The sequence below is a fragment of the Ohtaekwangia sp. genome (assembly GCF_036786105.1).
Classification (GTDB): Bacteria; Bacteroidota; Bacteroidia; order Cytophagales; family Cyclobacteriaceae; genus Ohtaekwangia.
The window spans coordinates 1-57671 of the sequence record NZ_DAIQRQ010000006.1; the positions used below are offsets into that span (position 1 = coordinate 1).

Sequence of the window (57671 nt, forward strand, 5' to 3'; positions counted from 1 at the left end):
CAAAACCAATCAACGCTCCGCCCAGGTGCGCTATATTTCCACCGGCGTTGGATTGAACGGTACCCAGAAAGGACAACACGATATAAAAAGCTGCTATATATTTAATGCGCACTGGCCCGAGGAACAACAAAAAGAAAGTATAATCCGGAAGCAATGTAGCGGTAGCCACTACAATGGCATATACTGCTGCCGATGCGCCAATCATACCCAATAACGGTGTGCGTTCTATAAAGAACGGAATCAGGTTATATACCAGCAGGTAAGAAGCACCGCCTGCCAATGCGCCCAGCACATATACCGAAACAAGTTTATCGCTGCCGAGATACTCTACAAACAATTTACCGAACCAGTAGAGGAACAGCATATTGTAAAGTATATGAAATATACCACTCAGATCATGCACAAAGGCATATGTCATGATAGTCCACGGTTTCAGGATAAAGGCTTCGATGGGTGCAGGTATAGCTACCTGCAGGTGCAACCACTCCCCTATTTCCGGAAACTGACTTATTGTTGAGAACACGGTGATAACCGCCATCACCAGGAACACGACCACGTTGATAATGATCAACTGTACGTGTGCATTATTATACCGGTTAAATGCGTTCTTGAATTCTTCAAACATACATCAACACACTAAATTGTTTAACGCTCAGCTCCATCCATCGCCACCCTCTTTTCGCCAGGCGGTGATCAGCAGAAACGCAAAAATTACACCACCCAGGTGTGCGAAGTGAGCCACATTTCCACTTTTGTCCATGAAAAAATTCAGGCCTCCTAACAGAAACACAAGATACTTAGCTTTAATCGGAATTGGGGGGATCAATAACATTATTTCCATGTTAGGAAATATCATACCGAAGCCCATTAAAATACCATATATAGCACCGGAAGCTCCCATCATAATGCCGTAAGAGCCAATACCGAGATATCGATCTACAATAATGTTAAAAATGCCCGCTCCTATACCCGTTACCATATAGAACATTGTGAACCGTTTGGTTCCCCAATATGATTCCAGCATTGGTCCCATAAAAGCAAGGCTCAGCATGTTGAAGAATATATGCGAGAATCCTCCATGCACGAACATATACGTAAAAAGCTGGTAAGGCTTAAAGCAATCGGTATGCGTATTCCACATTGACAAAAAGCCTGTAATGATGTCGTTCTGATATGCGAAGCCTATACCACTACTGCCAAAACATCCTGCGAAATCCATACTGGGCGCTACCATCTGGCCTATAAAAACAATCACATTTATAATGATAATACTTCTAACAACCGGCGTAAGTCTGAACATAGTAAGTTTAATTAATCTGCTTCTTCCGTTTTCTGTTATAGGTCGGGATTATCTAAAATAGGTTTCAAGTTTAGTTAATTCAAAAATAAAAAATGTAGGTTTCCCGTCTGGCGAGTAGTTCGATGTTGAACACGCAAACAAACTATCTACCAGGGCCTGCATTTCTTCGCGCACCAGCGGCTGCCCGGCCTTAATGGAAGCCCGCCTGGCCAGCGCCCGCGCGAGATTTTCCTGCAGCGGCAACTCAAGTTCCGACTGGTTGACCTTGAACTGCTCGATCAATCCTTCAAACAAATCTTTTTCATTACCGCCCTGCACTGTAGTTGGCACACCATTTACCACCAGTGTATTCTTTCCAAATACATCAAAGCGAAACCCCAGTGCTTCTATCTCCGGTTGCATCTCCAGTGCTAACGCAAAATCGGCTGCACTCAGCGTGATGGCCTGCGGAAATAAACTTTGCTGACTCTGACCGGATTTATTTTTCAGTTGATTTAAAAACTTTTCAAACAAAATGCGTTCGTGCGCAGCCTGCTGATCGATGATCATCATACCCGACCTCACCTGTTTAACGAGGTAACGGGCATGAAGTTGAAACAACGTCCGCTCTTCTGAAGCAGTCGCTTGTGATGACTGATTTATTGCACTCTCGAACCGCAGCGTCTGCGGTTGTGGTGCCGTAATTTCATCCTGCTGGCGAATGGTCGGTTTTATTTCGGGGGTTTCAAACAGCTTCTCCCAATTTTCGGTGTTGGAGCGATGTAAGGCTGTGCTGAATCGTTCTTCAAAATATACCTGCTTTGACTGGTTGTTGGCATTGTTAAGCTTGGTGATGAAATTCACATCGGCATTAAAATCTATAGCCGGTGTCAGGTTGTGCGAGCCTATAGCCTGCCGCACCGCAGCGCGCACTACAGCATACACAGCACGCTCATCATCAAACTTGATTTCCGTTTTGGTAGGGTGCACGTTCACATCGATATGCTTCGGATCCATGTGAATGAAGAGCACATAGAACGGAAAACTGTTTTCGGAGATCAGTCCTTCAAAGGCATTCATCACCGCGTGGTTCAGATAGTTGCTGCGGATAAACCGGTTGTTCACAAACAGGAACTGCTCACCCCGCGTTTTGCGTGCAAAGTCGGGCTTGCCTACATATCCCTGCACTTTAACATTCTCCGTTTCCTCCTGGCAGGTAGCCAGTTGCTCCTGATACGATTTGCCAAACAGGTTTACAATACGCTGGCTGAGCTTGGTAGCGGGCAGATCGTATATACGTTCATCACCATGAATCATGGAGAAAGAAATTTCCGGATGTGCGAGCGCGAGCCGCTGAAATTCTTCAATGATATGTTTTAGTTCTACCGGATTTGACTTCAGAAAATTTCTGCGCGCCGGTATATTGTAGAAGAGATTTTTTACTGCGATACTGGTTCCTTTCTCGCAGGCTACAGGCTCTTGTTTTTTTATATCCGAGCCTTCTACCACAATGCAGGTGCCCAGTTCCTGGTCAGCCAGTCGTGTTTTAATTTCTACCTGTGCCACGGCTGCGATAGAGGCCAGCGCCTCACCACGAAAGCCCATGGTATATAGTGCGAACAGATCTTCGGCCTTCCGTATCTTGGATGTAGCATGACGCTCCAGGCTCATACGTGCATCGGTCTCCGACATGCCGCTACCATCATCGATCACCTGCAGCAGAGATTTACCGGCTTCCTTTACAATCAGTTTAATGGTGGTGGCTCCCGCATCGATCGAGTTTTCGATCAGCTCCTTCACAGCCGAAGCCGGGCGTTGCACCACTTCACCAGCGGCAATCTGGTTGGCAATCGAATCGGGTAAAAGCTGAATGATGTCAGGCATGAATGCAGTCGTGCAAATTAAGGAAGCACAAAGGTGGCAAATTTTACAGAAGGAATCGCCAGATTTTTAGATACACCCGTTGAAATGTTCCCGGAAGTTCACCGTTAAAAATTTAACCGTTAACTTCGCTCGTTCACCGTAATCGTTCATTTTTTAAACTTTATTAACGGATGGTTAAAAAGACGCTTGGTCTCTTTGCACTTATACTCTACTGTATTATACCCGCATGCGCCCAACAAACCAGGCAAGCCTGGGTTGACAGCGTATTCAATTCCCTCAACACCAACCGAAAAATCGGCCAGCTATTTATGATACAAGTGCCGGCCCAAACCGATGCTGCCAGGCTGAATGAAGTACGTTCCAAAATAAAAAATGAAGAAGTAGGCGGACTAATCATAGCCGGTGGCAACCCGGTAACACTCGCCCGACTGATTGCCGGATTTCAGAAAGAGTCTGATATACCATTGCTCATTGCGCAGGATGCCGAAGGCGGTTTAGGCATGAGCCTCGACAGTACACTTACCTATCCGTCTCCACTCGTGTTGGGCGCAATCAGAAATGATTCACTGCTTTACGAACTAGGCAAGAATATCGCACTGCAACTAAAGATGATTGGCGTTAATCTGAATTTCGCTCCCACCGTGGAGATGAATACAACGCCAACCCTACACTACCAGTCTTTCGGAGAAAATAAATTTCGCATCACCAACAAGGCACTGGCGTTCATGAAGGGCATGGCCGATCAGCATGTGCTGGCGGTGGTAAAGAATTTTCCGGTAAAGGGATTAACCATTACAGAGGTAGAGAAGGGCTGGCCCATTGTTCAACCTGCTGTGGACACCGCACAGGTATATACTTTCAGACGACTTTTCGATGGCGGGCTCACCGGATTTATACCCGGCAGCACAGAGTTGCCATTATTCTATTCCAACATGAGCCTGGCACGTAAGAACAATTTTACTTCGCAGGCATTGTCATCGCTGTTTACAGGCGATTGGGTAAAAAGGAACATGAACTTTAAGGGACTGGCCTTTACAGACATGCGCAATGTTCCGCCCATGGAGGAAAAGAACGGTGAGGGATTGGCATCACTCTATGCATTAAAGGCCGGTAATGATGTGCAGCTATACCCGGAAGACATTAACAACGCTATTCGAAAAATACGCCGGCAGGTTCGCCGCGATAAGCAGCTCGAAGAGCAACTGGATGCAAGTGTTAAAAAGATACTCGCGGCTAAATATGATGCCGGCCTGTGGCACAAGGAAGTGATCAACACCGATAATCTTTTACTCCGGCTCAACACACCGCAATCGCGACTGCTGAATAAAAAATTACAGGAAGCCGCCATCACGGTAGTGAAGAACAGTAACAATGTGTTACCGGTATCTATACTCGATAATAAAAAATTTGTATACATTACCAGCGACACTACACAAAAACCGGATGCGCTATATCATTACCTGACACACTATACACATGCCGACCGCTATACATTACATCAACTGCCGCAGCTTAAGCGGCTTGCAGAAAGTAAAGATAAGTTTACCATCATCATTGGTATTTACCCGCAAACAACACCGGAGGCGCTGAGTATATTAAAGCAGTTACTGGGAACATTTAATCGTCATGAAGTAATTCTCTGCGACTTTGGCAATGAAGAATTTCTACGCACGGCCGGGCAGTACCCCACGGTTATTACAGCCTATACCAACACACGCGAAATGCTGGAAGGTGTGCCGCAGGTAATTTTTGGAGCACTCGCGGCAGATGCTATACTGCCTATGAGCATAAGCGATCAACTGAAGAACGGTATCAGCAATACATACTCTTCACTTAACCGCCTTACCTATTCTATACCCGAAGATGCCGGCATGGATAGTCGTGTGCTCACGGAGATTGACTCCATTGCCCGGGAGGCTATCAAAACGATGGCAACGCCCGGATGCCAGGTATTGGTAGCCCGTCATGGCAAAGTGGTGTATGATAAATCGTTTGGATACCTCACATACGAGAAGAAATCACCCGTAACAGAGCGGACCATTTACGATCTCGCTTCACTCACCAAAGTATCTGCCACGCTACAAGCCACCATGTTTATGTACGAGCGTGGCCTCATCGACCTCAATAAAAAGGCTTCTGTCTATCTGCCTGAGCTGCGAAACAGCAACAAGAAAGATATCACCATTATTGATATGCTCACACACCAGGCGGGACTTGCACCCTTTATACCCATGTGGCCGCAGACGATGAAAGACACTACATTTCTGCCACAATTCTACAGCCACACGCGCGATGCAGTACATCCTTTTCCCGTGGCCCCCGGACTTTATGGATCGCAGGCCATGAAAGATTCTGTCTGGTCGTGGATCATTCAGTCCAGGATGGCCGAAAAACCACCACGCACGCCTTATCCATACCGCTATAGCGATTTGGGACTGATGATTATGCAGCACATTGTGGAACGACTTTTAAATCAACCGCTGGATGATTTTCTGCATCAAAATTTTTATGAGCCACTGGGTGCCTATACTACCCGCTTCAATCCATTGGATAACTTTCCGGTGCAAACCATTGCTCCTACCGAGATCGACAAAATATACCGTAAGAAACTGATCGCAGGCACTGTACACGATGAGCGTGCCGCCATGATGGGCGGTGTCAGTGGCCATGCCGGTTTATTCAGCAATGCCAGCGACCTGGCGAAGCTCGGACAAATGCTTTTGCAAGAAGGATATTATGGAGGATATCATTATTACAAGCCGGAAACAGTACGTTTATTCTCTACCAAAATGTATAAAGGCCGCAGAGCCATTGGCTGGGATCGCCCGGTGCAAAGTGAGTGGAACAGCCCTACATCATTAACTGCATCGCCGCTTACCTTTGGCCACACCGGGTTTACCGGCACGTGTATGTGGATCGATCCGGAGTTCGACCTCGTATATATTTTCCTATCCAACAGAGTATATCCCGACCGGAGCACGCGTCTTAATACCACCAACATCCGTTCGCGTATTCAGGACGTCATCTATCAATCGATCTTTGATTATTGCGCCCATTCACAATAAATTAACAAAAGAAGAGAAACTAACCCTATGTGAAACGGGTTAAGCTGTAACAAAAACCAACCACCAGTGGAACAAATTAAAATTGGCATTGTATGCTATCCAACCTTCGGAGGAAGTGGTGTAGTAGCGACTGAGCTCGGTAAAGCACTCGCCCAGGAAGGTCACAAAGTACATTTTATCACTTACTCACAACCTACCCGCCTCGATTTCCTGAATGAAAATCTTTACTATCACGAAGTAGATTTCCGATCATACCCCCTCTTTGAATTTCAACCCTACGAGCTTGCACTGGCCAGCAAAATGGTAAGTGTGGTAAAGAACGAAAGACTTGATTTGCTGCATGTACATTATGCTATACCACATGCTTCTGCAGCCTATATGGCTAAACAGATTTTGCGTACACATGGTATATTTATACCGGTAGTAACAACCCTGCACGGTACTGATATAACGCTGGTGGGTAAAGATCCTTCATACGAACCCGTGGTAACATTCAGCATCAACCAGTCTGATGGCGTTACGGCTGTATCTGAAGATCTGAAAAGAGAAACCTATCAGCACTTCAAAGTATTGAATGATATAGAAGTTATACCTAACTTCATCGATCTTGAAAAATTCAAGAAGCAGAAGAAGGATCACTTCAAGAAAGCGATCTGCCCCAACGGCGAGTCGCTCATTGTGCACACATCCAACTTCAGAAAAGTGAAGCGTATACCGGATGTGATCCAGGTGTTTGCAAACATTCGCAGAGAAATACCGGCCAAGCTGCTCATGATTGGCGATGGGCCTGAGCGTAATCATGCTGAAGGTATGTGTCGTGAGCTGGGCATCTGCGATGATATACGTTTTCTCGGAAAGCTTGAAGCAGTGGAAGAAGTGCTTTCGGTAGCCGACCTCTTCATTATGCCGTCCGAGAAGGAGAGCTTCGGTCTGGCAGCGCTGGAGGCAATGGCCTGCGAAGTACCAGTAATTTCGACTAACACGGGTGGGCTACCCGAACTTAATGTGCAGGGTGTTACCGGCTTTATGAGTGCCGTAGGCGATGTGGAAGATATGACGCGAAAAGCCCTGTTTGTACTGGATAAAAACAACCTTCCCCGCTTTAAAGAGAACGCATTGAAGCGGGCACAAGATTTTGATATCACGAAGATACTGCCCTTGTACGAAAGCTATTACCAGAAAATTTTAGAAAAATCCGCAGCGAAAACTGCGGTATAAACGTTAATAAATTTTGTACGAGAGTCCTGTGATTTTAATTTCGCACAAAAGTTGAATACGGTATGGAAGTAGAGGTATTACCCAAAAACAAAGGAACCAAGCAGCTTTTTAAGAACCCGATTTTGGAGAAACTGTCACGCACACATATCTCCATTCCACTTACCATATTCTTTTTATACTCTTCAGGATTATTATACTGGAGTATAACACACACATCGCTCAATGCATTTGTAACAACCGGTATGTTCTTCTTCGGATTGCTCGCCTTCACGTGGGTAGAATACATGACGCACCGCTATATCTTTCACATGCAGACCTATACGAAATTCAGACAGAAGCTGCAGTATACTATGCATGGAGTGCATCATGAGTTCCCGAAGGACAAGGACAGGCTGGCAATGCCCCCACTGCTAAGCATTACCATCGCCACCATTCTGCTGCTTTTCTTCAGATTAATAATGGGTGACCTGGTGTTTGCATTCCTGCCCGGATTTTTGGTTGGCTATGCAGGCTATCTGTCAGTGCACTACATGGTGCATGCGTTTCAGCCACCCAAAAATTTCTTTAAGGCATGGTGGGTAAATCATAGCGTTCACCACTACAAAGATGGCGAGATTGTGTTTGGTGTATCTTCTCCCTTGTGGGATTATGTATACGGCACAATGCGTGATAAAAAAGCTTCGTAAGATTTGGAAGCGTGAATAAAATAAAGCCATCCTTTTCAGGATGGCTTCTTTATTTGTTTAGGTTAATGAGAGCGTTGTGAACAAATCAGATGCGGGTTTCGCGAGAAGGAGCAGCCTTCTTTTGAACCTTCTTGGCATACGTTGGGCAGGTGTGAAAACCACAGGATGAGAGGATTACACCTACTAAGACGAAAGCAGCTACAGACTTTTTCATAAGGTTGTTTGGTTAAATTGTTATTCAAAGATATTTAAGTCGGTTCAACGGCATTTTTCGATTCTGGCAGAATCCTTACACAATGCAAGAATCTTTCAGGAATTTAAATTTTGAAGGAGAAACAGAAAGTCGAAATTAATGGTTTAGAGAGTTATACCTTAATGCTATGCTGGGATACAGATTTTCAAAATACACACCTCCGCAAGACCAGGGCAAAAGCGATTTCGAAAAGCTCTTGAAGATATTCATGCAATTGGTGCTCATCACCTCCGGTAACGTTGGCGAAGCACTGCAATGGCTCACAGAAGTAGATCGTCAATATAATCTTACCAATGGCCAGTATGGCGTTGGCGATTTTATTGAAGACCTGAAACGCAACGGCTATGTTACGGATGAAGGCCCCAAGGGGGAATTTAAACTGAAAGCGAAAAGCGAACAGAACCTGCGCCAATCGGCACTCGAAGAAATATTCGGCAAACTTAAAAAGACCAAACAGGGCGAGCACAATACCTCACATAGCGGCCGTGGTGATGAACAAACGACCGAACGGAGAGACTATGAATTTGGTGATACACTCGAACAAATATCAGTTACCGATTCGCTTCGAAATGCACAGATCAATCACGGCCTCGATAATTTCTTCATGACAGAAGACGATCTGGAGGTAATGGAGAGCGAGTATAAAACGCAAACTTCCACGGTGCTGATGATCGACATCTCGCATTCTATGATCCTGTATGGTGAAGATCGCATTACACCGGCCAAGAAAGTAGCCATGGCACTGGCAGAACTCATCACCAAAAAATATCCGAAAGATACGCTGGATGTTCTGGTATTTGGTGACGATGCCTGGCAGATCGAAATCAAAGACCTCCCTTATCTGCAGGTAGGTCCCTATCATACAAACACCGTGGCAGGCCTGGAGCTTGCCATGGATATTTTGCGCAGACGCAAGAATGCCAACAAGCAGATTTTCATGATCACCGATGGCAAACCCACCTGCATCAAACAAGGTATTAAATACTATAAAAATGCATTTGGTCTTGATCAGAAAATACTGAATACAACACTTAACCTGGCAGGCCAGCTACGGAAATTAAAAATTCCGGTTACTACCTTTATGATTGCCACCGACCCGTATCTGAAATCTTTTGTGCGCGATTTTACAAAAGCCAACAACGGCAATGCATACTACAGCAGCCTGGAAGGGTTGGGCAACCTCGTGTTTGAAGATTTCAAACGCAACCGAACAAAGAACTTATAATCAGTCGCACATAGCGATACTTTATTTTAGACTATATTTATGTATTCCACATCCATTAAGACTCTTGGTGAATTAAAAAAAGCAGGCTATACATCGCGCTCCACGAAAGAAGAGCTTCGCGAAAACCTGATCGACCGGCTTCGTAAAAAAGAAACTGTATTTGAAGGCATCTGGGGATATGAGGAAACGGTTATCCCAGACCTGGAGCGCGCTATACTGGCAGGCCACGATGTAAACCTGCTTGGCTTGCGCGGCCAGGCAAAAACAAGGCTTGCGCGCCTCATGGTAAATCTGCTGGACGAATATATACCCTATATTGAAGGCTCAGAATTGAACGATGATCCGCTGAGCCCGATCTCCCGTTTTGGAAGAGACAAAATTGCAGAGCTTGGCGATGCTACCCCAATAGCATGGCTGCACCGCGATGAACGCTATACCGAAAAACTGGCAACCCCGGATGTATCCATCGCCGATTTGATTGGTGATGTTGATCCTATAAAAGCAGCTACGCTAAAACTTCCCTATTCCGATGAGCGTGTCATTCATTTTGGATTGATACCGCGCTCCAACCGCAGTATTTTTGTAATAAACGAATTGCCCGACCTGCAGGCACGCATACAGGTAGCGTTGTTCAACATTCTGCAGGAGGGCGATATACAGATACGCGGCTTTAAAATTCGTATGCCGCTGGATATCCAGTTCGTATTCACTGCCAACCCGGAAGACTATACCAATCGTGGCAGCATTGTAACGCCATTAAAAGACCGGATCGATAGTCAGATCATTACACACTATCCTAAAACGCTGGCTATTGGTAAACGTATCACACAACAGGAGGCGAGACTTAAAGACATTCAGCGCTCCATTGTATCTGTCAATGAGATTGCGAAAGACCTGATCGAGCAAATTGCTTTTGAAGCACGCAAGAGTGAATATGTAGATGCCAAGAGCGGTGTATCGGCACGCCTCACCATATCTGCGTATGAAAATCTGGTAGCAGCCGCCGAACGCAGAAGCATTATTAATGGAGAAAAGAATACCGCTATACGCGTAACAGATTTTATAGGTGTAGTGCCCGCCATTACCGGTAAAGTAGAACTAGTGTATGAAGGGGAGCAGGAAGGCCCGGGTATAGTAGCACAGAACCTGATTGGCAAAGCATTACGCACACAGTTCGTAAATTATTTTCCGGATCCTGACAAATTCAGAAAACAAAAAGAGAAAAGCCCCTATAAGAAGGTATCCGACTGGTTTGGTGAAGGTAACACGGTTGATTTGCTCCATAACATGACGCAAAGTGATTTCGAAAAAGCACTGAAGTCTGTACCGGGGCTAAACGATCTCATCAATGATTTCCATAAAAATCAGGATGCCGCCACGAAATTATTCCTGATGGAGTTTGCGCTGCACGGATTGGCAGAATATAGCCTCATCAGCAAACATTCGCTTTCTGCCGGATTGCAATTCAAGGATCTGCTCAGCAGTATGTTCACACTTCCGCGTCCCGGAGAGGATGACGATGATGAGAATGACGAACTGGCAAGAGGTAAATTTTAAAAGACATTATAACGAATAACGAAAGCTTAGAGCACATTGCTTTAAGCTTTCGTTTTTATAAAGCACCGCTACCCTATATATAGTTGGTATCGTTCGTTATGTAGTTAGCAATTCATTCAACATCTTCACTTACTGTTTTTTAATTATCGTTTATGAGACCCCAGGAATCCGTCACCTTTAATGCACAGCAGGTTCAGCAATTGAAGAAACTGGTGATGCATGGCGAAGGGCTTACACTGGAATTTAAACGAAAGGCCGCGTTCCCCGAGAAGATTGTTCGGGAAATGATTGCGTTTGCCAATACGCAGGGCGGTATATTATTAGTAGGCATCGGCGATGACCTGACTATACCCGGATTGAAACATCCGGAAGATGAATCGCATGTTATTAAGCAAGCCTTAAAGAAATGCAAGCCTGCACTAACGTATACTGAAACATTTATACCCATTGGCAATGCGCGTACCGTTATACAATATGAAATTGCCGAGAGTAATAAAAAACCACACTATCTTCTCACAGGCGAGGAAACTAAAGAATCATTCGTACGCGTTGACGACAAGAGTATAAAGGCCAGTCGTGAGGTGCGCGAAATTGCCAGGCGATCGCAGAACAAGAGAGATGTTCGTTTTCACTATGGTGAACACGAGCATCTGTTGATGCAGTATCTGGATGTTAACAGTACGATTACATTAAAGAAATTTACTGAGATCAGCGGACTTAAAAAATTTTATGCTTCCAGGAAATTGATATTGCTGGTGCTGGCAGATGTACTTCGGGTATCTCCGAATGAGCGTGGTGATATTTACTCGCTGGCTTTTCGGGCAAAAGATAGCTTGCATCGAAACGGGTCGTAAAGTTATAAAAAAAGTTTTCTTCTTCACCTCTTCTCTAATCGTAACCTTTTCTTTAGCTTTCATTCAAATCGTTATGCACCGCACTCGTACCAGGTGATGACTGCGGCATACGATATAGGTGTCATCAACAAACAATGTTTACTTGACACATTAAACAAGTCAAAAAAGTCTACGAACACTTTTGCATGCAATCCTCTAAAGGAAGAATTGATCATCGAAAATTTCGTTCAAGACCCCACCCTAAGTTCTTTGTGAAGCATGGCTAAACTTAAGAAGGAGAAGAAGATCTTCGTACTCGACACGTCTGTCATTATTTATGAACACAACTCCATCCTCAACTTCGATGAACACGATGTCGGTATACCGATAACGGTATTGGAGGAGCTCGACAATTTCAAAAAAGGTAACGATACCAAGAATTTCGAAGCACGCGAATTTATACGCCTCATCGACAAGCTTGCCAAAGACCGCATGTTACAGGAGTGGAATCCTATCAATGGCAAAGGCAAGGGCAACTTCAAGGTATTGATGGATACACACAGCGCGGTGGATGCCAATAAAATATTCAATGAGGTAAAAGCCGATCACCGCATACTCAATGCAGCCCTGCAATTGCAGAAGGAAGAGAAGGGCAAGCGTGTGATCCTTGTATCCAAAGATGTTAACCTTCGCCTCAAAGCCAAATCACTTGGACTACAGGCTGAGGATTACACCACGGGTAAAGTTCAGAATATATCGTCATTATATACCGGAAGAACGGTGATTGAAGATATAAATGCAGACCTTATTAACCTGCTCTACGAAAAAGGATATTGCCAGCCCGAAGAGATTCTTGGAAAATTACATCCCACCAAGAATCACTACTATATATTGAAAAGCGGCAAGAAGTCTGCGTTAGCATACTTCAATCCGTTCAACGGCATGATGGAGCACGTGGAGAAACGCTCGGTATACGGAGTAAAGCCACGCAATGCTGAGCAGACCTTTGCTATCCACGCAGCCCTGAAGCCTGACATAAGACTGGTATCTATACAAGGTGTAGCGGGTACAGGAAAAACACTGCTGGCATTGGCTGCAGCATTGGAGCAAAAACGTGAATACAAGCAGATATACCTTGCGCGGCCCATTGTGCCGCTTAGCAACAAAGACATTGGATATTTACCAGGCGATATTAAATCGAAAGTAAATCCCTATATGGAGCCGCTGTGGGATAACCTGAAGTTTATCCAAAACCAGTATAGCGAAACAGACAAAGAATATTCAAAAATAACAGAAATGGTAAGCCAGGAAAAACTGGTCATCACACCATTGGCCTATATACGCGGAAGAAGCTTGTCAAACATTTGCTTTATTGTAGACGAGGCGCAAAACCTAACACCACACGAAGTAAAAACGATCATTACGCGGGCCGGCGAAAACACTAAGATTATTTTTACCGGAGATATATACCAGATTGATACGCCTTACCTCGATTCTCAAAGTAACGGACTGTCTACTCTCATTGACCGATTGCAGGACCATGAGCTTTATGCACACATTACGTTGGAGAAGGGTGAACGCTCCGAGCTGGCAAACCTGGCCAATGAGCTGATGTAAATTGGCATAAGATTCTCCCGATTTTATAATTTTCAGTAAAATCGCTTCCCATTCTTAGACATTCACCAAACAAAAGCCCTGAATTTCCAACGATTTCGGGGCTTTTATACTTTGGCCTGTTATTGGAAGAAGTATCTGAAACCCTAAAAATGTTTTATGATACTTCGATTTATTTTCAGGCAAATGTCGTTGCAAAAGCAGGCTTCTTACCTTAAGAAAAAAGGTATTATGTTGGGTACCCGCCTGAAGAACGGCCGCAGAATATACATTTATATGCTGCGTGATTTATTTGTAGAAGTCTTGTATAAGAATGACAACACCAATGAAGAAGCCGAGCAACTGAATATGCTTCGCGGATTAAGTAACCTCAACGATTATTTGGAGAAAGAATTTAAGGCCAGCTTTTAACTGGCCTTTTTTATTGTGTCTTATTTCTTGGAAAGAACCTTCACCATGGTATCGCCGATTTCTGCAGGCGATTCTACCACATGGATTCCGCACTCGCGCATAACTTTCATCTTGGCAGCAGCGGTATCATCCGCACCACCAATGATGGCACCCGCGTGACCCATTCTTCTTCCGGGAGGCGCTGTTTGACCAGCAATAAATCCTACCACAGGTTTTTTATTACCATTTTCTTTAATCCAGCGAGCCGCCACTGGTTCGTAATTTCCACCAATCTCACCGATCATTACAATCGCATCGGTTTCAGGATCATTCATCAATAACTCAACAGCATCTTTTGTCGGTGTTCCAATGATCGGGTCACCACCAATACCAATCGCAGTAGATATACCCAGGCCGGCTTTTACGATCTGGTCAGCAGCTTCATACGTAAGCGTTCCTGACTTCGATACAATACCGATGCGGCCTTTTTTGAACACAAAGCCTGGCATAATGCCCACTTTCGCTTCGCCTGGTGTAATAACTCCCGGGCAGTTCGGGCCAATGAGAGTAACTCCTTTATCCTTGATATATTTCTTTGCCTGCGTCATGTCCTTCACCGGTATACCTTCGGTAATAGCGATGACTACTTTAATACCAGCATCAGCAGCTTCCATGATGGCATCGGCAGCAAATGCAGGGGGCACGAAAATGATAGAAACATCAGCTCCTGTTTTATCAACAGCATCTTTCACGGTGTTAAATACTGGTCGCCCCAAATGTTCTGTGCCGCCTTTTGCCGGAGTAACTCCGCCCACCACATTGGTTCCGTATTCAATCATCTGTCCGGCATGGAAGGTACCTTCCGAGCCCGTGAACCCCTGAACAATGATTCTCGAATTTTTATTTACCAGTACACTCATGAACTTGTTTTTTAAGCAGCACAAAAATAGGAGAATAAAGCATTCGTCCAAGGGGAATAAAACACAAAAGGCTGCTTTGCAGCAGCCTTTTCCATTCTATTATTTTGTATCCAACGGCTTGTCTTTAAGCTTATTACGTATTAAAAAGTCGTTGTAAGCATCCTTGAAAGTAGGCACATCGGGAGCAAGTTTTATCGCTTCCTGGTATGCGGTGATCGCATCAATCAGCAATGAGTTCTGTTCATAAAAGCCGGCCAGCACCAGTTTATTCAGCGCCGTTTCCTCCTCGGTTTGTGCAGCAATTTCATTCAGCAGATTCTTGATGCGTGCTTTGTCTGCCTTTGATAAGCGCTTTAATGTATATACTTCTGATACCTTGTTCGGATCGGCCTTCGATTCTACGGTAACAAGAATGTTATCTTCATTGGCAAAATCTGCATCAGCCAGGTTTATACTAATGCTGTTCTCGTTAGTCTGCTTCTTGGCAAGCTCTTCATCAAACAGGCTTTTGAATTTCACGATATACGGACCTGGAATTTTCTCGGCATCCCAGTTGATAATGATCTCATCGTTATAAATGGCAGGGTTTTGAGTAGCAATCGGTAAATATAGCGGTATAATCGAACCGCGGTGCACCGCTCCTGTGGCTTGCATGCTGTTGACTTTCTGTGTATTGGAGCTGAGAATAAAGTCGGCATATTTATTCAATACACTGGAACCTCCGCTCACCTTCGCTGCCAGGTCTGATACTTTATATTTACCGGCCTGTTTTACTTCCAGTGGTTTACCACTCACGTGCACGAGACCTACATACGAGTTTTCAGCAACCTTTAATTCATCTACTGCTTTGAGGCTCGAACCAACTTTAATAGTCTGCCAGTTCGCTCCACTCTTCACTTCATTCTTTCCTTTGTTTACCAGCACTTTGAAGGCAACTTCCTGGGCCGTTACCACTTGCGTAAACGTAATCAAGATACATACTACGAGCGCCAACTTCGTTTTCATGACATTAATACGGTTAAGGGTTTTGTTTGTCTACATTCAAAATTAGAACATCTTTCACGAATATATTCTGCATACAACGAAAAAGCCGCTTTTAGGGCGGCTTCTTTCTGTTATTTTTTTTGAAAAATCTATCGTTTGATACCGTTTCGGATCAGGAAATCTTCGTATGCTTCTTTGTAGGAAGCAACATCCGGAGCCAATGCAATGGCTTCTTCGTAAGCAGCAACAGCATCTATATATAAGTGATTCTCTTCGTAGAAGCTCGCCAGTATAAATTTGTTCAATGCCGTTTGCTCGGCAACTTCTCCCTGTATCTGTCCCAACGATACTTTGATCTTTTCGCGCTGCGCAGGTGCCAGTTTCTTCACCAGTCGCTCAGCAGATTTTTTATTCGGATCAGCTTTCGAACTAACCTGCACGAGTACAGCATTTTCGGAAGCATATTTAGCATCACTCAAATCGATGTGTAGGGAAGACTCGGGTGTCTCAACTTTTGAAAGCTCTTCACCAAACATATTGTTAATCACTACTACATAAGGGCCTTCTACTTTGTTGGTTTCCCATGAAATAACAATCGCGTTGTTATATACATCGGCATGTTGATTTTCAGGAAGCATGATCTGGATAGGTGCAGACTCTCCGCGGTGTACCGCCCCGGTTGCACTCAAACGGTTCTTTTTGGCTTCGGCAGAATTGCTGCTCAAAATAAAATCCGTGTATTTACTCAGCACGTTAGAACCTCCGCTTACTTTGGCTGCCAGATCGGCCACTTTATAATTACCGGCCTGTTTCAATTCTATAGGTTTGCCGGTAACGTGCACGAGGCCTATATATGCATTATCAGAAAGTTTAAGCTCATCGCCGCTTTTTAACGATGCCCCGGTTTTTATGGGCTGCCAGGCATCGCCTATTTTTAATTCATTGGTCCCTTTGTTTACCAACACTTTAAAAGCGTAGTCCTGCGCAAAAGCAGGAGAAACAGCCAGCAATACTAGATAGAGGAAGGGTAGGATTTTGATTTTCATAATGGCATTCACGTAAAACGTAAAATTAGTCGGTTTATCGTTAATACTCCTGGTTCGCTTTAGGTAATCTTTTCACAACATTTACCCAAAGTCGTGCCACACCAGGCCTTAAAACGTTAAAATAAAACTCAAAACATGGCCCTACGGCCGCAATTGTAGCGAGTGTTAACGTAAGATCGAGCTTGAAGTTGGAGGCCGCAAACAGCCAAATGGTAAATCCCATCAATAAAACAATCTGAAGCACCTGAATCACCAGCGAAACACTATCAAACCACATGGGATACCGATGGTTGATTACGTAGAAGAGTGCCACATTCAGATAACAAAAGATAAATGCAATCAAATATGTTATCCATTCGGGCAGTTCATCTATATAATCTTCATTTAATATAGTGGCCAGTATATTGGCATGCACTACAAGCCCGAACATATCGGGGTTGGCACGTCCTGATACTTTTTTATTAAGCGGTGTAAAGAACTTGTCGTTCCAGGATGGATCGCCAAAATACTTTCCCAGAAATCCAAAGATCACAATCTTATCATGAATCATCTCCGGAAGAAATTCACCGTTGAAGGGCTGATGCACATCCAGCGCATAAAACATTACCGGGTATTTTGTTGTGGCCAAATCTTTACCTCGAAGTGCCTTGATGCGTACATCCTGTATATCAATATTGCCACGGAAGTTTACAACCTCTTCATCATTCTCCCGACTTAATAATTTTGCAGCCTTCAGAGGATCGTATTTCATAGCCAGTTTCACCGCGAATGCGTATTCCATTTTCCCATTCACATCTATTTTTGGAAAGAACGTGCGGCATATTTTTACATCCTCCTGATAGCTTGCACCGGTTGGCAGGCTTGCATATCCATAATCTGCAACATCCTGAAACATGGGATCTGAATATTCAATAGAATCATATACATCTATAGCACCCGATTTCGAGAGCGAATCAGATTGTAAAAGTTTAGATACGAGCACTACGTTGCCTGCTTCTTTAATCGCATTGCTCAACAACAGATTACCCAGTGTATCCAACAGTTGAGGACAATCAACCGTGTCTCGAAGACCGCCTTCACAATTAAAAAAACCATCTATACCGATTACTTTGGGTTTATGCTGTGCAATGATTGATATCTGTTGCGCCAATTCTCCGCGCGTAAGGTTGCCTATATTTACCAGCACAATACGCTCGTCTACCAATGGATCGGGCCTGATGTTGGAAAATGCATAATCGATGAGCTCAAAATCTGAAAGCGCCTGTGCAATGGGGTCAAAGGCATTGAAGAGGTTAAGTGTGGTGATCTTCGAAATACCCCACATAAAAGCAAACACAAATAAGGTAGCGAGTAAACTGTTGATCAGGAATTTCCTCATACAGGAAGCGGGTAGTATCCAGTAAATTTAGAAATTTAAAACTTCATTCAATAAGAACTTTGAAGCCAACTATTAAATCCAGACTCACGATTGACCAGTTTGCGGAAGGTATTCTGCGCGGAGACCGTATTGTGCTTGGCCAAGCCATCACACTCATTGAAAGCAGTCGCGCAGACGACCAGCAGCAGGGTGCAGCACTGCTCGAAAAGATAATCGCTCGAACGGGCCAGGCTATCCGCATCGGTATTACCGGTGTTCCAGGTGTTGGCAAAAGTACATTTATAGAAACCTTTGGCAAGCATCTTATCCGACAAGGGAAAAAGATAGCTGTACTGACAATCGACCCAAGCAGCCAGCTAACCAAGGGAAGTATACTGGGCGACAAGACCCGCATGGAGGATTTATCCAAAGACCCACATGTCTTTATTCGTCCGAGTGCTTCGGGTAGCACATTGGGAGGTGTGGCGCATAAAACACGCGAGGTGATGTTGCTCTGCGAAGCCGCCGGTTATGATGTTATTCTTGTAGAAACGGTTGGCGTTGGTCAATCAGAAGTATCTGTTAAAAATATGGTCGACTTTTTTTTATTGCTGATGCTGGCGGGAGCAGGCGATGAACTGCAGGGTATAAAAAAAGGAATTATGGAAATGGCCGATGGTATAGCGATTACCAAAGCCGATGGCGACAACATAAAGCACGCTACAGAAGCCATGGCAGAATACCAGCATGCTTTTCATCTCTTTCCTCCTGCTGAATCGGGGTGGATGCCACGTGTCATTACATCATCGGCGAAGACAGGTGCGGGGATTGATACGGTGTGGGACATGATTATGCAATACCACGGCCAGACTACTGCTTCGGGATTTTTTGCAACGAATCGTGGCCGGCAAAATGTAGCCTGGTTTGAAGAACACTTCAGCCAGCTATTGAAGGAAGATTTTGCCCGATTCCCCGCGCTGCAGCCAACACGAAAAGAACTAATACAGTCAGTCGAAAAGTTAACACTCTCTTCGCGACAGGCTGCGTTACGGTATTTAGAGGCATATCATAAAGCTATACATAACCACTACCTACAAAAAGAGGTATAGGTATTTACAAAAATTACTTAGGCTCCTGCTTGTCTTTGTTCTTTTTAAATCCATACGGACAATGCCTGCAGCCACTCTTGCAACAGTAGCCTCGCTTTAAATGGAAAGCCTCTGTAAAAACGATGAAACCGTTTTCCATATAATGATATGGAGAGCTGTCTCCAGGCTTTCCTTCTTCCGATGGGTTTGTATCCGCCATAAGTATAATAACACGACAAACTTAAATATTTATTCCTCCTTCCTATACTTCCGATAGCTTGCCGGAAGTGAAAGTGATTAAATTGCTTCTCTATTCCAAAACAGTCGTGTTATGCAAAAAATTTCGGGCGTTATTTTGTTTCTGATACTATGCTGGGCCTGTGCGCCCAGGGAACAGACTGATAAGAATGCATCCGCTGTAAAAGATTCCCTGGCGCTCGATTATGCCATGGGTTTCAAAGTATACTACCAAGCCAACAACATAAAAATGGTGGAAGTGCCTCAACCTTTTCAGGGTGCTTCTTCAGGCTATAAATACTTACTGGTTCCGAAAGATCAGGAAATCCCTCCTCACGATGCCGATGTAAAGGTGATCCGCACTCCGCTATCCTCCATCGCCTGTACTTCTACCACACATATACCGTTACTCGATTACATTCAAGAAACCGACAAGCTTACCGGATTCTCCACCACCGATTTTATCAGCTCCGAAAAAATGCGTGCTCGTGTGGACGCCGGTAAAGTAACCGAGCTTGGAATCGACAAGGGTATTAATCTGGAGCGCCTTGCCGTACTAAAACCGGACATGCTGATGGGCTATGCGCTGAGCAGTGACTATGGCCAGTTTAAGAAGATTGAAGAATTAGGTGTGCCCGTGGTGATCAACGCCGAATACCTGGAAAAACATCCGCTGGGCCGGGCGGAGTGGATCAAGTTTATGGCTGTGTTTTTCAACCGCGAAAAAGCCGCTGACTCTGTTTTTCAGATTATCAAAAATAACTACCTCGCCACACAGGCACTCGCGGCTCAAACCACTACAAGGCCATCGGTAGTATGTGGCGTTGTATACGGTGATGCGTGGTTTTTGCCAGGTGGCCAAAACTATGCTGCCAGAATTCTTGATGATGCCGGTATCCATTACCTGTGGACCAACGATGCTTCGAACGGATATCTGGAACTAAGTTTTGAAGCAGTATATGAAAAAGCTAACCAGGCTGACCTTTGGATAGGCACAGGGCCTTACTCGACATTGGCGGAGATACGTGCAGCCGATGAACGCTACACACGTTTCAAGGCATTTCAGCAAAAGCAGATATATACTTCCGATGCGCGCAAGGGCGCCAAAGGCGGAAGCGAGTATATGGAGCTGGGGTATTTGCGCCCCGATATTATTTTAAACGACCTGGTAAAGATTGCTCATCCAGAACTGTTGCCTGAGCACGTACTCTATTTTCACAAGAAGCTTCAATAATAATCACGTATTTCGAGTCAGGCTTTCTACCTTTGCAGGCAATGAAGGTAGCGAGTTATACTCTGGCGTTGCTGTTAATGACTTTTCTTTCCTCGGCAGCGAATTATAGTGTTTTTCAGGAAAACGGTAAGGCGGGTTTAAAAGACGATCAGGGAAAGATTGTGATTCCTGCACAGTATGATGCACTGGGCTGGAGCAATGGTAATTTTTCTGTGGTTGATAATGTTACCGGTTATAAACTGGCTGGGCGCTGGGGACTGATTAATACCGGCAACCATCGCATTACCAAAAATGAATACGATGAGTTGACTCCTGCCGAATCGCAGCTTTTCATTGCGAAGAAAAGCTCTTCATATTCTCCCCGTGTTGTTGCCGGGTGTATTACCATTGCCGGCAAAGAAGCCATGCCTTTTGAATACGATGGTATAAAAATATTCTCTCTGCGAGCCATCGTCTTTACCAAGATCGGCAACCAGTATAAATACGGTGTAACCGATCTCGCTAATCACACTATTATTCCGCAGCAGTATCAGAATATATACCCGATAGGAGGCTTGCGCTTTGCTGTGCAAAATTTCGAGAACAAGTTTGCGCTGTTCTCTGAAACCGGTAAACAGGTAACCGGGTTCATCATCGACAAGATATCGCCCTTTACCAGGAACTATGCAATCATCTACCAGGGAATGGAGCAAGGCGTGATCGATCGTGACGGACAAATCAAAATTCCGCCTGCCCATCAGTCGATTGCCATGCTGGATGACGGTTCTCTGAAAATACGATTACCCCATACGTGGGAATTTCTGGATGGTCGCAACAAACTCATTCAAAAACATCAGGCCGATTCCATTGAGCCTGTTGATAAGAATCTGATCAAAGTAAAGAAGGGTGAATTGGTAGTGCTGGCTGATCAACAATTGAAACCGGTTTCTTCTAACACGTTCTCTTCCATCGGGAAGTTTATCAACAACAAAGCGATCGTGATGCAGAATCGTAAATACGGCATGATCAATCGCACGGGAACAATCATCATTCAACCCCTATACGATACACTGATACAGGGCAAGAGCTATATATTAGCCAGTCAGCGGCAGAATGGAAAAAACGCATGGCAATTGCTCGACAGTCTCGGAACCCAATTGACTACAAAGCCTTATGAATACCTCAAGCCTTTTGGCGATACATACCTGGTTGCAAATAATCGAGGTTTCGCAGGAGCGATCAATAACAAAGGGAAAGAAGTGATTGCGTGTGTATATGATTCAGTGCTACAAATTGATGATGGATTGATTGTTGTGAAATTTCGCAAGCAATATGGCATCATCAATATGAAGGAAGAGTGGATCGTTTCACCACGCCCCAACAAGCTGACCATATTAACGGAGAATAAATTCCTGGAAGAATCGCCACAGAGAAAGTCATTGAAGAGCACAGCGGGCAATGTGATATACTTTACGGATAATCCGATCAAGGTATCGCAAGACTATATATTGGAATACCTTCCTTCCGGCACGATCTGGAAGATAGACCTTGAAGGAAGAATTGCCGATCGACAGGTGCATCCCGAAGAAGCCATCGAGCGTATCTACGAAGAGAGCGAAGGACTGCGTGCTATACTCAAGAATGGTAAATATGGTTTTATAGATTCACAAGGACGGCTGCGCATAGCAAATCGCTATGAAGGTGTACAAAAGTTCAGTGAAGGACTTGCACCTGCCAAAATCAGAGGACACTGGGGATATATCAATCACCAGGATCAGATCGCTATACAACCTGCGTATGATGAAGTAACGGATTTTAAAAACGGTGTAGCGTTTGTGCGATTGAAGCAATTGTGGGGCACCATTGATAAAACGGGAAAGGTATTGCTACCGGTGCGCTATCAGCGGATAGCGTTATTACCTACTAAAAATTTTCTGATCACCATCAACGACCAGGAAGGACTGGCCGATGCCTCGGGTAAAATACTCATCTTGCCGCGATATCCTAAACTGGAAGATGTAGGCAATGGCTTTGCCATTGTAGCACGCGATGGTAAATATGGTGTAATTAACCTGCAGGGCATCAGCACAATCCCGCTGATATACGACTATATTCAGTACGACCCCTTCAATGAGTTCTTCATCGCGCAGAAAAGATCACTCTGGACTGATTTCAAAAATTAGGTATATATCTCTGGCGCGCAACAAAAAATCCCCGATGTCTTTCACACCGGGGATTTTTGTTTTATATGCAGTCAGGTAAACTCCTGACAACCACTAACTGTTAACGTGTAACAATTAACGGATATACTCCACCAATTACTGTCCTTCTTTCTTCGGCCCCGCTGGAGACTGACCTGTTTTACCGGTACCTGAAATTGCCTGACGCATTTCTGTATCGGCCTGTACGTTTTGCATTTTATAATAATCCATTACGCCGAGGTTTCCTTTTACAAAGGCTTCAGCCAATGCTTTTGGTATCTCTGCCTCGGCTTCAATTACTTTTGCACGCGCCTCTTGTCCTTTTGCTTTCATCTCTTGTTCGAGGGCAACCGCCATCGCTCTGCGCTCTTCCGCTTTTGCTTCCGCTACTTTCAAATCGGCAGTAGCCTGATCGATCTGAAGTTTAGCACCAATGTTAGCTCCTACGTCTACATCGGCAATATCAATCGACAAGATTTCGAATGCTGTGCCTGCATCCAGTCCTCGCGACAATACGAGCTTGGAAATTTTATCAGGACTTTCCAATACTTCTTTGTGTGATTTAGCAGAACCAATGGAGGATACAATACCTTCACCAACACGGGCAAGAATCGTATCTTCACCGGCACCACCCACCAACTGTGCTATGCTCGCGCGAACCGTTACGCGTGCTACAGCAATCAACTGTATACCATCGGCTGCTACCGCTGCTACTTTCGGCGTGGTAATAACTTTCGGATTAACCGAGATTTGCACGGCCTGAAATACATCGCGACCAGCAAGATCTATAGCTGTAGCTTGTTTGAAGCTAAGACTAATATTTGCTTTATCTGCAGAGATGAGCGCGCGAATTACATTCGGCACATTTCCACCGGCGAGGTAGTGCGTTTCAAGATCGGAAGTTGAAAGCTGAAGCCCTGCTTTGGTGGAGGTAATCAGCGACTCTACGATCACTCTGGGCGGCACTTTCCGGATGCGCATGAACACCAGTTCGAAAAGCCCGACACGAACGCCTGAGAACAACGCGGTGATCCAGAGATTTACCGGAACGAAGTAGAGAAAAATAAAAAACAGGATGATCCCGCCAAAGACCAGGATAAGTAAACCAGCAGCTTCCATAATAAGGGTATATTTTAATTAATAGGTTCTACAACAATTTGATTCGAGTACATCTGCGTAATCTTTACACGCTGCCCCTGCTCGATATAATTTCCCAACGTTTTTACTTCAAAGACGCGCTCGTGAAATTCTGCCTTGCCGATGGGGCGAAGCGTTGATAGGGTTACACCTTCATCGCCAATGTGAAGATCGACCAAAATATCTTCGTTTACTTTACTGGTGTTGGAAGACTTTAATGAAAATCTGGACCACGCCCCGGTTCGAAAACTATAGAATAACGCTACAAGTGTAGCCATCATGGTTCCCATCAGCACATAAAACCCAATATCATTTCCAAAATGACTATAGCTGATCACAACACCGGTAATGGTAAAGATCAATCCGAGTAATCCCACCACGGTGGTTCCCGGTATAAATACAAGCTCTACAATGATGAGGCCGAGGCCAATCATCAGAAGTGCCAGTATAATGATCCACATCAACATAGAGAGCAGGTTGGGTTATTTTTAGTCTGCTAATGTGCAGATTATTTGGCAAAGAATTACATACCCCCGCAAGGGTATTTGCCCAGGCACTAATAGGCCCGGGCAAATAACACGCGTCTTGACGAAGGTTTACCGGAATACATGCAGACACCGGCCTCTTCTTTTGCATCCAGGGGTATGCAGCGGATGGTAGCTTTTGTTTCTTCTTTAATGGCAGCTTCTGTTTCCTGCGTTCCGTCCCAGTGTGCCAGCACAAAACCACCTTTCCCATCGAGCACTTTCTTGAAATCCTCGTATGTATCCACCGATGTGGTTACTTCATTTCTGAATTTAAGGGCGCGCTGGTAAATATTGGTTTGAATATCCTCTAGAAGCTTCGGAATTTCCGTTGCTACCTGGTCGAGCTTCATTACTTGTTTTTCTTTTGTATCCCGGCGGGCAACTTCTACTGTGCCATTCTCCATATCGCGCGGACCGATTGCCAGTCGCACAGGCACACCTTTCAATTCCCATTCGGCAAATTTGAAACCTGGCTTATGCGTATCGCGGTTATCGAATTTCACGGCATAACCTTGCTTGCGGAGTGCGGTGGATATCTCCTGCACTTTATCTGCTATCTTGTTTAACTCTTCATCAGTTTTAAAGATCGGCACAATAACAACATGGATAGGCGCCAACTTGGGTGGCAGCACCAATCCATCATCATCCGAGTGCGCCATGATCAGCGCTCCCATCAAACGCGTGCTCACACCCCACGATGTTCCCCATACGTAATCGAGCTTACCTTCGCGGCTTGTGAACTGCACATTAAATGCCTTGGCAAAATTTTGTCCGAGAAAGTGCGATGTACCAGCCTGCAGTGCTTTGCCATCCTGCATCATGGCTTCGATACAATAAGTATCAATAGCACCCGGGAATTTTTCGCCCTCTGACTTTCTGCCTTTCACTACAGGCAATGCTAAAAAGTTCTCTGCAAAATCGGCATATACATCCAGCATTTGCACCGTTTCCTTTATTGCCTCATCGGCAGTAGCATGTGCCGTGTGCCCTTCCTGCCACAGAAATTCTGCTGTGCGCAGAAACAGACGCGTACGCATTTCCCAACGCACCACGTTTGCCCACTGGTTTACCAGTATAGGCAGGTCGCGATAGGATTGTATCCATTTTTTATAGGTGCTCCAGATAATGGCTTCACTGGTAGGACGTACTACCAGTTCCTCTTCCAGTTGTGCATCCGGATCAACAATCAATTTTCCTTTATTCTGCGGATCAGTTTTGAGGCGATAATGTGTAACAATCGCACATTCCTTGGCGAATCCTTCCGCATTCTTCTCTTCAGCTTCGAACAAACTTTTGGGCACGAACAGCGGGAAGTAAGCATTGGTATGCCCTGTATCCTTGAACATCTTGTCCAGTGCCTGCTGCATCTTTTCCCAGATGGAATAACCATACGGCTTAATCACCATGCAGCCACGCACATCAGAGTGCTCGGCCAGGTCGGCTTTCTTTACTAAGTCGTTGTACCACTGGGAGTAGTCTTCGTTTCGGCTTGGGAGTTCTTTCGCCATGCTGGTATAATTATTGTTTTTAAAATTGTTCGGAGGGCAAATATAAATTTTAACAAATTAAATACTGGCTAATTTTTGTAGCTTTATCAACACAAATCGAACGGTTTATCGTTTAATATTTGTTACAAAAGCAGATTCAAACCAAAGGCATTATGAAAACTTCAATCTTATTCAGCCTGGTAGCTATAGTTTTCTCTTCTGCAGCATTTGCACAGGAGTATGACGATATGTATTTCAACAGCAAGGACCGCAAAAAAGAAGATGCGCAAAAATTGGCGGATCAACAGGCATATGCGGCCAGCGTAAAGAAATCGAAGCGTATGGAAGAGGTAGCGGATGACAATTTTGTCAACCCTACTGACAGCTATTCAGCACGCAATGTTAATCCGGAATATGCAGCACGCGCCAATGCTGCCACTGCACAAACCGATAATCAGGATTATTACCTGAACGACTATCGTTATCAGACTACCAGCAATCTGAACAACTACAATAACAATTTAAATTCCTGGTATTCTAATCCATGGTATACTTCAGCATACTATGGTTCTTCTATTAATAGCTGGAACAGCCCGTATTACGGATACAGCAACGCTTATTATAGTCCGTGGTACAATCCATACTGGAGCAACGGCTGGTCTACTTCATTCAGCTACTACTGGGGTAATTCCTGGAACTATGGCTGGGGAGGAAATTACAACTACTGGAACAATCCTTATTACTTCGGCTACTCTTCAGCCTGGGGTCCTTACATGGGAATGGGCTATGGATACGGCTCCGGATGGTATGGAGGCGGTTATCCTGCAGTGGTTGTAGTCAACGGCTCTGATAATGGTCGCAACGTGGTTTACGGCAAGCGTGGTTCAAGAGGAACAAGTATTGTATCCAACGATCACTATACCAATTTTGCCAACACCGGCGGACGTACGCGTTCAACCAGCACCGGCACAACGACTACAGGCAGCAACACAGGTGCTACTAATGGACGTTTCTCCAGCAACTCGTATCCTTCTACAACTACCCGCAGCTCGAACGAGTACTATAACAGATCGTGGAGAAGCACCTCTACCCAATCGCAAAGTGGCTTCTCGCAGAATAATAATAACAATAACAACTGGCACAACTCTGCGCCTACACGAAGCAGCAGCTTCTTTGATTCTAATAACCGTTCCAGCAATTCATCCTTCACACCGTCCAGAAGCAGCTCGTTTGATGGTGGTGGCAGAAGCAGTGGATCATTTGGTGGTGGTGGCGGAGGCGGCTCACACAGCGGTGGCAGAACAAGACACTAGTCTATAGGGTAGCGTAAATTAAAATTCTTTTTGTGGTGATGAAGAAAAGTATTGGGATAGTCCTGAGTGTTATTCTCTTGTCTATAAATTATAGCGCATGGGCACAAAGTTATGCTGAATCAGCTTTGTTGTTTGGCAGAACGCAACCGGCAGGAAGTGCCCGCATCATTGGCCTTGGCGGTACTCAAATAGCCTTGGGTGGCGATTACAGCTCAGCCCAGTCTAACCCGGCCGGTCTGGGTATGTATAATCGCTCGGAAGTTACACTTACTCCTGCTCTTTCGTTTTACAACTCCCAGGCTACACTTAACGGCTCAACCAATAACGAAAGCTTCTCCAAATTCAATATACCGGGTTTTAGCCTGGTGTTTAACATGAAGCGCGACCAGGAAGGGGATTTTAAAGGAGGAACTTTCGGCATTACCTTTTCACGGATCAACGACTTTAATAATTCAACCATCTACAGCGGCCACAACACCACGTCATCGATTGTAGATTATTTTATGGAGCAGGCCAACGGCACCAACACCAGCCAGTTCGATAATGGCCAGTATCAATACAATACCCCTACGGGACTGGCATACTATAATTACCTGATCGGGCCTACCACCTTGTTAGACCCTCCCGGATCGGATTCTCAATACTTTACCGATGCTCCTGTAGAATCTGATCAGCGCGAAGAGATCACCACAACCGGAAGATCGAATCAATGGAACTTCTCATACGGAGCTAACTATAAAGACATTCTGTTCTTCGGCGGAGGTCTTGGTATCACTACCCTCAACTATAAATCGCAGAAAGTTTACAGCGAAGGCTATAGCTCGGATGTGATCAACAACATGCAGCTTTCCGAAAACCTGAATGTGCGCGGCTCTGGTGTAAACGTAACGCTGGGTGCTATCGCCAGGCCTTTTAATTTTATGCAGCTGGGCTTGTCTTTTACTTCACCAACGTATTATCAGCTCACAGAAACTTATGACGCTTCTATGTCTACCAGTTGGAAGAATTATGATTACTGGGACGGTCATCAGAATGTGCGCCTGAACAACGAGTCTGCCTCCACGGATGAAGTAACCTCAGACTATAGCCTGACAACACCTTTGAAACTCAGTGCGGGCATTGCATTTATATCGAAGTACGGTTTTATATCTGCCGATATTGAACGCACCAATCCAGCCAAGTCGCGGTATAGCTCGAATGTAACGGACGTATCTTTCTCCAGCGATAACGATCAGATCAAATCACTTTACAAAGCTGTATACAACTATCGTGTTGGTGCTGAGCTGCGCTACAACATTTTCCGCGTTCGTGCAGGATATAACATTCAAAGCAGCACATTCCAGGATAGAAACATTGATAATAAGATCGAAAGCATCAGCGGTGGTGTAGGCGTGAGGCTGAAGAAATTCTTTGCCGACTTTGCACTCATCCAGCGTAAAGCCAGCAATTACTATAGCCCGTATACTTTATCGGATGCTTCGGAGCCGGTGGTGAGTATCAAAAACAAGATCACCACATCGATGATCACCTTTGGGTTTACTTTCTAAACTGCACAGCCTTGAGCAGGCTTTGAAAGGTGGGATGATCGAGTATAATGTGTGCCTCCTTATAAACCGGCATTCGGTTTATATATAGTGTTTTCAGTTTTTCTTCTTTCTCGCTCAGGTCAGCAGCATGAAGCAAGGGGCGATCCTTATTCTTCCCTACGCGCTTTAAAAGCTCTTGCACCGACACATCAAAGAATATACTGATGCCCGACTCATTAATCACTTCTATACCTTTGTAAAAACAAGGCGAGCCTCCACCGGTAGCCATTACAAAGCTTTTTGGGGAGGCAGCCCACTCACGCAATACCTGCGACTCTACCTGGCGGAAATAGTCTTCACCGTTATCGGCAAAGATCTGCTGTACGGATTTTCCTTCGCGATTTTCAATCTCTTTATCCTGATCAACAAACAGAATACCTAAATGCTCCGCCAAGGGCAGCCCCAACGTTGTTTTGCCCGAACCTGGCATTCCTATCAGATATACTTTCATTTTTTACAATTGTAATATTGGAAAATTGAAAGATTAAGGCGGATAATCACTATGCCCAATCTTTCAATCTTAAAATTCTCCAATCTTTCAATATCTAATCAGTCTTCAATTTCTCCAACACCTCCGCAGCATCAGGGGTATCGTTGTGGTGCCACATGCCTTTTACTGTTCCGTCTTTCCATACGGTGATTCCGGGGTTAGAGCGGATGATAGTCTTCAACACAGTCGCATCTACAAAGTAATACGGCACGGCCAATTGATATTCATGACGGAAGGCTTCAAATTGTTCTGAACTGGAGGCGGTCAAAACCATCATTTCTACTTTACCATCAAGATCTTTCACTAACTGACGAATCTTATCGATGTTGCTTACCGAAGCTTTTGATACATCATAAATGATGAACAGAAGTTTTTCGCCCTGGAATGTACTTTGGGTTATATCCTCGCCTTCTACTGTAGATACAGTATAGTCGGTAATCTTCGCTTTCGTTTTATCTTCATTGGTCTGTCGTACGCTTACATATTTATACACCAGTGTATCGGGCAGGTATTCTGCCGAGCGAACTTCTTCGCCATTGTCTTTGCGTTGAAATATATACTCAAACTTCGGTTGCTCCTGCGGCTGCATTTGCTGCGGTATATTGTTACCAATTTTATAGGCGCGAAAGTCAATGAACGGCAAATGACGGATGGCATAAACCCCCAGACCGATGCATACGATGGTTGATATAATGATCACAATATTTCCTTCCCTGCTATACAACACCGGCTGATACGTTTTTCGATACCAGAATAAATGAAGGATGAATACAATGAGTATAACATCTTTTGTAAACGACTGCCATGGTGTAAGCTTAATGGCATCACCAAAACATCCGCAGTCTGTTACCTTGTTGAAATATGCAGAGTAAAATGTGAGAAACGTAAAGAAGACGATTAACGCCAGCAATATTTTGGTGGTGATATTCATGCGGTAATTGATCAACACCGCTATACCCAGCACCACTTCAAGCACGATAAGTATAAATCCAATCTCAAGCGCGTATGATTTGAAGAACAAAAAGAAAGAGCCAAAATCATCGGCAAATACTTCGAAGTATTCTTCCATTTTTATCTCGGTGCCAATCGGATCGTTGAGCTTGATCAAGCCCGAGAAAATAAACAGCGCTCCAACAAAAAATCTCGAAAACTGGTCAATAATCTTTCTCATGCCGGTATAGTTCAATCAGTCGTTCCCCAATTTTATCATAGCAAACACTGCGTAGTTGATCATGTCCTGGTAGTTAGCCTTCACTCCTTCACTCACCAATGTTTTGCCCTGGTTATCTTCAATCTGCTTTACGCGCAGCAGCTTCATCAGAATTATATCGGTAATGGATGTTACCCGCATCTCGCGCCACGCCTCACCGTAGTCATGATTCTTGTTTTGCAGCAACTCGAATGTTTCATTCACAGCACCATCGTACAGCGGCTGCAATTCTTCAAACGACATTTCCATGGCCGAAGACTTTTCCAGCTGTATCTGAATGAGTGCGATAACGCAATAGTTGATGATACCGATGAACTCATCGCGGATCGGATCGTCTACCTTTTGCACGCCTTTCTCCTGAATACTGCGGATGCGTTGTGCCTTGATATAAATCTGGTCGGTAATGGAAGGAAGCCTTAATATTCGCCAGGCCGTGCCATAGTCGCGCGTTTTCTTTTCGAACAGCGACCTGCAAACAGCAATCACCGTTTTATATTCCTGGGATGTTTTTTCGATCAAGGGATAAAACTTTAGCTCGCAAACTTCTTAATTTGAATGACAATTCCATCTATGACGGGCATGAAATCCGCTTTCGAAAATAATTTTTTTTCCACAAACAAAACACTGAACCTCCGCGGGCGGCTTGTAGACCTGCATACGCCCAGGGTAATGGGCATTCTCAACGTTACGCCCGACAGTTTTTACAGCGGCAGCCGGTATATTTCCGAGAACGAAATATTGAAACAAGCCGAAAAGATGGTGCAGGAAGGTGCCACTTTTATTGATGTAGGCGGCTACTCCACACGGCCCGGTGCAGCCGAAATTTCGGTTGAAGAAGAATGGAAGCGTGTGGTGGTGGCGATCCGTGGTATTGTCAGAAACTTCCCGGATACATTCGTTTCCATCGACACCTTTCGAAGCGAAGTAGCGCGGGCGGCTGTTGCTGAAGGCGCTTGCATGATCAACGATGTATCGGGAGGAACTATCGATGACAAGATGTTTGAAACCGTGGCGCACCTCAAGGCGCCCTATATATTGATGCACATGCGAGGCAATCCGCAAACCATGACGCAGCAAACTACTTATGAGAATCTGTTGAAAGACATCACCAATTTCTTCCATCAGAACATCCACACTTTACACCAGGCAGGCGTTCGCGATATTATTGTTGACCCCGGCTTCGGCTTCGCGAAAACAGTTGACCAGAACTTTGAGCTGCTCAATCACTTCGATCACTTTCAAATACTCGGCAAGCCCCTGCTGGCCGGGCTTTCCCGTAAGTCTATGATCTGGCGAACCTTGTCTACTACTCCCGAAGCTGCCCTTAACGGCACCACCGCACTCAACACCATTGCCTTGCTAAAGGGCGCAGGCATTTTGCGCGTGCACGATGTACAGGCTGCCGTTGAAGCTGTAACCCTGACCGGCAAGGTTATGTATCCATTCGCTAAAACCACGGTCTGATAATTGCCGGCCAATACTTTTACTTACTTTTGTTTCAGGATGATCTTTCTTTTCAAAATAGGATTTCTGGAGGTAAGCTGGGTTGACTTCATCGATATAGCGCTGGTGAGCGTTTTACTATATCAGATCTATAAACTCATCCGTGGCAGTATAGCTGTCAATATATTTTTGGGTATGCTGGCCTTGTACCTGGTATACCTCATTGTACGCGCTGCACAAATGGAATTGCTCACAACTATACTGGGGCAGTTTATGGGCGTAGGCGTACTGGCCATGATTATTCTCTTTCAACCTGAGATCAGAAAATTTCTGCTCGTGATCGGACGAGGAACGGAGTTTCGTGAAAATATATTCAAAACCATTTCGAACTGGCGCCATCAGTATCACGATGACTTTGATATTCTGCAGGTGATTGAAGCGGTAAAGACATTGAAAGCTACCAAGACGGGAGCTCTCATCGTTTTCTCGCGCGATACGGAGCTAAAGTTCTATGCGCAAACCGGTGATGCATTAGACGCTGAAGTAAATAAGCGATTACTGATCTCAATCTTCAATAAAAATTCTCCTTTACACGATGGTGCTGTCATCGTTCACAAAGGCCGCTTGCGGGCAGCGCGCTGTGTATTGCCGGTAAGCGAGAACGATCACCTTCCCCCTAATTTCGGGTTGCGCCACCGTGCCGCGGTAGGTATGTCTGAAAGTACCGATACACTGGTGCTTGCTATATCGGAAGAGACAGGTCGCCTTATTCTGGCGCGCAACGGTAAATACCTGCGTGCACTCAAACTGAAACAAGTCGAGCAAAAGATTTTGGAATATCTGCGGAATGATGAACCTGCCAATTGGGAAGAAATGACTATAGAAGAAGAACACGAGTCTACCGAAAGTTCTGCATCCCCGGCAAAAGCATAAATCTTGTTACCTTCATGTCTCAATTTATACTGGCATGAAATCTATACCGACCCTTCTCTTCATTTTACTCGCGCCTGTTGTCTTCGCTCAATCATTAGAAACCATTGTACAGAAAGGACACGAACTGGCCGTGGTAACGGTAGTTGTTAGTCCCGACAGCAACTATGTAGCTACCGGGAGCAAAGACAAATCTGCCAGGCTCTGGGAAGTGAGTACGGGCCGCGAAGTAAGAAGTTTTCTGGGCCATGAAGCAACGGTAACCAGTGTGCAATTCTCTCCTGGCGGAAATTTACTTTTCACAGGAAGCAACGACCAAACCATTCGCATCTGGGATATTAAGACTGGCAAGGAACTATATACCATTACTACGAAAGACTATATACGCGATATCGCAGTCGACCCGAGAATGCGCTTCTTCATTCATGCCGGCTACAATGATTCAGGCTATGGAGACACTGCAGTAGTATATGATTTCAAGACAAGAAAAATTATAGCGAAGTGCCCGGTCGATCCGGATAAAGGTTTAGGGAGTGGTGTTGATATCGGCGTAAGCCCCGATGGTCAGTGGGTTGCTTTTGGTCAGGATAATCGCAAAGTGAGCCTGTATGAAACAACGCATTGGAAGCTGGTAAAAGACCTTGCGATAGAAGGATTTTGTGGTGGCTGTGGCACACGGGTAGAATTTAGTGCCGACAGCAAGGCATTGTATGCTGTATCGCATAATTCAGCCGGCCGGAAATATATACTATCATCGTTCACGCTGGCACAGGAGTATCCTCAAACAGAAGAAGACCTGACAGGCATTGCCGTGAGCAACGATGGAAAGCTACTGGCACGTGCTACCGAAAAAGACATAACTGTTTTTAATGAAGCCTCCGGCCAGGCAATAGCAACGCTAACTGCCGATGAAGGCGACTTCCACGAGATTGCGTTTGCTCACGACAACAAACATCTCTTTGTTTCATGTGATAACAATACGGCCTTCCGTTGGAACATTATTTCGAAGAGAAAAGAACTGGTGCTCACCGGTTTTCTCAACACACGCGACAAAGGCGGATTGAATTACGACCCTAATTTTTATTGGGAGTCGAATATAGCGCGTTATGTGCGTTTTAAAAATTCACTGCTCATCTCGAAAGATGGCAAGACTTTGATTAAAGGTAAATTTGGCACAAAGGTAAAACGTTGGGACATCGCCACGGGGAAAAACCTGATGGAATATGTAGGCCACAAAAAAGGTGTATTGTGCTACGATCTCTCGAAAGATGGCAGCAAACTTTTAACCGGAGGAGGTGACGGTAAGATCATGCTATGGGATGTACAAACGGGCGATTCGCTTCAGTCGATACAAAGTTATCGTGAGCCAATCTTTGATATACATTTCAACAGCGATGAGACTACGGCTGTTTCCTGTAGCTGGGATGCTTCCATGAAAATTCATAACCTCACCACCGGCAAAATGCTCAGCTATTTCGACTTTGGAAGTTACTCGGTTTATAATGTACTCTTCCATCCTACCGATCTATACCTGATAACCGCGCGTCTCGACAACTCATTGCAGTTATGGGAACTGGATACGAAAAAAGAAGTGCGGAACTTCATTGGTCATACAGATATAATCTCTTCAATCCGGCTAAGCACCGATCAAAAAACATTGATGAGTGCGAGCTGGGATGGCTCCATTCGACTCTGGGATATCAGCACAGGGCTTATGACGAAGAAGCTGAAAGGGCATCGTGGTGCTGTGCATACAGCGATCTTTCATCCGGATGGGAAGTATATATATTCTGCCGGAGCCGATCGGGTTATCCGCGTGTGGGATATAGCTTCGGCACAGGTAGTGAAAACATTTGAAGGACACAAGGCGGAAATCACCACGCTGTTGTTCAGTCCTGACAACAAAATGCTGATCAGCCACAGCGTAGACGGAGTTACTAAATTCTGGGACCTCAGCAGTGGCAGAGAATTCTTTGAACACATTCACATTGGTGAGAAAGACTGGATGGTAAAAAATCCGGATGGTTATTTCAACGGCACTGACGATGCGCGCAAGTTCATTCACTTCGTAAATGGCACTAAAACATATTCAGTCGATCAGTTCTTCAATGATTTTTATCGTCCTGATCTTCTTCCGAAAATTTTTCAAAACCGAGGTGGCGAAGAGAAAAAAGGTATACAGGGAAAATTGAACAGCTCACCACCGCCTACAGTACGTGTAGCGGTTGTACCCTCTACCCAGGGCAAGGCAGAGCTTTACGTCAGAATAATTGACAATGGTGCCGGTGCTGAAAACCTTCGCGTGCTGCACAATGGAAAAAGTATAGCCCTCAACCAGGAAGCGCTGAAGTTTCCATCATCCAAAGGGCAGTCTACAACCTATAAGCAGAGCATTGATCTGATTGGAGGTCTCAACACCTTCTCGGTAGTGGCGAGCAACAAAGACAGGATCGAGTCAGACCAGCACAGCACGGAGATATTCTCTGACCATCCGTCCAAGAGCAGCACCTGCTATATACTGGCAGTAGGCATAAACCAGTACAAGAACAGCAAACTTAACCTGAACTATGCCCAACCCGATGCCGAGTCGTTCAGCAAAATTGTAGATGAAAAAAGTACACAGCTTTTCAAGAACATTGAGTTACGCACGTTATACGATAACAACGCTACACGCGAACAGATACTGAAGGCCATGGATGATCTGGCTGCGCACATAAGCCAGGAAGATGTTTTCATCTTTTACTACGCAGGCCACGGTAGCATGGTAGACGACAAGTTCTACTTTATACCTACAGACAACCTGCGACTATACGATCCTTCCTCGTTGCAAAAAGAAGCTATCGAAGCCGGTGTGTTACAGGAAAAGCTGAAGCATATAAAAGCGTTAAAACAACTTATCGTAATGGACGCATGCCAGTCGGGCGGCTCCGTTGAATTATTGGCAACACGCGGTGCCGGCGAAGAGAAGGCTATAGCACAGTTGTCACGGAGTGCTGGTATTCATGTAATGGCCTCGGCTGGCAGTGAGCAGTTCGCTACCGAGTTTGCCGAATTGGGCCACGGTCTTTTTACATACGTGCTGATCAAAGCGCTACAAGGAGCTGCAGACGGAGCACCGAAAGATGGAAAGGTTACTATATACGAATTGAAGTCATACATTGACGACCAGGTGCCTGAGATGACGCGTCAGTTGAAAGGCAGACCGCAGTATCCGTATACCTTTAGTCGTGGCCAGGATTTTCCGGTTGTGATAGAAGACTAGAGAGATTAGAAAGTTAAGTGTACGGAAAGTTTCATAACATAAAACTTTCTTGTAACTTCTGTCGTAATTTTGATTTGGCTATTAATTGTAGTGTGATGAAAATGGTAGAAGCAAGCCCCGTTAAATTTTACATCGCGAAATATTTCTTCCTCGCTCTTACACTTATTCAGTGGATTGTAGGAGGAGTTATCATCATTGATCGCGAGTTCAATGCCAAGAGCTTTTTTGTTGCTCTGATTTTTTTTACGATTGGATTGATCTGTCTTTTTATTTTCTCTTTCATTACAGACAAGATCAGACGGGTTGCCATTGGCAAAAACAAGATTGTTATACTGGAAGGACACCGGAACGAGCGTTTTGAATGGCCCGAAGTAAAGTCGCTGAAAATCGTTCCTTACCTCAACCTCTATAAACTGAAGGTGAAAGGCAAGAAAGGAAGTATATACTTCTTCCCCTCACAAAACATCGATCCTGCCTTTGGCCTCATGTGCAGAGATACATCGAAGATGGGCGAGATTGTAGAGAAACGTAAAAAGGAATTTCGCATTAAGTAAATTAAGCTTAAAGTTAAAAGCAGAAAGCGCAAAGCCTGATACTCCCGGACTTTGCGCTTTCTGCTTTTGGCTTTAAGCCTTTCTATTTCAGTACACCAAGCTCTTTACCTACTTCTGTAAAAGCTTTGATGGCTTTATCCAGGTGATGCTTATCATGAGCAGCGGATATCTGTACTCGTATTCTCGCCTGACCTTTCGCTACTACGGGGTAGAAGAATCCAATTACATAAATTCCTTTCTGTAATAGCTTGTCTGCAAACTGTTGTGCCAGTGGCGCTTCGTAAAGCATAATGGGTACAATCGGGTGCTCTCCGGGCTTGATGTCAAAACCGGCTTTGGTCATTTCGCTGCGGAAATATTTTGTATTCTGCTCCAGCTTGTCACGAAGCTCAGTAGTTTCAGAAAGCATGTTGAACACTTCAATGGAAGCGCCTACAATAGAAGGTGCCAGTGTATTGGAGAAGAGATAAGGCCGCGAACGCTGGCGAAGTAACTCTATGATCTCTTTTCTGCCGGAGGTAAATCCTCCCGAGGCTCCACCGAGTGCTTTACCTAGTGTACCTGTTATAATGTCTACCCGTCCTGTTACTCCACGGTATTCAGGGACACCTCTTCCCGTTTTACCTATAAATCCTGAGGAGTGGCATTCGTCTGTCATTACAAGCGCTTCATGCTTATCAGCGAGGTCGCAGATCTTATCCATCTGTGCTATGGTGCCATCCATGGAGAATGCGCCATCCGTAACAACAATCATCTGCTTTGCACCTGCTGCCTTCGCATCCTGCAGTTGCTTTTCAAGATCAGCCATATCATTGTGCTTATATCGATAGCGCATGGCCTTACACAAGCGAACGCCATCGATAATGGAAGCATGGTTCAACTCATCTGAGATGATCGCATCTTCTGCTCCGAACAACGGCTCAAACACACCACCGTTGGCATCAAAAGCGGCTGCATATAGTATAGTATCTTCTGTACCGAGAAACTCGGATATTTTTTGTTCCAGTGCTTTATGGATATCCTGTGTGCCACAGATGAAGCGTACAGATGACATTCCGAAGCCATGTGTATCGATCGCCCGTTTTGCTGCTTCGATCACACGCGGATGCGATGACAGCCCCAGGTAATTATTCGCACAAAAGTTAATTACTTCCTTGTTATCGCTTGTGCGTATATCCGCGCCCTGTGGTGTAATGATGATTCTTTCTTTTTTGAAAAGTCCTGCGTCACGTATCGTCTGCAATTCTTTCTCTAGAACAGGCTGTAGTTTCTTATACATGTGTCAGTCAGTTTTGGGTTTAGGCGGTTTGATAACTGGCTTGGGAATTACCGGCTTCGCAGGCTTGGCAGGTATATCTTTGGCGGCAGTATCATCACCTGAATTTATAGCTGGTTTTGATTCTGATGTTTGCTGTGGCGCGCCTTCTGCAACGGGCGGCTTTGGTTTTATTACCGGCCGCGCCATAACGGGTTTTACCGGTTTGGATGATGGCGGCTCTGCAGGAGATGAAACGGGCTCTGCCGATGTTGATGCTGTTGATGGCGGAGATGTTGGCTGAGCTGCAGGAAGCTTCGGTTTCATTACAGGTCTTGCAACTGCCGGTTTTGCTACAGGCGCATCTGCTATGGCGGGAGATACAGGCTTGACTTCTGTGGCGGGTGCAATTTTCTCAACGGCTTGTATAACCTGTGGCAACGACTCAATCGCAAGTTGATATTTTCTGCGAACCGGGTTTATGAGATACAACTTCTGGGCAGTGAAACTATTCGGATGAAGTTGTTCAAATTCCCTTCTCCACGAGTCCCACAGAACAGGTTCTGCTTTTTTGAAAGCAGCCGAATCAATTTTCTTCGAAGATAAATAAGCCTCAAAATTCACGGCGTAAAGTTAATGTAAAACGAATCCTAACGTAAGATAGCCGATTGCTAATTTTTGGTAATTTCGCCCCGCGTTTTTAACGAATCAGATACCATTAACTTCCACATATTGGTGGTAGCAGGCGAGGTGAAAGCTGACTTAACAGATAGACAATGGGTAAACAGAAAATTCTTGTTATTGGTGCAGGCGGGCAGTTGGGTTCGGAATTAACACAAGGTCTTTGGAATTTGCACGGCAAGGAGAACGTCATTGCAAGCGACATTAAGGAGCCGCAGGGAATACTGGCATCTGGTAACTTCGAAATACTGGATGTACTTAAAGAAAAAGAGTTCATCGATTTTATCCGCAAAAATAATTTCACACAAGTATATCACCTGGCAGCTGTGCTCTCGGCCACAGGAGAAAAGAATCCCAAGTTTGCCTGGAACCTCAACATGACCAGTCTTATTCAAGTACTTGATGCAGCTGTTGAATGTAAAATCCAAAAAGTATACTGGCCCAGTTCTATTGCAGCGTTTGGCCCTACAACACCGAAGATAAAAACACCTCAGGATACTGTTATGGACCCAACAACGGTCTACGGTATCAGCAAGCAGGCAGGTGAACGCTGGTGTGAGTGGTATCATAAAAATCGCGGGCTTGATGTAAGAAGCCTTCGTTACCCCGGGCTTATCGGCTATAAAACAAAACCGGGTGGTGGCACTACAGATTATGCCGTTGATATTTTCTTTAAGGCATTAACGGATAAAAAATTTGAATGCTTTCTCAAATCCGATACCTATCTTCCTATGATGTATATGGATGATGCTGTGAAAGCAACGTTAGACTTGATGGAAGCTCCAGCTGAAAAAATCAATGAAAGAGGAAGCTATAACATTTCAGCGATGAGCTTCTGCCCTTCTGAAATAGCTGCTGAGATCAAAAAGCATATACCCGAATTTGAGATCACCTATAATCCGGATTTTCGCCAGGCAATTGCAGACTCATGGCCAAAATCTATCAACGATTCTGCTGCACGCATCGACTGGGGTTGGGAGCCTCAATTTGATCTAACAAAAATGACAGAAGATATCCTGAAGAATCTTCCGTCATGGCTGTGATCATTTTCTAATTATATTTTCGAGCTACTACTTCTTCAATATCCGGATCGTTCTCTTCCCGGAAGCAGCCGCTATTTTTACCAGGTATGTACCAGGTTTTATATAGTCAGGTACTTCCACTGTTGATACTGATGATCTAAGTTGAGTGCTGTACAGCGTATTGCCAATTGCATCGATCATCACCAGGTTGGCCGGTGCAGAAATCTCATCCTTCAGATCAACTGTAAAATACTTGCTAACAATGGTAGGGTATAGTATGGTACCCGTAGTTGATCCGTTCCATTCTACATGGATCAGATCAGAGTGCTCATACGAGCCATCGAAGTCTACGCTCTTCAGGCGATAGTAGTTGTTGCCCACTAAAGGAGCCGTGTCAACAAATTGATAGGCTGTTGTTATATCCAGGCCACCTTTCCCTTTTATAGTGGCGATGGTTTCAAAAACAAGATCTTTACCGGCTCTTTCCAACTCGAAGTAATCGAAGTTTCTTTCCATCGATGTAACCCAGTGAATGTTGTTGCCTGCAGCAACAGCTTCACCTGCAAACTCCACCAGCTTTATGGGAAGGGTTGTATTACCACAGAACGATGCAGGCCCTGTACAGGTGCCACCGCGGGTAAAACATGAAGCACACGATGAAAGATTGGAACCGTTACCCACATTAACATTACCGCCTACAGCTACACCACCTGAGCTAACCGTTACGTTTGTATTGTTGCCACTGGTAAAATCTCCATTTACAGTTACAGTTCCTGCTGTTACAACAATGTTGGCATTGTTAGACATAATGAGGCTCCCTTTTATTATTACTGTACCGGTAATATTCCAGTTGATGTTATTATTAACGTTCACATTACCCCAGATGATCAGGGTTCCGTTGATAACCATATTTGCATTGTTGTTCGTGGTAAGCGTAGCTGCCGTAGTTGAATTTCCAATGTTTAGCGTCCCACCCGAATTTATAGTAAGCGTATTGTTATTACTCAGTGTAGTGCTTCCTACTGTATAGCTGGAGCCGTTATTTATAGTAGGATTTACGGTATTACTAATATCCACGGTTTCTGTAACAACATCACCAATGTTGTTACCACTCCAGTTACCGGCAGTTGCCCAGTTTCCAGAGTTTGTCATGGTTGCCTGGGCAAACGCAAAGCAAGCAAGCATCTGAAAAACCATCAGAAGCGCAATAGATCTAGCCGAAATAACACTTATCGTAGCACGATGACGTGAACATAAAGTTTGTTGTGTCTTGCTGGTTTTCATAATAGTTAATCCTTTTACCAGTTCTTCTTTTCGATTTAGACAAAGCGATAGCCTTCAAGCCTTTAGCTCGTTTTTTAAATGCCAAATCGATAAGTACAACTGGATGGGCAGTATGAGTTTTACAAGAAACCTACCAAACCAAGTCTATGGAAAGGTATTACCACATTTAAGGTTATATCTAATTCTATAAAAAACCTCATTATGGTGCATAGTTAGCAAAAAACAAGCAATTTCAGTGTTTAAACGGTGTATAAAACCTCATTTTTAACCTGATAACTATCTATCGGAAACGATTTCGTAAATTGGAAGAAATTTATTTTTGGAAATAAATACCAGATTGATACCACTAAAAGTTTCCATTTTTGGAAAATTTAGAACAATTGGGTGATCAACGTGGGAACAAAAACCGATGAATGATGTAACGCTTATTTCTTAAAAATGCGCGCTACAACTTGCTGATTAGATGAGAGTTTAACCTGATAAATTCCCGGCAAAACAGAAGTGGGGAATTCAATTGTAGAAATAGTTTCGGTGAGGTCTGAAACATATACCAGGTGGCCCATGGCATCGGTCATTTCCAACCGAACCGGTTTGCTATAACTGTCACTAAGCTGAACGGAGAAAGAACCATCTGAAACGAGGGTCGGATAGATTTTCACATCACTGTTTCCTGTCAATTCCGCGACAATCACGTCAGAGTATTCAAACGATCCATCCAGATCTACGCTCTTCAGGCGATAGTAGTTGTTACCAACCAGTGGAGCTGTATCAACAAATTGGTAAGAGGTTGTTACGTCAAGGCCACCTTTACCTTTTATAGTCGCGATGGTTTCAAAAACAAGATCTTTATCCGCTCTTTCCAACTCGAAGTAATCGAAGTTTCTTTCCATCGATGTAACCCAGTGAATGTTGTTGCCTGCAGCAACAGCTTCACCTGCAAACTCCACCAGCTTTATGGGAAGGGTTGTATTGCCGCAAAAGGATGCAGGGCCTGTACAGGTACCAACGCGGGTAAAACATGAAGCACACGCTGAAAGATTCGAGTGGGTGCCAACATTAACGTTTCCTCCTATAGCCACACCACCTGAGCTAACCGTTACGTTTGTATTGCCGCCGCTGGTAAAATTTCCACTTACAGTTACGGTTCCTGCTGCTACAACAATGTTGGCATTGTTAGACATAATGAGGTTCCCTTTTATTATTACTGTACCGGTAATATTCCAGTGAATGTTATTATTGACGTTCACATCACCCCAGATGATCAGGGTTCCGTTAATAACCATGTTTGCATTGTTGTTCGTGGTAAGCGTAGCTGCCGTAGTTGAATTTCCAATGTTTAGCGTCCCACCCGAATTTATAGTAAGCGTATTGTTATTACTCAGTGTAGTGCTTCCTACTGTATAGCTGGAGCCGTTATTTATAGTAGGATTTACGGTATTACTAATATCCACGGTTTCTGTAACAACATCACCAATGTTGTTACCACTCCAGTTACCGGCAGTTGCCCAGTTTCCAGAGTTTGTCATGGTTGCCTGGGCAAACGCAAAGCAAGCAAGCATCTGAAAAACCATCAGAAGCGCAATAGATCTAGCCGAAATAACACTTATCGTAGCACGATGACGTGAACATAAAGTTTGTTGTGTCTTGCTGGTTTTCATAATAGTTAATCCTTTTACCAGTTCTTCTTTTCGATTTAGACAAAGCGATAGCCTTCAAGCTTTTTGCTCGTTTTAAATACTAAATCGATAAGTACAACTGGGAGGGGCAGTGTGAGTTTTAACAAGAAACCTACCAAACCAAGCCTTTAACAAATCTTTTACCATGTTACGGTTATGGATGGTTTCTACAAAACTACATTATAGGTGCATAATTAGTTAAAATTCGGCAATTCCGTGTTTAAACGGCGTGTAAAACCTCATTTTAAACCGGATAGCTACCTATCGGAAACGATTTCGTAAATTGGAAAAAATTTGTTTTTGAAAAAATCAATACCAGATTGATACCATCAGAAGTTTCCATTTTTGAAAAATTTCAAACAGTTGAGGGATCAACGTGGGAACAAAAATCGATTAATGAAGTCAACGCTTAAAAATACGCGCTACACGTGCTGTAGATGAGAGTTTAACCGAATAAATTTCAAGCAAACAGAAGTGGGGAATTCAATGGTGGAAGTAGTACAGTAACTTGTCACGAAGCCCTCTAATGTTAATTGTATCGTTGTGAAACCCAACTCATAAAAAATGCACTTGACGCAAACGTCATGGCGTTGTTAAACAACTACATTCGCACTGATATACTTTTCGGTGGGTGCCGTATTTCCAATCCAGTTATCCCAGTATGCCTATATCCACTGGGTGGATGATGTGCATGGATGAAAATGCTATTCCTGTTAAAACAGAAAACCTTCTCATATCCACGTTGTGATCTCTATCGATATTAATTGCACTTTTGTAAGCAAATTTTACAGTCATGCCCGTCATCAAAACACATCATACGAATGGCGTTCTGGTTATAACGATCTCGCGTCCAGATGCTATGAATGCACTTAATGTTGAAACTCTGGATGAGCTTCACAAAGCTATACACGATAGTAGTTTTAACAGTGATGTGAAGGGGGTTGTTATTACAGGCGATGGCGAGAAATCTTTTGTAGCCGGGGCAGACATAAAAGAGCTTTCCTCGCTGAGTAAAGAGGAGGCTTTGACGCTCTCCCAAAAAGGTCAGCAGCTCTTTAAGGCTCTTGAAAATTCATCAAAACCCACAATCGCAGCAATCAACGGTTTTGCCCTGGGAGGCGGGTGCGAACTGGCAATGGCGTGCCACATCAGACTGGCTACTGAAAATGCAAAATTCGGACAACCCGAAGTAAACCTTGGGATAATTCCAGGATACGGAGGAACTCAAAGACTAGCGCAATTAGTAGGAAGAGGAAAGGCACTTGAGCTCATCATGACCGGCGATATGGTCACCGCACAGGAGGCTAAGTCGCTCGGGCTCGTAAATCACGTGGTGGCTACCAAAACAGAACTGATGGAACTGGCCATGGCTATGCTGACTAAAATAATCAGTAAGGGTCCGGTTGCCATCGCCAATGTTATTAAAAGTATAAATGCCGGCTATAGCTTTGAAGATGCCGGCTATACAACAGAAGCCGAACTCTTTGCAGCCTGCACCACCACACAAGATTTCAAAGAAGGAACTTCTGCATTTATTGAAAAACGAAAACCAAATTTTACAGGTCGCTAATCGTTTATGATACCTCCGTTTACCGGAGAATAAAACGCACGACAAACAAGCATGAGCAAGATAAAGCGACTAGCAGGAGAAACAGTACTCTACGGATTGGGAAGTATTGTACCGCGTTTTCTTAATTTCTTATTGGTTAGCCTGCATACGCAAGTATTTTCACCAGACGCATACGGTGTTATCACAAAGCTGTTTGCTTACTCTGCTGTGATCAACATCATTTTCATGTTTGGCATGGAAACAGCATACTTTCGTTTCGCTAACAAAGAAGGTGCGGACGAACAAAAGATATTCAACATTGCACAAACGGTTGTTATAACCATTAGCGCCGGGCTCACACTGATCTTCATTGTGTTTGCCAATCCTATAGCATCTGTTCTCTCCATTCCGGGTAAATCGAATTTCGTAATCTGGCTGGCATGCATACTCTTTATAGATTCATTGGTTGCTATACCTTTCGCCCGTCTGCGCCTGCAGAAAAAAGCGCTCAAGTTTGTTTTCGGCAAGCTCATGAACATCGCTATCCTCGTAGGACTCAATATATACTTTCTATATATAGCGTTTGATCCGGAACGCGGTGTGGGATTTGTTATACTGGCTAACCTTATAGCCAACGCATTTTATCTTGTGCTCTTTGCACGTACACTCTTGCAATGGCGGCCTGACTACGATCGCACTATGTTTGCTACCATGTCGCAGTATGCGTACCCCATTATGTTGATGGGTCTGGCAGGCATGACAAACGAAATGTTCTCACGCCTTACGCTGGAATGGTGGTTACCCGCAGGTTTCTATCCTGGCCAAAGCTCAGAATATGCGCTCGGTGTTTTTGGTGCGTGCTATAAATTTGCCATCCTTATGAATCTTGCCATCCAGGCATTCCGATATGCTGCCGAGCCCTTCTTCTTCTCCAATGCAGCCGATAAAAATTCGCCACAGCTTTTTGCCAGGGTTAACCATTACTTTATCATTGTGTGTTGTTTCCTGTTGCTGTGTGTCAGCATCAACCTGGATGTGTTGAAACTTTTTTTAAAGCGCCAGGCCTACTGGGAAGGACTTGATATAGTACCGATCCTGTTGTTAGGTTATCTGTTCCTCGGTGTGTACTATAATCTTTCAGCGTGGTACAAGCTGACTGATAAAACCTATTATGGCACCATCATTACTATCAGCGGTGCCGTGCTTACCATTGTTGCCAACTATTTTCTTATACCGATTGCAGGATATATGGGATCCAGCTGGGCAACTTTTATCTGTTACTTCTGGATGATGGCCATGTGCTATATATTAGGGCAAAAATATTATCCGATTCCTTATCGCGTTATAGCCGGGTTGGCATACATTTTTATTACAACCGTTGTCGTTTATATAGTTCGCGCTATTAGAATAGAGAATCAATGGATCGCCATCAGTTTTCATGCACTCATTATCGTGCTGTATATCTTAACAGTTTTTTTACTCGAAAGAAAATCTTTCAAACAAGTCTTGCGCTGATTTTTGATTATTTTGCCGCAAAAAAATCAGCAATCAATTTGCAGCCGGTAAACTTTAACCAATCAACCTCTCTATGAATATCATCATACCCATGGCAGGCTTAGGTAAACGGTTACGTCCGCACACACTTACGGTTCCCAAACCATTGTTACCTATCGCCGGCAAACCCATTGTGCATCGCTTAGTGGAAGACATTGCTAAAGTTTGTCCCGAGAAAATAGAAAACATCGGGTTCATTATACACCCAGGCTTCGGTAAAGACGTAGAAGAAAATCTCAAGGCAATAGCTAAGGAAGTAGGTGCAACTGGTAAAATATACTATCAGGAATCAGCACTCGGTATTTCACATGCATTACTCTTTGCGAAAGAACTTTTCACCGGAAAAATTATCGTTGCCTTTGCTGATACTTTATTCAAAGCAGAGTTCAAGCTCGATACCACTAAAGACGGAATTATATGGGTGCAACGTGTAGAGGATCCTTCTCAATTCGGGGTGGTAAAACTGAATGATAAAAAAGAGATTACCGATCTTGTTGAAAAGCCTTCCACCTTCGTTTCAGACCTCGCCATTATTGGTATATATTTCTTTAAAGATGGAGAAGCTCTTGCCAAAGAGATGCAATATCTCATTGACAATGACATAAAAGAAAAAGGCGAATACCAATTTACCTCTGCGCTGCAGCGACTGAACAAGAACGGAGCAAAGCTGATGACGGGTGAAGTAACCGAATGGCTCGACTGTGGCAATAAAAATGTAACGGTACAAACCAACGGCCGCTACCTGGAATTTATTAAAGATCAGAAGCTTGTGTCTGACAAAGCGAAGATCGTAAACGCCGTGGTAATTCCTCCGTGCTATATTGGCGCAGGGGCCGTTATCGAAAATTCGGTTATCGGGCCGCATGTTTCCGTGGGTGAAAATTCGCGCATCACTGACAGCCGCATCACCAATTCCATCATCCAGAAAGACGCTACCGTATCCCGGGCGGTATTGGATAATAGCATGTTAGGGAATTTCGCTATTTTTGAAGGCTCATCGCTTGACTTAAGTGTGGGTGACTTCAATACAATAGCGTGATCTCAAGCAAATTCAATATTGTTATATATGCCGGGCTGTTTTTGATACTACTGGCACCGCTGGCCAGCCATGGCCAACGGAAAAAGAAACCACAGGATGAAGCACAAGCCTCGGGCATCAAATTGCGAGAGGCAGAGTTTTACTTTACGGAAGGCGAGAAATTTTTCATACTGGAAGATTACGCCAAAGCACTTCTATATTATCAGCGCACGCTGGAGATCACACCCGATAATGCCACCGTACACTACAAAATAGCCGAAGTACTTTCACGCAGCAACAAACAGGAAGATCTTCAGAAAGCAGCCTACAGCATCGAGAACGCGCTGCGCTACGAAAAGCAAAACAAATATTTTTACCTGCTGGCCGCTAATATCTATAATGCATTAACCCGGTTCGACAAGGCTGCTGAAGTATATGAATCGCTTATTCGCGAAGTGAAGGGAAGCGAGGAGTATCTATACGAGCTGGCGGCCGAGTATCAATATGGCGGCAAGCAAGACGAGGCCATTAAAGTTTACAACCGTGCAGAAAGTGTTCTCGGTATCAATGATGTTTCATCTATTCAGAAGCAACGCATTTACCTGGAGCAGGGGAAAACAAAAGAAGCCATTGCCGAAGGAGAAAAACTGATCAACGCATACCCGGATGAAGAACGATACATCATGGGGTTTGCCGAAGTGCTCTCGCAAAAGGGACTTCGAAATGAAGCCATTAAATACCTTGAAAAATTTGTAGACCAGAACCAGGAAGCCGGTAATGCAAAAATGTTACTGGCCGGATTATACCGCGAAAATCAGCAGGAAGAAAAAAGTCGCCCGTTGTTATTGAGCCTGTTTGACGATCCTTCGGTAGAGCTTACCAGTAAGCTTATCATGCTGGGCACCTATAGCACCGAGCTTGGGCAACGAAAGGCAAGAAACACACACGATGCAGAATCAGAAGCATTTGCGCTCTCGCTCTTTCAGAAGCTTGAAAAAAATTATAGCTCCGATCCACGCGTACACATTGTAGGAGGTGATCTCTATCTATCTTCCGGCAAAAATCGCGAAGCACAAAAAGAGTATTCCAAAGCCATTGAACTCGGCAATGTAAATTTTGAAGTGTGGGAGAATCTACTCTACCTGGAAACACAAGCCGATCAATGGGATAATGTGATCAAACATGCCGATCAGGCACTGGAAGTTTTCCCAAACCAGGCAATGATACATTACTTCCTGGGTTATGCTCAACTGCGCAAGCGTAATTATGCAGAGGCGATCGTTTCGCTCGATCAGGCCAAGCGCCTGTCGTCTTCCAATCCAACCATTGTGAGTGAAATTAACGGCATGCTGGGTGATGCCTATAATGCTACCAAAGATTACGACAAATCAGACCGGGCTTACGATGAGGCACTGGCCTTTAATCCTGACAACAACACGATACTGAATAATTATAGCTACTATTTGGCATTGCGAAAATCCAACCTGGAGAAGGCTGAAAAGATGGCTGCATTGCTGATCAAAAATAATCCTGATAACCCTACGTTTCTCGATACATACGCATGGGTGCTATACATGCGCGAAAAATATAAAGATGCACGCAAGGCCATTGAACGAGCCATTACCACAGGCAAGGCAACGGCTACACATTTTGAACACTACGGCGATATTCTTTTTAAGCTGGGCGATGTAGACGGAGCCGTGCAACAATGGGAGAAAGCCAGAGGACTAAATGCTAATAGTGAAATCTTAAACAAAAAAATTGCGAACCGGAAGATATATGAATAAACGTCTTTGTTTTTTGCTCATGGGCTTATCCATCCTGGCGATGGCATGCAGCAAAAAAATTACCTCTCCCCTTGTAACCACACCTGTTAATAAACCCGCGCTCTCCATTGAAGAAATAGACTTCGATTACTTTCAGGGCAAAGCACGCATGATATTGCGCGATGCCAACAAAGAACGCGAAGTAAAAGCCAACATACGCATGCGCAAAGACAGCGTGATCTGGATGGTATTCTCTGTGCTGGGTGTGCAAGGCGGCAAAGCGCTGATCAACAAAGATTCCATTACCATTCTCAGTAATGTAGACAAAGAATACTTTGTATTTGAATATCCCGAGTTATCCAAGCGCTATAATTTTCCCATCAACTTTAATGTTATACAAGATGCCCTGCTGGGTAATCTCATCAACGAGCGGCAGGAGTCTGACTCCATCGTTCAGGAGCCTTCCATATTTATACTCAAACAACATTCAGGTTCAGTGAACGTTACCAATTTTATAAATGCAGCCAGCAGAAAGATAGAGAAGGTGGAGATGAAGCAGGCGAACACAAGCAATACGCTGACGCTCAATTACTCTAACTTTCAGCCAGTGGGTGATAAAATCTTTCCATACAACGGTACCATTAACCTGTTTTACCAGGCGGTAAGTGGCTTACTGAATACAACTATTATCTTTGAGTACAACAAAGCTGAAGTGGGTGATAAAAAACTCAAGTTTCCGTTCGATATTCCCAAACGCTATGCACGCAGGTAAATTTACCTTCGTACTTGTTTTACTAGCAGTTGGCTTGTTTCCGGCAGTAGCTCAAAAATCAAAAAGCCAGGCTCAGAAAGAACAGCTCCAAAAAGAGAAGCAGCAAAACCTGGAAAAGATCAGGGAAACAGAAAAGATACTTTCAGAAACCTCTACCAAAAAGAAAAACTCCCTTGGGGAATTGAATGCTGTAAAGCAACGCATTCATCAGCAGGAACAGTTGATCACTTCCATCAAAGGAGAGGTATCTATCCTTGATTCTGAGATTGGTGAAAACAATGACATCATCCGCGCGCTCGAAGAAGACTTGAGAAAATTAAAGAAAGAGTATGCTTCCATGCTCTTTGCAGCACAGAAGGCCAACAACAGCACTACTCGCCTCACCTTTCTTTTTTCGGCAGAGTCGTTTGATCAGTTAATCATGCGCCTGCGGTATATGGACCAGTATTCTGAAACCCGCAAGCTTCAGGCAGACCAGATCGTAAAAGTTGCCGAAGCATTGGGCGGACAGGTACGCGAGATCGAGGTACGAAGAACCGAAAAGAACAACCTGCTTACCGAAGAAGAGAAAGAAAACGAAAGCCTCGATAACCTTCGAAAACAACAGAACACTATTGTAAAATCGCTTGAGAAAGAAGAGAAGAAGCTCAAGAAAGATCTGGAGGCAAGCAAGAAAGCGGTTGCTGAACTTGACAAGTTGATAGAAGATATCATTCGTGAAGAAGCAGAACGTGCCGCACGATCGTCCAAGAAAACAACCGAAGCTGTTGTTGCTCTCTCATCATCATTCGAGCAGAATAAGAATAAATTTCCGTGGCCGGTGTCTTCCGGCTTTGTGTCGCAGAAGTTCGGCCGGCAGAATCACCCTGTCTTGAAAGGCATTATCATTAACAACAACGGGGTAAACATCCAGACGAAAGAAGATGAAAAAGTGAAGAGCATCTTCGATGGTGAGGTAAGTCGCGTTGCATTTATTCAAACCATGGGCAACACGGTTATTATTAAACACGGAGATTATCTCACGGTATATGCCGGATTAAAAGAGGTGTTTGTCCGCTCCGGCCAAAAAGTTTCCACCAACCAGGAGATCGGGAAAGTATTTTCCAATGCAGACGGTGTTTCTGAATTACGCTTTCAGATATTCAAGAATACTACCGCGCTTGATCCGCAAGTGTGGCTGAAGAATATGTGAGGACCATGTCGGGTAGAGCTACCGTTGTAGCCATGAGGAAAAGCATCGGATGATAGAAGTTACCATGAAAATCATCAATGTGCTTTTTGTATGTACTTTTTAACATTCCCCTGTGCTTCATTCAACAGACATGCAATTCTGCTGTACTACAGTTTACATACATCTGTTTACGGCAGAATTTCTCAATTAAATCTCCATTAGATTTATCTTCTATGCGCTGCATGCAGAGATATTTCTGCATGGCTAAACCATGAATCAGGAGGAATAGCGGCTGACGAACATAAATCGCGATTTTTGCACGTAAACCTCACCTAAACCATCGGCAGGGCTGCGTTTGATCCTACCGTTTTTTGCCCTACTTTTGTCATTCGACTAAATTATAAAGCCATGAACGCTACATTATTGTTTCTCAGTGGGGTTGGTTTCCAGGAAATTCTTCTCATTGGTCTTTTCGTGCTCGTATTTTTCGGCGCCAAGAAAATACCTGAATTCATGAGAGGTCTTGGCAAAGGCGTGAAAGAATTTAAAGACGCTGTAAAAGACGTTAAGAAAGAAGTTGAGGACGCTGGTTCTACTGGCAAAATTGAAGACGGTAAATAGTGTTGAAAACGTACGCTACATTTCGCGAAATACAGCACGATCTGCAGCTGGGCACCATTACCTGTCAGCAGCTTGTACAATATCACCTCGACAACATCGGGAAGAAGGCACATCTCAACGCATTTTTAAGCGTATATGAGAAAGAAGCGCTCGATCGTGCAGTCGCAGTCGATAAAAAAATCAAGGAAGGTAAAGCAGGAAAATTAGCCGGCCTCGTTGTTGGATTAAAAGATGTGCTTGCATATCAGGATCATCCGCTGCAAGCCAGCAGTCGTGTGCTCGATGGCTTCATCTCGCAGTTTAATGCAACCGCTGTTCAGCGTTTGCTGGACGAAGATGCCATCATTATTGGTCGCCAGAACTGCGATGAGTTTGCCATGGGGTCATCCAATGAGAACTCTGCATTCGGCCCGGTACTAAACGATGCCGATAACACCCGCGTACCCGGTGGCTCATCAGGCGGTTCGGCTGTTGCCGTTCAGGCCAATATGTGCCAGGTGTCACTTGGTTCTGATACCGGTGGTTCGGTACGTCAGCCGGCAGCTTTCTGTGGACTGGTGGGATTGAAGCCTACCTATTCGCGTATATCCCGCTTCGGACTGGTTGCCTATGGCTCTTCGTTCGACTGCATTGGGATTTTTGGAAAGTCTGTTGAAGACGTGGCACTGGTATTGGAAGTTATTGCCGGAGCAGATGAAGCGGATAGTACGGTATCGCGCATACCGGTTCCGTCATATTCGCAGGCATTGACGCAGACCAATGGCAAGTCGTATAAAGTTGCCTACATCCGGGAAATCGATTCTTCGGAAGGATTGCAACCTGAAATACGCGATGCCATCAAAACAAAACTGGATCAGATTAAAGCTGCCGGTCACACAGTAGAAGTGATCGACTTTCCGTTACAGGAATACGTGTTGCCAACCTACTATATTCTGGCAACTGCGGAAGCCAGCTCAAATCTTTCCCGCTACGATGGCGTGCGTTACGGCTACCGCAGCAAGAATGTATCAGACCTGAGCTCGCTTTATAAAAAGAGCCGCTCCGAAGGTTTTGGAAAAGAAGTTCAACGAAGAATTCTCCTCGGAACATTCGTACTCAGCGCAAGCTATTACGATGCGTACTATACCAAAGCACAAAAGGTAAGACGCATTATCCGTGAGAAAACGAAAGAAATATTCAAGCAATACGATTTTATCGTGATGCCAATTACTCCTACTACAGCGTTCAAGTTAGGAGAGCATACCGATAATCCGCTTGAAATGTACTTGGCAGATCTTTTTTCCGTTCAGGCTAATGTGGCGGGTGTACCAGCCATTGCTGTGCCCTGCGGAAAGGATAACCAGGGATTGCCCATCGGACTGCAACTTATTGCGGATGATTTTGAAGAATCGAAACTTTTACATTTTTCAAACGCACTACTAAACATGAACTGACATGAGAAGAAATTTTCTCTTTGCAGCCTTCATCACTTTTTCAACTTATACCTATAGTCAGGTTACGAAGATTCAGCCTGACTCGGTGGTGGTGGATTCTCTCGAAATAGCGACAGCAGAAGAAGAAATGCTGTACAAGGAAGATACAGCCGATTTTATATATTTCGCGCTGCCAACCGAACTGGAATATATACCCGGCGATGATGATCCGGCCATTATCCAGGATCGCCTCACATGTATCGAGAAAAATATACCACTTCACTACAATGACCGCATTCATGCTTTCATCAACTACTTTACGGTAAAAGACCGTGAGTACACCAAGATGATCATGCGCAGAAAGAACCTGTACTTTCCGATCTTCGAGAAATACCTGAAGAAGTATGGACTGCCGGATGAATTGAAATATTTGTCCATCATTGAATCCGGACTCAACCCACGCGCGGTATCTCGTGCACGTGCCGTTGGTCTCTGGCAATTCATGTCGGCAACCGGTAAATATTACGGTTTGCATAACGACTGGTTCCTGGACGAACGTATGGACCCGGAGAAATCGACCGAATCAGCATGCCGCTATCTGCGCGACCTGCACAACATGTTCAATGACTGGGAGCTTGCACTGGCCGCCTATAACACCGGACCAGGCAACGTAAAACGTGCTATTCGTAAATCGGGCTACAAGCATTCATTCTGGGAGATATATTCTCACCTGCCACGTGAAACCCGCTCGTATGTACCGCAGTTTGTAGCCATAACCTATGCTATGAATTATCTGGACGAACATAACTTCTATGATGAAGGCGAAGAGATGCTCGTTACGTCAGATACAATTCACGTGAAGAATTACCTGCACTTCGAAACATTTGCCAATTTAACTAATGCATGTCTCGAAGATCTGCAGCGCCTTAATCCATCCATTCAACATAACGCGCTTCCTCAAACCAACAAGCCTTATGTTCTCTATATTCCCAAGGAATCGAAAGAATTGTTGCTGGCCAACCGTGCAGACATTCTCGACTCGGCTTCTAAAATTGGCAAGAACGAATTGATGGCCCTCGCCAAAAACACGGAAGGCAGCACCTACGGACGCGATCGTATTGTATACAAAGTGCGTAGTGGCGATGTGCTCGGCGCGATCGCTATGCGTCATGGTGTACGTGTCAATGATCTGAAGAAATGGAATAACATGCGCAGCAACACTATTCGCGTTGGGCAGCGCCTTAATATATGGCAGCGCGGTAGTCGCTCCTCATCAGCAGCAACTCCTGTATATGCATCCGCTAAAACTACATCGCCTACGCCGGTACCGGATTCAAAAACTTATACTGTGCAACCTGGCGATACACTTTGGCACATCTCCCGTATGTTTGAAGGCCTTACGGTAGAAAAGATCAAAACCATGAACAACCTCGGAGACACCAAACTCCAGCCCGGGCAGAAGTTGATCATCGGTATATAAGCAGAAAGCTTTAAGCTCAAAGCAGAAAGTATAAAGTAAAAAGCTCAGCTGGTGCTGAGCTTTTTTGTTTTACACGAATGTCATGTTTTGCCTGCCATGTCTTTATTTCTCATGAGCCACGTTTGTGTAAGGTAGAACGTGGCCTGAATTCCAGTAGCCAGTAGCGCTTGCAGCCAGCAGCCACAATTAGAATCGCGCATTGCGCCACAGATCAATCACCTCATACCAGGTTTGTGTATATTTTTTATCGCGGAGCAATACATAGTTATCCGGATCGAAGAGTGTAGGCGACTTTACAAAATCGAATGATATTTTATAGCTGCTGTTCTTGTAATTCCAGACTTCACGATCGGAAAATTTATATACTTCTTCAGGCAATCCAAATACTATATAGATCATGCCGCGATCGGTCTTCCAGCCTTCCTTATAAGAAGTAAAAAACTGGTTGGCCAGCTCAACCCTTCTGAAATACGTGCGCATAAATTGTTTGGCACGCTCTGCATCTCCGGTAATGCCGAGTATAACTTTATCAAAAGCTTTCTTGTCGCCACGGGTTTGTTTCAGGCGGTCGTATTCCTGGCGGGTACAGACATAGATAAATGGATCGGCCAGGCTCTCCAGTTTGGTAAGTCGTGGATAATCATGTTGTACACGAAAGGCAAAACCTTCTGCCGAAGTAGTATCGCGTTGCACCAGGTATAGTCCCTGGTTAGGAGCCATAAAATCCTGGTCTGGCTGAATAACAAAAACCGAATCAACTTTTAGTATAGGAGCTACTTTTCCAAGTGCTTCAGAAAAAGCCGGATTGGCTGCCGGGAAAGTATCTCTGTAATGCGACACGATCAGCGGCTGGTCTGCTCCCTGCACACGATACGGTTTATCGCCTCTTACAAAAGGAACCAATACGGGTTGCCCTTCTGATGTGAGCCATCCGTTCGATGGATATTTAGGGTCCAGCACGCGATAGAACAACCATGCCTGCTTGGCCGTAGCACTCACCACCTTAGCCACCAGCAATTGCACAGAGGCCGAAACAGGAACCCGCAGACTGCCTTCTTTATTTGGGGATGCGGCGTTGACAACCGGGCCTTCTTTTTCATTCAGGCTTGTGCGCGTAGACCATTCTATCGTAAGGCCTGTAACCAGTGAATCACGATGTTGAAGCTTGTAAAAAACATCCCATGCATCCGCTTTGCGTATCAACTTGATATCCAGCGTAACAGGCTGCGTAGGATCATAGAGGTAACTATAATTGATATCGCGGAGAGTCTGGGCGTAGGATACGGATCCCAGGAAAATGAACAGTAATAGAAATCGCTTCATTGGATGAAAATAATATAAAAGTACGAGGAACAGAGAACGAAGTGTTAAATCAGTGGCCGGTTTCAATTCTGGTAAAACGGCGTTGTACCTCGCCAATACCTCTTATCTTTGCGGCCGATATGGCTAAAGTTTATACTACCGAAATTACCAGCGAGCAGATAGCTTCCGATAATCCCATTCATCAACGCTTATTCAAAGCGTATGTTGTGGCCAAAGATTATCTGCAAGGCGATGTGCTCGAAGTAGGTTGCGGCGAAGGTCGTGGCATTGCCTCCATGTTGCCGCTGGCCAAAAGCTTCACCGCGGTAGACAAGATCGAGCCGGTTATTAACGAACTTCGCAAGACCTACCCTTCCGGTAAGTTTATCAGCATGAATATACCTCCACTCTCCGGACTGGAGGATAACGCATACGACCGCGTGGTAAGTTTCCAGGTGATCGAACACATTGAGAACGATTTTCTTTTTTTGAAAGAGATACATCGCGTGCTAAAGCCGGGCGGCATCGCGCTGATCACTACGCCCAACCGTAAAATGTCGCTTTCGCGCAACCCCTGGCATATACGCGAATACCTGCCACAGGAATTAAAGTCGCTCGCAGAAAAAATATTCAGTCACGCGGAAATGAAAGGTATAACCGGCAACGATAAGGTGATGGCGTATTACGAACAGAATAAAAAATCCGTAGAGCGCATCACCCGGTTTGATATACTCAATCTTCAATATCGTTTACCGGCAGCCGTGCTGCGCCTTCCCTACGAAATTCTGAATCGCTGGAACCGGAATAAACTCCAGACATCCGATAACAAGCTCGTTACCGACATACACCACAGCGATTACCTTGTAGTGGACGATGCTACAGATGCGCTGGACTTGCTGCTGATTGTGCGAAAATAGCCGGGGAGCGCTGCGGGCTCCTGACCTCCGGCTGTTGGAGAGTCGAGTGGGTAGAAAGCCAGGAACAGCTTTAATCTCCATTTCCAGTAGCCAGAAGCCTGCAGCCAAAAAAGGCCAGAAGCCCAAAAATTGATAAATTTGTTTCCGGACAATTATCAAAATCCATGAGAGTATTATTCCTGGCTGTAGCGTTGCTTTTCGTTACTTTTTTCTCTTTTGCCCAAAAGACTGACTCCTTAATGCAGGTGCAGTGGGAAGTCGGCCTTAAAAAACTCAAGGCGGGCGCCCACAACGATGCGGTGGTGCAGTTCTCGCAGCTCATCAATTCCAATTTTACCAACAAGGAAGTATTCGTGAAGCGTGGCGTGGCCTACTACAATCTCAAGGAATACGACAAAGCCAAAGCCGATCTGGACGAAGCGGTAAAAGCCCGCATCAATACAGCCGAGCTTTTTGAATATCGCGGCAACGCCCGTTACAACCTGAACGATTACCAGGGTTCTGTTACTGATCTTGAAAAAGCTGTCACGATGGGGGCAAACAGCTTCGACACTTATGTGAACCTGGGCAACGGTAAATTCCGCATGGAAAATTATCGTGAAGCGATCACCAACTACGACAAAGCCGTTGCTACCGGTAAAGCTGATGCTATACTCTACAATAATCGCGGCAAAGCAAAATTTGTATTGAAGGATTACAAAGGGTCTATTCCTGATTTTGATAAAGCGCTCGAGCTCCGTCCGGGTTATGACAAGGCCATCGAAAATCGTGCAGAGGCCCGCTATATGGTGCAGGATTGGAAGGGAAGTATAACCGATTTTGAAAGACTGATTGCCAGCGGAAGATCAGACAACGAAATATACCAGAAGATCGGAACAGCCCAGTATACTTTACAGAACTACAAAGGCGCTGCCGATGCACTCGATAAAATTGTTCAGAAAGGTGTAAAGGATAAAGATGTATTCAAAATGCTCGGGTTAAGCATGGCCGCTGTGGGTAACTGCACGGAAGCATCTAAAAGCCTGGCCGCTGCTGCTTCCATGGGGGCTACCGATAAAGAGGTATTCGTGCAACTGGGAACATGCCAGTATAAGAATAAAGAATATGCAGGGGCGATTGAATCATTGAGCCGCGCCATCAACGCAGGTGCAGCTTCAAAAGAAATATACCTCTACAAAGGCAACGCCGAGTTTGCTCAAAAA

Annotated in this window: 49 protein-coding genes (1 of these 49 running past the window's edge); 29 read left to right on the top strand and 20 right to left on the bottom strand. The window is 44.6% G+C overall.

What is annotated here, in order from left to right:
- The 3 genes from V7Q33_RS04590 to mutL form a co-directional block, all read right to left on the bottom strand.
- Positions 1-625, bottom strand: a 625-nt coding sequence (locus V7Q33_RS04590) for a rhomboid family intramembrane serine protease (protein WP_333819039.1), incomplete at its 3' end; no start/stop codon positions are given.
- 27 nt (positions 626-652) lie between these two features.
- Positions 653-1300 (bottom strand): rhomboid family intramembrane serine protease, encoded by a 648-nt coding sequence (locus V7Q33_RS04595; protein WP_331979153.1) that lies wholly within the window; start codon positions 1298-1300, stop codon positions 653-655.
- Between the two features lie 48 nt (positions 1301-1348).
- Positions 1349-3163 carry a DNA mismatch repair endonuclease MutL gene (mutL, locus tag V7Q33_RS04600; protein ID WP_333819040.1) on the bottom strand — a complete coding sequence of 605 codons (1815 nt, stop codon included), beginning with the start codon at positions 3161-3163 and terminating at the stop codon, positions 1349-1351.
- Positions 3164-3333: 170 nt separating this feature from the next.
- Between mutL and V7Q33_RS04605 the strand changes: the two genes are divergently transcribed.
- From V7Q33_RS04605 to V7Q33_RS04615, 3 genes are all read left to right on the top strand, one after another.
- Positions 3334-6228: a serine hydrolase gene (locus V7Q33_RS04605; RefSeq protein WP_333819041.1), complete on the top strand. Its 2895-nt coding sequence runs from the start codon at positions 3334-3336 to the stop codon at positions 6226-6228.
- Between the two features lie 75 nt (positions 6229-6303).
- Positions 6304-7446 carry an N-acetyl-alpha-D-glucosaminyl L-malate synthase BshA gene (gene bshA / locus V7Q33_RS04610; RefSeq protein WP_331979302.1) on the top strand — a complete coding sequence of 381 codons (1143 nt, stop codon included), beginning with the start codon at positions 6304-6306 and terminating at the stop codon, positions 7444-7446.
- Between the two features lie 62 nt (positions 7447-7508).
- Complete coding sequence (locus V7Q33_RS04615; RefSeq protein ID WP_331979159.1) at positions 7509-8132, top strand: sterol desaturase family protein; 624 nt, start codon at positions 7509-7511, stop codon at positions 8130-8132.
- Positions 8133-8217: 85 nt separating this feature from the next.
- On the opposite strand, the gene V7Q33_RS04620 is transcribed toward V7Q33_RS04615, so the two are convergent.
- On the bottom strand, positions 8218-8346 hold the full coding sequence (locus V7Q33_RS04620) for a hypothetical protein (protein ID WP_331979161.1): 129 nt from the start codon (positions 8344-8346) through the stop codon (positions 8218-8220).
- Between the two features lie 166 nt (positions 8347-8512).
- Here V7Q33_RS04620 and V7Q33_RS04625 point away from each other — a divergent pair, with 166 nt between their 5' ends.
- The 5 genes from V7Q33_RS04625 (at position 8513) to V7Q33_RS04645 (ending at position 14025) form a co-directional block, all read left to right on the top strand.
- Positions 8513-9610 carry a vWA domain-containing protein gene (locus V7Q33_RS04625; protein ID WP_333819042.1) on the top strand — a complete coding sequence of 366 codons (1098 nt, stop codon included), beginning with the start codon at positions 8513-8515 and terminating at the stop codon, positions 9608-9610.
- 39 nt (positions 9611-9649) lie between these two features.
- Positions 9650-11167 (top strand): magnesium chelatase, encoded by a 1518-nt coding sequence (locus V7Q33_RS04630; protein ID WP_333819043.1) that lies wholly within the window; start codon positions 9650-9652, stop codon positions 11165-11167.
- Positions 11168-11319: 152 nt separating this feature from the next.
- Positions 11320-12021, top strand: a complete 702-nt coding sequence (locus tag V7Q33_RS04635; RefSeq protein ID WP_331979167.1) for an AlbA family DNA-binding domain-containing protein — start codon at positions 11320-11322, stop codon at positions 12019-12021.
- A gap of 258 nt (positions 12022-12279) precedes the next feature.
- On the top strand, positions 12280-13617 hold the full coding sequence (locus tag V7Q33_RS04640; RefSeq protein WP_331979169.1) for a PhoH family protein: 1338 nt from the start codon (positions 12280-12282) through the stop codon (positions 13615-13617).
- A 156-nt stretch (positions 13618-13773) separates the two neighbouring features.
- Entirely contained in the window at positions 13774-14025 is a 252-nt protein-coding gene (locus V7Q33_RS04645) for a hypothetical protein (protein WP_331979170.1), read from the top strand.
- 20 nt (positions 14026-14045) lie between these two features.
- Here the strand turns inward: V7Q33_RS04645 and sucD are convergent, their stop codons facing one another.
- The 4 genes from sucD to V7Q33_RS04665 form a co-directional block, all read right to left on the bottom strand.
- On the bottom strand, positions 14046-14924 hold the full coding sequence (sucD, locus tag V7Q33_RS04650) for a succinate--CoA ligase subunit alpha (protein ID WP_333819044.1): 879 nt from the start codon (positions 14922-14924) through the stop codon (positions 14046-14048).
- A 99-nt stretch (positions 14925-15023) separates the two neighbouring features.
- Positions 15024-15929, bottom strand: a complete 906-nt coding sequence (locus V7Q33_RS04655; protein WP_333819045.1) for a hypothetical protein — start codon at positions 15927-15929, stop codon at positions 15024-15026.
- A 128-nt stretch (positions 15930-16057) separates the two neighbouring features.
- Complete coding sequence (locus tag V7Q33_RS04660) at positions 16058-16954, bottom strand: hypothetical protein (RefSeq protein WP_331979176.1); 897 nt, start codon at positions 16952-16954, stop codon at positions 16058-16060.
- A 40-nt stretch (positions 16955-16994) separates the two neighbouring features.
- On the bottom strand, positions 16995-18332 hold the full coding sequence (locus V7Q33_RS04665; RefSeq protein ID WP_331979178.1) for a CHASE2 domain-containing protein: 1338 nt from the start codon (positions 18330-18332) through the stop codon (positions 16995-16997).
- Positions 18333-18391: 59 nt separating this feature from the next.
- Between V7Q33_RS04665 and meaB the strand changes: the two genes are divergently transcribed.
- Entirely contained in the window at positions 18392-19420 is a 1029-nt protein-coding gene (gene meaB, locus V7Q33_RS04670; protein WP_333819046.1) for a methylmalonyl Co-A mutase-associated GTPase MeaB, read from the top strand.
- Positions 19421-19433: 13 nt separating this feature from the next.
- On the opposite strand, the gene V7Q33_RS04675 is transcribed toward meaB, so the two are convergent.
- Positions 19434-19619 carry a DUF5522 domain-containing protein gene (locus V7Q33_RS04675; RefSeq protein WP_331979182.1) on the bottom strand — a complete coding sequence of 62 codons (186 nt, stop codon included), beginning with the start codon at positions 19617-19619 and terminating at the stop codon, positions 19434-19436.
- A gap of 111 nt (positions 19620-19730) precedes the next feature.
- Between V7Q33_RS04675 and V7Q33_RS04680 the strand changes: the two genes are divergently transcribed.
- Together V7Q33_RS04680 and V7Q33_RS04685 are read left to right on the top strand one after the other, a co-directional pair.
- The gene (locus V7Q33_RS04680) at positions 19731-20870 is read left to right on the top strand and encodes an ABC transporter substrate-binding protein (RefSeq protein ID WP_333819048.1); all 1140 of its coding nucleotides are present in this window, start codon (positions 19731-19733) and stop codon (positions 20868-20870) included.
- A 41-nt stretch (positions 20871-20911) separates the two neighbouring features.
- Positions 20912-23032, top strand: a complete 2121-nt coding sequence (locus V7Q33_RS04685; RefSeq protein WP_333819049.1) for a WG repeat-containing protein — start codon at positions 20912-20914, stop codon at positions 23030-23032.
- Between the two features lie 135 nt (positions 23033-23167).
- Here the strand turns inward: V7Q33_RS04685 and floA are convergent, their stop codons facing one another.
- The 3 genes from floA to proS form a co-directional block, all read right to left on the bottom strand.
- On the bottom strand, positions 23168-24169 hold the full coding sequence (gene floA, locus V7Q33_RS04690) for a flotillin-like protein FloA (protein ID WP_331979188.1): 1002 nt from the start codon (positions 24167-24169) through the stop codon (positions 23168-23170).
- Between the two features lie 14 nt (positions 24170-24183).
- Positions 24184-24654 carry an NfeD family protein gene (locus V7Q33_RS04695; RefSeq protein WP_331979190.1) on the bottom strand — a complete coding sequence of 157 codons (471 nt, stop codon included), beginning with the start codon at positions 24652-24654 and terminating at the stop codon, positions 24184-24186.
- 89 nt (positions 24655-24743) lie between these two features.
- Positions 24744-26222 (bottom strand): proline--tRNA ligase, encoded by a 1479-nt coding sequence (gene proS, locus V7Q33_RS04700; RefSeq protein WP_333819051.1) that lies wholly within the window; start codon positions 26220-26222, stop codon positions 24744-24746.
- 152 nt (positions 26223-26374) lie between these two features.
- Between proS and V7Q33_RS04705 the strand changes: the two genes are divergently transcribed.
- Positions 26375-27514, top strand: coding sequence for a hypothetical protein (locus V7Q33_RS04705; protein ID WP_331979194.1), 1140 nt, complete (start codon positions 26375-26377; stop codon positions 27512-27514).
- 38 nt (positions 27515-27552) lie between these two features.
- A complete protein-coding gene (locus V7Q33_RS04710; RefSeq protein ID WP_333819052.1) occupies positions 27553-29061 on the top strand; it encodes a hypothetical protein in 1509 nt (502 codons plus the stop codon).
- Here V7Q33_RS04710 and V7Q33_RS04715 read toward each other — a convergent pair.
- From V7Q33_RS04715 to V7Q33_RS04725, 3 genes are all read right to left on the bottom strand, one after another.
- Positions 29051-29551 carry a shikimate kinase gene (locus V7Q33_RS04715; protein ID WP_333819053.1) on the bottom strand — a complete coding sequence of 167 codons (501 nt, stop codon included), beginning with the start codon at positions 29549-29551 and terminating at the stop codon, positions 29051-29053. The two genes, V7Q33_RS04710 and V7Q33_RS04715, sit on opposite strands and share 11 nt — an antisense overlap.
- A 94-nt stretch (positions 29552-29645) precedes the next feature.
- On the bottom strand, positions 29646-30761 hold the full coding sequence (locus tag V7Q33_RS04720) for a BT_3928 family protein (RefSeq protein WP_333819054.1): 1116 nt from the start codon (positions 30759-30761) through the stop codon (positions 29646-29648).
- 15 nt (positions 30762-30776) lie between these two features.
- Positions 30777-31319: a DUF1599 domain-containing protein gene (locus tag V7Q33_RS04725; protein WP_331979202.1), complete on the bottom strand. Its 543-nt coding sequence runs from the start codon at positions 31317-31319 to the stop codon at positions 30777-30779.
- Between the two features lie 36 nt (positions 31320-31355).
- On the opposite strand from V7Q33_RS04725, the gene folP reads away from it, so the two are divergent.
- From folP to V7Q33_RS04745, 4 genes are all read left to right on the top strand, one after another.
- Complete coding sequence (gene folP, locus V7Q33_RS04730; protein ID WP_331979204.1) at positions 31356-32264, top strand: dihydropteroate synthase; 909 nt, start codon at positions 31356-31358, stop codon at positions 32262-32264.
- A gap of 39 nt (positions 32265-32303) precedes the next feature.
- The gene (gene cdaA / locus V7Q33_RS04735) at positions 32304-33176 is read left to right on the top strand and encodes a diadenylate cyclase CdaA (protein ID WP_331979206.1); all 873 of its coding nucleotides are present in this window, start codon (positions 32304-32306) and stop codon (positions 33174-33176) included.
- Positions 33177-33210: 34 nt separating this feature from the next.
- Positions 33211-36435, top strand: coding sequence for a caspase family protein (locus V7Q33_RS04740; RefSeq protein ID WP_333819055.1), 3225 nt, complete (start codon positions 33211-33213; stop codon positions 36433-36435).
- A gap of 95 nt (positions 36436-36530) precedes the next feature.
- Positions 36531-36989 carry a hypothetical protein gene (locus V7Q33_RS04745; RefSeq protein ID WP_331979209.1) on the top strand — a complete coding sequence of 153 codons (459 nt, stop codon included), beginning with the start codon at positions 36531-36533 and terminating at the stop codon, positions 36987-36989.
- Positions 36990-37071: 82 nt separating this feature from the next.
- Here V7Q33_RS04745 and kbl read toward each other — a convergent pair whose 3' ends face one another.
- Both kbl and V7Q33_RS04755 read right to left on the bottom strand, forming a co-directional pair.
- A complete protein-coding gene (gene kbl / locus V7Q33_RS04750; protein ID WP_333819056.1) occupies positions 37072-38268 on the bottom strand; it encodes a glycine C-acetyltransferase in 1197 nt (398 codons plus the stop codon).
- 3 nt (positions 38269-38271) lie between these two features.
- Positions 38272-38868 carry a hypothetical protein gene (locus V7Q33_RS04755; protein ID WP_331979212.1) on the bottom strand — a complete coding sequence of 199 codons (597 nt, stop codon included), beginning with the start codon at positions 38866-38868 and terminating at the stop codon, positions 38272-38274.
- A 152-nt stretch (positions 38869-39020) separates the two neighbouring features.
- Between V7Q33_RS04755 and V7Q33_RS04760 the strand changes: the two genes are divergently transcribed.
- Positions 39021-39968: an NAD-dependent epimerase/dehydratase family protein gene (locus V7Q33_RS04760; RefSeq protein ID WP_331979214.1), complete on the top strand. Its 948-nt coding sequence runs from the start codon at positions 39021-39023 to the stop codon at positions 39966-39968.
- A 27-nt stretch (positions 39969-39995) separates the two neighbouring features.
- Here the strand turns inward: V7Q33_RS04760 and V7Q33_RS04765 are convergent, their stop codons facing one another.
- On the bottom strand, positions 39996-41231 hold the full coding sequence (locus tag V7Q33_RS04765; RefSeq protein WP_333819057.1) for a hypothetical protein: 1236 nt from the start codon (positions 41229-41231) through the stop codon (positions 39996-39998).
- Between the two features lie 425 nt (positions 41232-41656).
- The gene (locus tag V7Q33_RS04770; protein WP_333819058.1) at positions 41657-42889 is read right to left on the bottom strand and encodes a hypothetical protein; all 1233 of its coding nucleotides are present in this window, start codon (positions 42887-42889) and stop codon (positions 41657-41659) included.
- Positions 42890-43700: 811 nt separating this feature from the next.
- Here V7Q33_RS04770 and V7Q33_RS04775 point away from each other — a divergent pair.
- From V7Q33_RS04775 to V7Q33_RS04815, 9 genes are all read left to right on the top strand, one after another.
- Positions 43701-44477: an enoyl-CoA hydratase/isomerase family protein gene (locus tag V7Q33_RS04775; RefSeq protein ID WP_333819059.1), complete on the top strand. Its 777-nt coding sequence runs from the start codon at positions 43701-43703 to the stop codon at positions 44475-44477.
- 51 nt (positions 44478-44528) lie between these two features.
- Complete coding sequence (locus tag V7Q33_RS04780) at positions 44529-45971, top strand: lipopolysaccharide biosynthesis protein (RefSeq protein WP_331979222.1); 1443 nt, start codon at positions 44529-44531, stop codon at positions 45969-45971.
- A gap of 73 nt (positions 45972-46044) precedes the next feature.
- The gene (locus tag V7Q33_RS04785; RefSeq protein WP_331979224.1) at positions 46045-47049 is read left to right on the top strand and encodes a sugar phosphate nucleotidyltransferase; all 1005 of its coding nucleotides are present in this window, start codon (positions 46045-46047) and stop codon (positions 47047-47049) included.
- The gene (locus V7Q33_RS04790; RefSeq protein ID WP_331979226.1) at positions 47046-48815 is read left to right on the top strand and encodes a tetratricopeptide repeat protein; all 1770 of its coding nucleotides are present in this window, start codon (positions 47046-47048) and stop codon (positions 48813-48815) included. The genes V7Q33_RS04785 and V7Q33_RS04790 overlap by 4 nt, the downstream gene beginning before the upstream one ends.
- The gene (locus V7Q33_RS04795; protein WP_331979227.1) at positions 48808-49566 is read left to right on the top strand and encodes a DUF4292 domain-containing protein; all 759 of its coding nucleotides are present in this window, start codon (positions 48808-48810) and stop codon (positions 49564-49566) included. Before V7Q33_RS04790 ends, V7Q33_RS04795 begins: the two co-directional genes overlap by 8 nt.
- A complete protein-coding gene (locus tag V7Q33_RS04800; RefSeq protein WP_331979229.1) occupies positions 49553-50758 on the top strand; it encodes a murein hydrolase activator EnvC family protein in 1206 nt (401 codons plus the stop codon). Before V7Q33_RS04795 ends, V7Q33_RS04800 begins: the two co-directional genes overlap by 14 nt.
- Positions 50759-51145: 387 nt before the next feature.
- A complete protein-coding gene (locus V7Q33_RS04805; protein ID WP_331979231.1) occupies positions 51146-51358 on the top strand; it encodes a Sec-independent protein translocase subunit TatA/TatB in 213 nt (70 codons plus the stop codon).
- Positions 51359-51360: 2 nt separating this feature from the next.
- The gene (gene gatA / locus V7Q33_RS04810; protein ID WP_333819130.1) at positions 51361-52791 is read left to right on the top strand and encodes an Asp-tRNA(Asn)/Glu-tRNA(Gln) amidotransferase subunit GatA; all 1431 of its coding nucleotides are present in this window, start codon (positions 51361-51363) and stop codon (positions 52789-52791) included.
- A 1-nt stretch (position 52792) separates the two neighbouring features.
- The gene (locus V7Q33_RS04815; protein WP_331979233.1) at positions 52793-54250 is read left to right on the top strand and encodes a lytic transglycosylase domain-containing protein; all 1458 of its coding nucleotides are present in this window, start codon (positions 52793-52795) and stop codon (positions 54248-54250) included.
- A 186-nt stretch (positions 54251-54436) separates the two neighbouring features.
- On the opposite strand, the gene V7Q33_RS04820 is transcribed toward V7Q33_RS04815, so the two are convergent.
- Complete coding sequence (locus V7Q33_RS04820) at positions 54437-55573, bottom strand: GWxTD domain-containing protein (protein WP_333819060.1); 1137 nt, start codon at positions 55571-55573, stop codon at positions 54437-54439.
- 119 nt (positions 55574-55692) lie between these two features.
- Between V7Q33_RS04820 and V7Q33_RS04825 the strand changes: the two genes are divergently transcribed.
- On the top strand, positions 55693-56469 hold the full coding sequence (locus tag V7Q33_RS04825; RefSeq protein ID WP_331979237.1) for a methyltransferase domain-containing protein: 777 nt from the start codon (positions 55693-55695) through the stop codon (positions 56467-56469).
- A gap of 164 nt (positions 56470-56633) precedes the next feature.
- Positions 56634-57671, top strand: the 5' portion of a protein-coding gene (locus tag V7Q33_RS04830; RefSeq protein ID WP_333819061.1) for a tetratricopeptide repeat protein. 2439 nt of this gene lie beyond the right edge of the window; only the first 1038 of its 3477 coding nucleotides appear in the window; its start codon is at positions 56634-56636; its stop codon lies beyond the right edge, outside the window.

What these genes read in the sequence shown, in the direction of transcription:
- V7Q33_RS04770 (WP_333819058.1), bottom strand. Translation starts at nt 42,889, where the DNA reads ATGAAAACCAGCAAGACACAACAAACTTTATGTTCACGTCATCGTGCT.
- V7Q33_RS04765 (WP_333819057.1), bottom strand. Translation starts at nt 41,231, where the DNA reads ATGAAAACCAGCAAGACACAACAAACTTTATGTTCACGTCATCGTGCT.
- V7Q33_RS04640 (WP_331979169.1), top strand. Translation starts at nt 12,280, where the DNA reads ATGGCTAAACTTAAGAAGGAGAAGAAGATCTTCGTACTCGACACGTCT.
- V7Q33_RS04780 (WP_331979222.1), top strand. Translation starts at nt 44,529, where the DNA reads ATGAGCAAGATAAAGCGACTAGCAGGAGAAACAGTACTCTACGGATTG.
- V7Q33_RS04740 (WP_333819055.1), top strand. Translation starts at nt 33,211, where the DNA reads ATGAAATCTATACCGACCCTTCTCTTCATTTTACTCGCGCCTGTTGTC.
- V7Q33_RS04665 (WP_331979178.1), bottom strand. Translation starts at nt 18,332, where the DNA reads ATGAGGAAATTCCTGATCAACAGTTTACTCGCTACCTTATTTGTGTTT.
- V7Q33_RS04615 (WP_331979159.1), top strand. Translation starts at nt 7,509, where the DNA reads ATGGAAGTAGAGGTATTACCCAAAAACAAAGGAACCAAGCAGCTTTTT.
- V7Q33_RS04710 (WP_333819052.1), top strand. Translation starts at nt 27,553, where the DNA reads ATGAAGAAAAGTATTGGGATAGTCCTGAGTGTTATTCTCTTGTCTATA.
- kbl (WP_333819056.1), bottom strand. Translation starts at nt 38,268, where the DNA reads ATGTATAAGAAACTACAGCCTGTTCTAGAGAAAGAATTGCAGACGATA.
- sucD (WP_333819044.1), bottom strand. Translation starts at nt 14,924, where the DNA reads ATGAGTGTACTGGTAAATAAAAATTCGAGAATCATTGTTCAGGGGTTC.
- V7Q33_RS04785 (WP_331979224.1), top strand. Translation starts at nt 46,045, where the DNA reads ATGAATATCATCATACCCATGGCAGGCTTAGGTAAACGGTTACGTCCG.
- V7Q33_RS04695 (WP_331979190.1), bottom strand. Translation starts at nt 24,654, where the DNA reads ATGTTGATGTGGATCATTATACTGGCACTTCTGATGATTGGCCTCGGC.
- V7Q33_RS04620 (WP_331979161.1), bottom strand. Translation starts at nt 8,346, where the DNA reads ATGAAAAAGTCTGTAGCTGCTTTCGTCTTAGTAGGTGTAATCCTCTCA.
- V7Q33_RS04805 (WP_331979231.1), top strand. Translation starts at nt 51,146, where the DNA reads ATGAACGCTACATTATTGTTTCTCAGTGGGGTTGGTTTCCAGGAAATT.
- V7Q33_RS04625 (WP_333819042.1), top strand. Translation starts at nt 8,513, where the DNA reads ATGCTGGGATACAGATTTTCAAAATACACACCTCCGCAAGACCAGGGC.
- V7Q33_RS04720 (WP_333819054.1), bottom strand. Translation starts at nt 30,761, where the DNA reads ATGAGAAAGATTATTGACCAGTTTTCGAGATTTTTTGTTGGAGCGCTG.
- V7Q33_RS04825 (WP_331979237.1), top strand. Translation starts at nt 55,693, where the DNA reads ATGGCTAAAGTTTATACTACCGAAATTACCAGCGAGCAGATAGCTTCC.
- V7Q33_RS04715 (WP_333819053.1), bottom strand. Translation starts at nt 29,551, where the DNA reads ATGAAAGTATATCTGATAGGAATGCCAGGTTCGGGCAAAACAACGTTG.
- V7Q33_RS04630 (WP_333819043.1), top strand. Translation starts at nt 9,650, where the DNA reads ATGTATTCCACATCCATTAAGACTCTTGGTGAATTAAAAAAAGCAGGC.
- V7Q33_RS04820 (WP_333819060.1), bottom strand. Translation starts at nt 55,573, where the DNA reads ATGAAGCGATTTCTATTACTGTTCATTTTCCTGGGATCCGTATCCTAC.
- V7Q33_RS04635 (WP_331979167.1), top strand. Translation starts at nt 11,320, where the DNA reads ATGAGACCCCAGGAATCCGTCACCTTTAATGCACAGCAGGTTCAGCAA.
- V7Q33_RS04705 (WP_331979194.1), top strand. Translation starts at nt 26,375, where the DNA reads ATGAAAACTTCAATCTTATTCAGCCTGGTAGCTATAGTTTTCTCTTCT.
- V7Q33_RS04595 (WP_331979153.1), bottom strand. Translation starts at nt 1,300, where the DNA reads ATGTTCAGACTTACGCCGGTTGTTAGAAGTATTATCATTATAAATGTG.
- V7Q33_RS04760 (WP_331979214.1), top strand. Translation starts at nt 39,021, where the DNA reads ATGGGTAAACAGAAAATTCTTGTTATTGGTGCAGGCGGGCAGTTGGGT.
- V7Q33_RS04775 (WP_333819059.1), top strand. Translation starts at nt 43,701, where the DNA reads ATGCCCGTCATCAAAACACATCATACGAATGGCGTTCTGGTTATAACG.
- folP (WP_331979204.1), top strand. Translation starts at nt 31,356, where the DNA reads ATGACAATTCCATCTATGACGGGCATGAAATCCGCTTTCGAAAATAAT.
- cdaA (WP_331979206.1), top strand. Translation starts at nt 32,304, where the DNA reads ATGATCTTTCTTTTCAAAATAGGATTTCTGGAGGTAAGCTGGGTTGAC.
- V7Q33_RS04745 (WP_331979209.1), top strand. Translation starts at nt 36,531, where the DNA reads ATGAAAATGGTAGAAGCAAGCCCCGTTAAATTTTACATCGCGAAATAT.
- V7Q33_RS04645 (WP_331979170.1), top strand. Translation starts at nt 13,774, where the DNA reads ATGATACTTCGATTTATTTTCAGGCAAATGTCGTTGCAAAAGCAGGCT.
- V7Q33_RS04795 (WP_331979227.1), top strand. Translation starts at nt 48,808, where the DNA reads ATGAATAAACGTCTTTGTTTTTTGCTCATGGGCTTATCCATCCTGGCG.
- V7Q33_RS04675 (WP_331979182.1), bottom strand. Translation starts at nt 19,619, where the DNA reads ATGGCGGATACAAACCCATCGGAAGAAGGAAAGCCTGGAGACAGCTCT.
- V7Q33_RS04685 (WP_333819049.1), top strand. Translation starts at nt 20,912, where the DNA reads ATGAAGGTAGCGAGTTATACTCTGGCGTTGCTGTTAATGACTTTTCTT.
- V7Q33_RS04815 (WP_331979233.1), top strand. Translation starts at nt 52,793, where the DNA reads ATGAGAAGAAATTTTCTCTTTGCAGCCTTCATCACTTTTTCAACTTAT.
- floA (WP_331979188.1), bottom strand. Translation starts at nt 24,169, where the DNA reads ATGGAAGCTGCTGGTTTACTTATCCTGGTCTTTGGCGGGATCATCCTG.
- V7Q33_RS04680 (WP_333819048.1), top strand. Translation starts at nt 19,731, where the DNA reads ATGCAAAAAATTTCGGGCGTTATTTTGTTTCTGATACTATGCTGGGCC.
- V7Q33_RS04660 (WP_331979176.1), bottom strand. Translation starts at nt 16,954, where the DNA reads ATGAAAATCAAAATCCTACCCTTCCTCTATCTAGTATTGCTGGCTGTT.
- V7Q33_RS04655 (WP_333819045.1), bottom strand. Translation starts at nt 15,929, where the DNA reads ATGAAAACGAAGTTGGCGCTCGTAGTATGTATCTTGATTACGTTTACG.
- V7Q33_RS04605 (WP_333819041.1), top strand. Translation starts at nt 3,334, where the DNA reads ATGGTTAAAAAGACGCTTGGTCTCTTTGCACTTATACTCTACTGTATT.
- proS (WP_333819051.1), bottom strand. Translation starts at nt 26,222, where the DNA reads ATGGCGAAAGAACTCCCAAGCCGAAACGAAGACTACTCCCAGTGGTAC.
- mutL (WP_333819040.1), bottom strand. Translation starts at nt 3,163, where the DNA reads ATGCCTGACATCATTCAGCTTTTACCCGATTCGATTGCCAACCAGATT.
- V7Q33_RS04800 (WP_331979229.1), top strand. Translation starts at nt 49,553, where the DNA reads ATGCACGCAGGTAAATTTACCTTCGTACTTGTTTTACTAGCAGTTGGC.